Origin of the sequence: Oleiagrimonas soli (assembly GCF_000761445.1) — a bacterium.
Classification (GTDB): domain Bacteria; phylum Pseudomonadota; class Gammaproteobacteria; order Xanthomonadales; family Rhodanobacteraceae; genus Oleiagrimonas; species Oleiagrimonas soli.
In genome coordinates this window covers 1,921,503-1,976,960 of sequence record NZ_KN196470.1, presented here as the reverse complement: position 1 = coordinate 1,976,960, position 55,458 = coordinate 1,921,503, and the positions used below count along the sequence as shown (strand labels likewise).

At 66.9% G+C, this 55,458-nt stretch carries 53 protein-coding genes and 3 tRNA genes (1 of these 56 cut by a window edge); 34 read left to right on the top strand and 22 right to left on the bottom strand.

Features of this window, described 5'->3' with window-relative positions; translation table 11 throughout:
* Positions 1-111 precede the first annotated feature (111 nt).
* Positions 112-2,865: an aconitate hydratase AcnA gene (acnA, locus tag LF63_RS08620; RefSeq protein ID WP_043101046.1), complete on the bottom strand. Its 2,754-nt coding sequence runs from the start codon at positions 2,863-2,865 to the stop codon at positions 112-114.
* Between the two features lie 258 nt (positions 2,866-3,123).
* Here acnA and LF63_RS08615 point away from each other — a divergent pair, with 258 nt between their 5' ends.
* Entirely contained in the window at positions 3,124-4,083 is a 960-nt protein-coding gene (locus LF63_RS08615) for a LysR family transcriptional regulator (protein WP_043101045.1), read from the top strand.
* Between the two features lies 1 nt (position 4,084).
* Here the strand turns inward: LF63_RS08615 and LF63_RS08610 are convergent, their stop codons facing one another.
* The 5 genes from LF63_RS08610 to LF63_RS08590 all read right to left on the bottom strand — a co-directional run bounded on the left by LF63_RS08610 (position 4,085) and on the right by LF63_RS08590 (position 10,386).
* Positions 4,085-5,647, bottom strand: coding sequence for a tetratricopeptide repeat-containing sulfotransferase family protein (locus LF63_RS08610; RefSeq protein ID WP_081945158.1), 1,563 nt, complete (start codon positions 5,645-5,647; stop codon positions 4,085-4,087).
* 61 nt (positions 5,648-5,708) lie between these two features.
* Complete coding sequence (gene pgi, locus LF63_RS08605) at positions 5,709-8,003, bottom strand: glucose-6-phosphate isomerase (protein ID WP_043101043.1); 2,295 nt, start codon at positions 8,001-8,003, stop codon at positions 5,709-5,711.
* 70 nt (positions 8,004-8,073) lie between these two features.
* Positions 8,074-8,697 carry a high frequency lysogenization protein HflD gene (gene hflD, locus LF63_RS08600; protein WP_043101042.1) on the bottom strand — a complete coding sequence of 208 codons (624 nt, stop codon included), beginning with the start codon at positions 8,695-8,697 and terminating at the stop codon, positions 8,074-8,076.
* A gap of 73 nt (positions 8,698-8,770) precedes the next feature.
* Positions 8,771-9,892 carry a tRNA 2-thiouridine(34) synthase MnmA gene (gene mnmA, locus LF63_RS08595; RefSeq protein WP_043101040.1) on the bottom strand — a complete coding sequence of 374 codons (1,122 nt, stop codon included), beginning with the start codon at positions 9,890-9,892 and terminating at the stop codon, positions 8,771-8,773.
* Entirely contained in the window at positions 9,889-10,386 is a 498-nt protein-coding gene (locus LF63_RS08590; protein ID WP_043101039.1) for an NUDIX hydrolase, read from the bottom strand. Before LF63_RS08590 ends, mnmA begins: the two co-directional genes overlap by 4 nt.
* Before the next feature lie 128 nt (positions 10,387-10,514).
* Between LF63_RS08590 and clpS the strand changes: the two genes are divergently transcribed.
* Both clpS and clpA read left to right on the top strand, forming a co-directional pair.
* Positions 10,515-10,847 carry an ATP-dependent Clp protease adapter ClpS gene (gene clpS, locus LF63_RS08585; protein WP_043103503.1) on the top strand — a complete coding sequence of 111 codons (333 nt, stop codon included), beginning with the start codon at positions 10,515-10,517 and terminating at the stop codon, positions 10,845-10,847.
* A gap of 69 nt (positions 10,848-10,916) precedes the next feature.
* Positions 10,917-13,190 (top strand): ATP-dependent Clp protease ATP-binding subunit ClpA, encoded by a 2,274-nt coding sequence (gene clpA, locus LF63_RS08580; protein WP_043101037.1) that lies wholly within the window; start codon positions 10,917-10,919, stop codon positions 13,188-13,190.
* A 207-nt stretch (positions 13,191-13,397) separates the two neighbouring features.
* On the opposite strand, the gene infA is transcribed toward clpA, so the two are convergent.
* Together infA and LF63_RS08570 are read right to left on the bottom strand one after the other, a co-directional pair.
* A complete protein-coding gene (gene infA, locus LF63_RS08575) occupies positions 13,398-13,616 on the bottom strand; it encodes a translation initiation factor IF-1 (protein WP_043101035.1) in 219 nt (72 codons plus the stop codon).
* 94 nt (positions 13,617-13,710) lie between these two features.
* Positions 13,711-14,001 carry a polyhydroxyalkanoic acid system family protein gene (locus tag LF63_RS08570; RefSeq protein WP_043101033.1) on the bottom strand — a complete coding sequence of 97 codons (291 nt, stop codon included), beginning with the start codon at positions 13,999-14,001 and terminating at the stop codon, positions 13,711-13,713.
* A 236-nt stretch (positions 14,002-14,237) separates the two neighbouring features.
* Here LF63_RS08570 and LF63_RS08565 point away from each other — a divergent pair, with 236 nt between their 5' ends.
* The 5 genes from LF63_RS08565 to aroA all read left to right on the top strand — a co-directional run bounded on the left by LF63_RS08565 (position 14,238) and on the right by aroA (position 19,734).
* Complete coding sequence (locus LF63_RS08565; protein WP_043101032.1) at positions 14,238-14,978, top strand: FHA domain-containing protein; 741 nt, start codon at positions 14,238-14,240, stop codon at positions 14,976-14,978.
* 122 nt (positions 14,979-15,100) lie between these two features.
* On the top strand, positions 15,101-16,189 hold the full coding sequence (gene serC, locus LF63_RS08560) for a 3-phosphoserine/phosphohydroxythreonine transaminase (RefSeq protein ID WP_043103501.1): 1,089 nt from the start codon (positions 15,101-15,103) through the stop codon (positions 16,187-16,189).
* A gap of 10 nt (positions 16,190-16,199) precedes the next feature.
* Positions 16,200-17,303: a prephenate dehydratase gene (gene pheA, locus LF63_RS08555; protein WP_052394867.1), complete on the top strand. Its 1,104-nt coding sequence runs from the start codon at positions 16,200-16,202 to the stop codon at positions 17,301-17,303.
* Positions 17,300-18,406: a histidinol-phosphate transaminase gene (hisC, locus tag LF63_RS08550; RefSeq protein WP_043101028.1), complete on the top strand. Its 1,107-nt coding sequence runs from the start codon at positions 17,300-17,302 to the stop codon at positions 18,404-18,406. Before pheA ends, hisC begins: the two co-directional genes overlap by 4 nt.
* Positions 18,403-19,734, top strand: coding sequence for a 3-phosphoshikimate 1-carboxyvinyltransferase (gene aroA / locus LF63_RS08545; RefSeq protein WP_043101027.1), 1,332 nt, complete (start codon positions 18,403-18,405; stop codon positions 19,732-19,734). Before hisC ends, aroA begins: the two co-directional genes overlap by 4 nt.
* A gap of 4 nt (positions 19,735-19,738) precedes the next feature.
* Here aroA and bglX read toward each other — a convergent pair whose 3' ends face one another.
* On the bottom strand, positions 19,739-21,880 hold the full coding sequence (gene bglX, locus LF63_RS08540) for a beta-glucosidase BglX (protein ID WP_052394865.1): 2,142 nt from the start codon (positions 21,878-21,880) through the stop codon (positions 19,739-19,741).
* Between the two features lie 244 nt (positions 21,881-22,124).
* On the opposite strand from bglX, the gene kdsB reads away from it, so the two are divergent.
* From kdsB to LF63_RS08495, 9 genes are all read left to right on the top strand, one after another.
* Entirely contained in the window at positions 22,125-22,904 is a 780-nt protein-coding gene (gene kdsB, locus LF63_RS08535) for a 3-deoxy-manno-octulosonate cytidylyltransferase (protein WP_043101026.1), read from the top strand.
* On the top strand, positions 22,901-23,371 hold the full coding sequence (locus LF63_RS08530; RefSeq protein ID WP_043101024.1) for a low molecular weight protein-tyrosine-phosphatase: 471 nt from the start codon (positions 22,901-22,903) through the stop codon (positions 23,369-23,371). The genes kdsB and LF63_RS08530 overlap by 4 nt, the downstream gene beginning before the upstream one ends.
* Before the next feature lie 17 nt (positions 23,372-23,388).
* Positions 23,389-25,215 carry an excinuclease ABC subunit UvrC gene (gene uvrC, locus LF63_RS08525; RefSeq protein ID WP_043101022.1) on the top strand — a complete coding sequence of 609 codons (1,827 nt, stop codon included), beginning with the start codon at positions 23,389-23,391 and terminating at the stop codon, positions 25,213-25,215.
* A gap of 63 nt (positions 25,216-25,278) precedes the next feature.
* Entirely contained in the window at positions 25,279-25,875 is a 597-nt protein-coding gene (gene pgsA / locus LF63_RS08520) for a CDP-diacylglycerol--glycerol-3-phosphate 3-phosphatidyltransferase (protein ID WP_043101020.1), read from the top strand.
* An 82-nt stretch (positions 25,876-25,957) separates the two neighbouring features.
* Positions 25,958-26,033, top strand: a tRNA-Gly gene (locus LF63_RS08515).
* A 79-nt stretch (positions 26,034-26,112) separates the two neighbouring features.
* Positions 26,113-26,186, top strand: a tRNA-Cys gene (locus tag LF63_RS08510).
* A 129-nt stretch (positions 26,187-26,315) separates the two neighbouring features.
* A tRNA-Leu gene (locus LF63_RS08505) sits at positions 26,316-26,402 on the top strand.
* 235 nt (positions 26,403-26,637) lie between these two features.
* Entirely contained in the window at positions 26,638-26,937 is a 300-nt protein-coding gene (locus LF63_RS08500; protein WP_052394863.1) for a hypothetical protein, read from the top strand.
* 11 nt (positions 26,938-26,948) lie between these two features.
* Positions 26,949-27,311, top strand: coding sequence for a hypothetical protein (locus tag LF63_RS08495; RefSeq protein ID WP_043101018.1), 363 nt, complete (start codon positions 26,949-26,951; stop codon positions 27,309-27,311).
* Positions 27,312-27,613: 302 nt separating this feature from the next.
* Here LF63_RS08495 and LF63_RS08490 read toward each other — a convergent pair whose 3' ends face one another.
* Positions 27,614-27,820, bottom strand: coding sequence for a hypothetical protein (locus LF63_RS08490; RefSeq protein WP_043101016.1), 207 nt, complete (start codon positions 27,818-27,820; stop codon positions 27,614-27,616).
* A 324-nt stretch (positions 27,821-28,144) separates the two neighbouring features.
* Here LF63_RS08490 and LF63_RS08485 point away from each other — a divergent pair, with 324 nt between their 5' ends.
* The 3 genes from LF63_RS08485 to LF63_RS08475 all read left to right on the top strand — a co-directional run bounded on the left by LF63_RS08485 (position 28,145) and on the right by LF63_RS08475 (position 30,874).
* Positions 28,145-28,798: a response regulator gene (locus LF63_RS08485; protein ID WP_081945155.1), complete on the top strand. Its 654-nt coding sequence runs from the start codon at positions 28,145-28,147 to the stop codon at positions 28,796-28,798.
* A 304-nt stretch (positions 28,799-29,102) separates the two neighbouring features.
* Entirely contained in the window at positions 29,103-30,179 is a 1,077-nt protein-coding gene (locus LF63_RS08480) for a diguanylate cyclase (RefSeq protein WP_052394862.1), read from the top strand.
* An 80-nt stretch (positions 30,180-30,259) separates the two neighbouring features.
* Positions 30,260-30,874 (top strand): rhomboid family intramembrane serine protease, encoded by a 615-nt coding sequence (locus LF63_RS08475; RefSeq protein ID WP_043101014.1) that lies wholly within the window; start codon positions 30,260-30,262, stop codon positions 30,872-30,874.
* Here LF63_RS08475 and dacB read toward each other — a convergent pair.
* Entirely contained in the window at positions 30,871-32,619 is a 1,749-nt protein-coding gene (gene dacB, locus LF63_RS08470) for a D-alanyl-D-alanine carboxypeptidase/D-alanyl-D-alanine endopeptidase (RefSeq protein ID WP_161782337.1), read from the bottom strand. The genes LF63_RS08475 and dacB overlap by 4 nt on opposite strands.
* Positions 32,620-32,651: 32 nt before the next feature.
* Positions 32,652-33,497: an NAD-dependent protein deacetylase gene (locus tag LF63_RS08465; RefSeq protein WP_043101012.1), complete on the bottom strand. Its 846-nt coding sequence runs from the start codon at positions 33,495-33,497 to the stop codon at positions 32,652-32,654.
* 85 nt (positions 33,498-33,582) lie between these two features.
* Here LF63_RS08465 and LF63_RS08460 point away from each other — a divergent pair, with 85 nt between their 5' ends.
* Positions 33,583-34,071 carry a glutathione peroxidase gene (locus LF63_RS08460; RefSeq protein WP_043101011.1) on the top strand — a complete coding sequence of 163 codons (489 nt, stop codon included), beginning with the start codon at positions 33,583-33,585 and terminating at the stop codon, positions 34,069-34,071.
* 3 nt (positions 34,072-34,074) lie between these two features.
* On the opposite strand, the gene LF63_RS08455 is transcribed toward LF63_RS08460, so the two are convergent.
* Complete coding sequence (locus LF63_RS08455) at positions 34,075-35,430, bottom strand: MATE family efflux transporter (RefSeq protein ID WP_043101010.1); 1,356 nt, start codon at positions 35,428-35,430, stop codon at positions 34,075-34,077.
* Positions 35,431-35,586: 156 nt separating this feature from the next.
* On the opposite strand from LF63_RS08455, the gene LF63_RS08450 reads away from it, so the two are divergent.
* Positions 35,587-36,072 (top strand): FKBP-type peptidyl-prolyl cis-trans isomerase, encoded by a 486-nt coding sequence (locus LF63_RS08450; protein WP_043101009.1) that lies wholly within the window; start codon positions 35,587-35,589, stop codon positions 36,070-36,072.
* An 81-nt stretch (positions 36,073-36,153) separates the two neighbouring features.
* Here the strand turns inward: LF63_RS08450 and LF63_RS08445 are convergent, their stop codons facing one another.
* Positions 36,154-37,329 carry a phospholipase A gene (locus LF63_RS08445; protein WP_043101008.1) on the bottom strand — a complete coding sequence of 392 codons (1,176 nt, stop codon included), beginning with the start codon at positions 37,327-37,329 and terminating at the stop codon, positions 36,154-36,156.
* A 362-nt stretch (positions 37,330-37,691) separates the two neighbouring features.
* Here LF63_RS08445 and LF63_RS08440 point away from each other — a divergent pair, with 362 nt between their 5' ends.
* From LF63_RS08440 to LF63_RS08425, 4 genes are all read left to right on the top strand, one after another.
* Positions 37,692-37,901, top strand: coding sequence for a cold-shock protein (locus LF63_RS08440; RefSeq protein WP_043101006.1), 210 nt, complete (start codon positions 37,692-37,694; stop codon positions 37,899-37,901).
* A 113-nt stretch (positions 37,902-38,014) separates the two neighbouring features.
* Positions 38,015-38,857: an alpha/beta hydrolase family protein gene (locus LF63_RS08435; protein ID WP_152569299.1), complete on the top strand. Its 843-nt coding sequence runs from the start codon at positions 38,015-38,017 to the stop codon at positions 38,855-38,857.
* Between the two features lie 25 nt (positions 38,858-38,882).
* Positions 38,883-39,791 (top strand): pirin family protein, encoded by a 909-nt coding sequence (locus LF63_RS08430; protein ID WP_043101004.1) that lies wholly within the window; start codon positions 38,883-38,885, stop codon positions 39,789-39,791.
* Positions 39,792-39,793: 2 nt separating this feature from the next.
* A complete protein-coding gene (locus tag LF63_RS08425; RefSeq protein WP_043101003.1) occupies positions 39,794-40,096 on the top strand; it encodes an Mpo1-like protein in 303 nt (100 codons plus the stop codon).
* Between the two features lie 15 nt (positions 40,097-40,111).
* Here LF63_RS08425 and LF63_RS08420 read toward each other — a convergent pair whose 3' ends face one another.
* Positions 40,112-40,510 (bottom strand): cytochrome c, encoded by a 399-nt coding sequence (locus LF63_RS08420; protein WP_043103492.1) that lies wholly within the window; start codon positions 40,508-40,510, stop codon positions 40,112-40,114.
* 117 nt (positions 40,511-40,627) lie between these two features.
* Between LF63_RS08420 and LF63_RS08415 the strand changes: the two genes are divergently transcribed.
* Positions 40,628-41,395 (top strand): tRNA threonylcarbamoyladenosine dehydratase, encoded by a 768-nt coding sequence (locus LF63_RS08415; RefSeq protein ID WP_043103490.1) that lies wholly within the window; start codon positions 40,628-40,630, stop codon positions 41,393-41,395.
* A gap of 248 nt (positions 41,396-41,643) precedes the next feature.
* On the opposite strand, the gene recN is transcribed toward LF63_RS08415, so the two are convergent.
* Positions 41,644-43,314 (bottom strand): DNA repair protein RecN, encoded by a 1,671-nt coding sequence (gene recN / locus LF63_RS08410; protein ID WP_043101001.1) that lies wholly within the window; start codon positions 43,312-43,314, stop codon positions 41,644-41,646.
* Between the two features lie 161 nt (positions 43,315-43,475).
* On the opposite strand from recN, the gene hrcA reads away from it, so the two are divergent.
* The 6 genes from hrcA to dapB all read left to right on the top strand — a co-directional run bounded on the left by hrcA (position 43,476) and on the right by dapB (position 49,892).
* Positions 43,476-44,534, top strand: a complete 1,059-nt coding sequence (gene hrcA, locus LF63_RS08405; protein WP_043100999.1) for a heat-inducible transcriptional repressor HrcA — start codon at positions 43,476-43,478, stop codon at positions 44,532-44,534.
* A 90-nt stretch (positions 44,535-44,624) separates the two neighbouring features.
* Complete coding sequence (grpE, locus tag LF63_RS08400) at positions 44,625-45,191, top strand: nucleotide exchange factor GrpE (RefSeq protein ID WP_043100997.1); 567 nt, start codon at positions 44,625-44,627, stop codon at positions 45,189-45,191.
* Between the two features lie 102 nt (positions 45,192-45,293).
* Entirely contained in the window at positions 45,294-47,225 is a 1,932-nt protein-coding gene (gene dnaK, locus LF63_RS08395; protein ID WP_043100995.1) for a molecular chaperone DnaK, read from the top strand.
* 57 nt (positions 47,226-47,282) lie between these two features.
* Complete coding sequence (locus LF63_RS08390; protein WP_043100988.1) at positions 47,283-47,873, top strand: TMEM175 family protein; 591 nt, start codon at positions 47,283-47,285, stop codon at positions 47,871-47,873.
* Complete coding sequence (gene dnaJ / locus LF63_RS08385) at positions 47,870-48,994, top strand: molecular chaperone DnaJ (RefSeq protein ID WP_043100985.1); 1,125 nt, start codon at positions 47,870-47,872, stop codon at positions 48,992-48,994. The genes LF63_RS08390 and dnaJ overlap by 4 nt, the downstream gene beginning before the upstream one ends.
* Before the next feature lie 82 nt (positions 48,995-49,076).
* Positions 49,077-49,892, top strand: coding sequence for a 4-hydroxy-tetrahydrodipicolinate reductase (gene dapB / locus LF63_RS08380; RefSeq protein WP_043100984.1), 816 nt, complete (start codon positions 49,077-49,079; stop codon positions 49,890-49,892).
* Between the two features lie 122 nt (positions 49,893-50,014).
* Here the strand turns inward: dapB and LF63_RS08375 are convergent, their stop codons facing one another.
* The 6 genes from LF63_RS08375 to LF63_RS08350 are packed head-to-tail and all read right to left on the bottom strand — an operon-like array spanning position 50,015 to position 54,368.
* Positions 50,015-50,377 (bottom strand): hypothetical protein, encoded by a 363-nt coding sequence (locus LF63_RS08375; RefSeq protein WP_043100982.1) that lies wholly within the window; start codon positions 50,375-50,377, stop codon positions 50,015-50,017.
* Positions 50,374-51,810 (bottom strand): radical SAM protein, encoded by a 1,437-nt coding sequence (locus tag LF63_RS08370; protein ID WP_043100980.1) that lies wholly within the window; start codon positions 51,808-51,810, stop codon positions 50,374-50,376. The genes LF63_RS08375 and LF63_RS08370 overlap by 4 nt, the downstream gene beginning before the upstream one ends.
* The gene (locus tag LF63_RS08365) at positions 51,795-52,547 is read right to left on the bottom strand and encodes a prolipoprotein diacylglyceryl transferase (protein WP_052394858.1); all 753 of its coding nucleotides are present in this window, start codon (positions 52,545-52,547) and stop codon (positions 51,795-51,797) included. Before LF63_RS08365 ends, LF63_RS08370 begins: the two co-directional genes overlap by 16 nt.
* Before the next feature lie 28 nt (positions 52,548-52,575).
* Complete coding sequence (locus tag LF63_RS08360) at positions 52,576-53,325, bottom strand: tetratricopeptide repeat protein (RefSeq protein ID WP_043100978.1); 750 nt, start codon at positions 53,323-53,325, stop codon at positions 52,576-52,578.
* Between the two features lie 31 nt (positions 53,326-53,356).
* Positions 53,357-54,049, bottom strand: a complete 693-nt coding sequence (locus LF63_RS08355; RefSeq protein ID WP_043100976.1) for a 2OG-Fe(II) oxygenase family protein — start codon at positions 54,047-54,049, stop codon at positions 53,357-53,359.
* A gap of 31 nt (positions 54,050-54,080) precedes the next feature.
* Positions 54,081-54,368, bottom strand: a complete 288-nt coding sequence (locus tag LF63_RS08350) for an encapsulin-associated ferritin-like protein (RefSeq protein WP_043100974.1) — start codon at positions 54,366-54,368, stop codon at positions 54,081-54,083.
* A gap of 216 nt (positions 54,369-54,584) precedes the next feature.
* On the opposite strand from LF63_RS08350, the gene carA reads away from it, so the two are divergent.
* Positions 54,585-55,458: the 5' portion of a glutamine-hydrolyzing carbamoyl-phosphate synthase small subunit gene (gene carA / locus LF63_RS08345; protein WP_043100973.1), read on the top strand. 251 nt of this gene lie beyond the right edge of the window; only the first 874 of its 1,125 coding nucleotides appear in the window; the start codon lies at positions 54,585-54,587; its stop codon lies off the right edge, out of view.

Sequence of the window (55,458 nt, the reverse complement as noted above, 5' to 3'; positions counted from 1 at the left end):
GGGACGACCGGATCGCAGTGCGAAAGGTCATGCTCGGGCGGTCACCGGACAAAAAGAAACCGCCGGCCCGTAGGCCGACGGTTGCTTGGATGCAGCGGAGCGGAAAAGGGTTTAAGCCGCTTTCTTCTTGGCCGCCAGGTCGCGCAGCACGTACTGCAGGATGCCGCCGTGACGGTAGAAGTCGCGCTCCTTCGGCGTCAGTAGCATGACGCGGACGGTGAAGGTCTTCTCGCCGTTGTCGCCCTTGGCGACGACCTTGGCTTCCTTCGCGTTGGCGTCGTCCAGACCGGTGATCTCGAAGGTTTCGGTGCCGGTCAGACCCAGGCTCTTGGCGCTGTCGCCGTCCTTGAACTGCAGCGGCAGCACGCCCATGCCGACCAGGTTCGAGCGATGGATGCGCTCGAAGCTCTCGGCGATGACCGCCTTCACGCCCAGCAGCAGCGTGCCCTTGGCCGCCCAGTCGCGCGACGAGCCGGTGCCGTATTCCTTGCCGGCCAGCACGATCAGCGGGGTGTTCTCTTCCTTGTACTTCATGGCCGCGTCGTACATGGCCATCTGCTCGCCGCTCGGCACGTGCTTGGTGTAGCCGCCCTCGACGCCGTCCAGCATCTGGTTCTTGATGCGGATGTTGGCGAAGGTACCGCGCACCATGACGTCATCGTTGCCGCGACGCGAGCCGTAGGAGTTGAACTGCGCCGGCTGCACGCCGCGCTCCATCAGATAACGACCGGCCGGGCTGTCCTTCTTGATCGCGCCGGCGGGCGAAATGTGGTCGGTGGTGATCGAGTCGCCGAACAGGCCCAGGCAGCGTGCGCCGTGGATGTCCTCGACCTTCTCCACCTCCATCGTCATGCCCTCGAAGTAGGGCGGGTTCTTGATGTAGGTCGAAGCGTCGTCCCAGGCGTACTGCTTGCCGTCCGGCGACTGGATGGCGTTCCAGCGCTCGTCGCCCTTGAACACGTCGGCGTAGCTCTTGGTGAACATCTCGGCGGTGACCGAGCTGGCGATCAGATCGCTGATCTCCTTGTTGGTCGGCCAGATGTCCTTCAGGAACACGTCGTTGCCGTCCTGGTCCTGGCCGATCGGGTCCTTGTCCAGTTCGATGTCCAGCGTGCCGGCGAGGGCGTAGGCGACCACCAGCGGCGGCGAGGCCAGGTAGTTCATCTTCACCTCGGGATGCACTCGGCCCTCGAAGTTGCGGTTGCCCGACAGCACCGAGGCGACGGCGAGGTCGCCCTGGTTGATGCCCTGGCTGATCTCGGCCGGCAGCGGGCCGGAGTTGCCGATGCAGGTGGTGCAGCCGTAGCCGACCAGGTAGAAGCCGACCTTCTCCAGTTCCTTCATCAGGCCGGTGACTTCCAGGTAGTCGGTGACGACCTTGGAACCCGGGCCGAGCGAGGGCTTGACCCACGGCTTGGCGGTCAGGCCCTTGGCGGCGGCCTTCTTGGCGACCAGGCCCGCGCCCAGCATGACGGCCGGGTTGGAGGTGTTGGTGCACGAAGTGATGGCGGCGATGACGACCGCGCCGTCCTTCAGCTCGAAGTGCTTGCCGTCCTTCTCGATCGTGACGGAACCCTCGGTCATGGCGCTGGCCGGGTTGCCGACGGCGGTGTCGCCGCCCTCGTTGGCGAAGCGCTCGGCGTCGCCGTTCTTCGGCTTGCGGCTGGCGGTCAGCGGGCCGACGACGTCGTTGTAGTTCTTCTTCACGTCGGTCAGCAGCACGCGGTCCTGCGGACGTTTCGGGCCGGCCATGGACGGCTTGACCTCGCCCATGTCCAGCTCCAGCGTGGCGGTGAACTCGGCGTGCGGGGTGTTGGCGTCGTGCCACAGGCCCTGCGCCTTGGCGTAGGCTTCGACCAGCGCGATCTGGTCGTCGCTGCGACCGGACAGGCGCATGTAGTTCAGGGCCTCGGCATCGACCGGGAAGATGCCGCAGGTCGCGCCGTACTCGGGCGCCATGTTGGCGATGGTGGCACGGTCGGCCAGCGGCAGATGCGCCAGGCCTTCGCCGAAGAATTCGACGAACTTGCCGACCACGCCGTGCTTGCGCAGCATCTGGGTGACGGTCAGCACCAGATCGGTCGCGGTGGCGCCTTCCGGCAGCTTGCCGGTCAGCTTGAAGCCGACCACCTGCGGAATCAGCATCGACGACGGCTGGCCCAGCATCGCGGCCTCGGCCTCGATGCCGCCCACGCCCCAGCCCAGCACGCCCAGGCCGTTGATCATGGTGGTGTGCGAGTCGGTGCCGAACACGGTGTCCGGGTAGGCCCACAGCTGGCCGTCGATCTTCTGACCCATGACCACGCGGGCCAGGTGCTCCAGGTTCACCTGATGCACGATGCCGGTGCGCGGCGGCACGACCTTGAAGTTGTCCAGCGCCTTCTGGCCCCAGCGCAGGAAGCTGTAGCGCTCCTGGTTGCGCTCGAACTCGATCTTCACGTTCTCGTCGATGGCGCTCTCGCTGCCGAACTTGTCGACCTGCACGGAGTGATCGATGACCAGCTCGGCCGGCGACAGCGGGTTGATCAGCTCGGGATCGCCGCCGAGGTTCTTCATGGCGTCGCGCATGGCGGCCAGATCGACCACGCAGGGCACGCCGGTGAAGTCCTGCAGCACCACGCGAGCCGGGGTGAAGGCGATCTCGGTGTCCGGCTCCTTCTTCGCGTCCCACTGCGCGACCGCTTCGATTTCCTTGGCGGTGACGTTGGCGCCGTCCTCGTTGCGCAGCAGATTCTCGAGCAGGATCTTCATCGAGTAGGGCAGGCGCTTGAGGTCGAAGCGCTCGCCCAGCTTGGCGAGGCTGGCGTAGGCGTACGACGTGCCGTTGACGTCGAGTGTGTCGCGGGTCGAGAAGGAATCGTTCATAACTGCTCCTGGCGTGAATCGGCTGCGGGTTTCCGGCACGCGATGCGCGGCCGGCGACCGGAAAAGACCTCAATTATCGCGCAAAACCTGTGAACGGCGCGAATACGAGCGCGTTCGCATCGTCGTCGACGGCGTGGATGGTCGTGCAGGATGGCGGCGGCGGGCTACAATGTCGTGACTGCGCGGACGCTCGGCGAAGCTTGCGGATCGCGGCAAGCATGCGGCGGATCGGCGCGCCGCACAAACGGATTCGTTGGCATGCAGCATGCGAAGATTTCGATGGCCCTTTCGGCGGTGTCGCTGCGCGATCTCGCGCTGGTGCAGGCGGTCGCGCGCGAAGGCAGTTTCGCGCGGGCCTCGGCGCGCATGCACATCAGTCCGTCGGGGTTGTCGCACCAGATCCAGAAGGTCGAGCAGGCGCTGGACGTCACGCTGTTCGAGCGCGGCAGCCGCAACACGCTGCTGACCACGACGGGACACCGATTGCTGGTGCAGATCGACGCGATTCTGCATGCGGCCGAGGACCTCGAACGCGCGGCGCTGGACGGCGCGGCGGCCTTCGGCGGCGAATTGCGGCTGGGCGTGCCGGCCTCGCTCGGGCCGTACCTGCTGCCGCATCTGATCGAGCCATTTCCGCAGCGTTTCCCGGGCGCGCGTCTGGCGCTGTCCGAGGGCAAGCTGCGCGGTCTGCTGCGTCGTCTGCAGGAAGGCGAGCTGGATGCCGTGCTGGCTCCGCCGACGAGTGCAGGCCATCGCGGCCTGACGTCCAGTGCATTGTTTTTCGAGCCCTACGAACTGTTGCTCAACGCGGCACATCCGCTGGCCGAGCGCGCATCCATCGCGCTGCACGAACTGGATGCGGAGCAGGCCACGTTGATGGCCGAAGCGCACGACGCGGAGATGCAGGACGCTCTCGGCGCGCGCGGCGCGAACAGCGACGAGGGGCAGATTCAGGACGTCAGCCTGGAGAGTCTGGCGACGCTGGTCGTGCTGCGCGGCGGCTACACGCTGGTGCCGCTGCTGGCGCATGCGCGGCTGGCTTCGATTCCGCGTCTGACGCTGGCGCGCATCGACGGCGACGTGCCCGGACGCGACGTCCGGCTCTACTGGCGTCAGGCGTCGCCGTGGCAGTCGGATCTGGAAGCTTTCGGCGACCTGATCCGCGCACTGGCCGCCACGTTGCCCGGGCTGCGGGTGCGCGACGAGCGCGATACGTGAGTCAGCGGTTGTCGGGATCGGCGAGCGCGTGGCGCAACGGATCGAGCGCGCTGCCGTAGCGTTCGGCGCGCGCGGTATCGCGCTGCAGCGGCTGACGAACCTGCGCGGCGCTGGCGGTACGCACGCTGCGACGAACCTTGTGGAAGTGCAGGCAGGCGTCGTCGAACGGCAGGCCGCAGGCGTCGAGGAGGGCGCGAATCTGCGTGTCCGGATCGGCCAGCAGGTCCTCGTAGCACTGCAGCACGACGCGCTCGGGTTCACGTGCGCGCCAGGCGTCCATGCTGCGTTCGTAGTCGCGCAGGTAGGCGGCGAGATCGTGCAGATCGTTGCTGAAGTGCGGCAGGCGGTAGAACTGCTGCTTGAAGCACGACCAGCCGGTTTCCAGCGCGTCGCGTCGCGCATCGATGACGATGGCGCCCGGCAGCATCGCGCGCAGCAGGCCGGTGTACAGCCAATTCTCCGGCATCTTGTCGGTATGCCGGGGTCGTTCACTGCGCCAGCGCGCGGTGCGTTGCAGGTAGTCGTGGCCCAGACGCGCCCAGTCGTCCGCATCGGCTTCGCCGAGCCAGGCCGGAAAGGGCTTTTTGCGACGCGCGGTTTCGGCGGCGAGCACGACGCCGAGATCGGGCAGCTCGCTGGCACCCTCGACCTGCGGATGCGCGGCGAGCATCTGCTCGACCAGGGTGGATCCGGCGCGCGGCATGCCGACGATGAAGATCGCTTCGCGGCCGCGTTCGGTGTCGCCGTCGCCGGCAAGTCGCGCGTCCTGCGCCGCCACGGCCTCGACCAGGCGATGGAAGGCGTCGCGGTTCCAGGCTGCCAGCGACTGCGATTCGCGATTGGCGCGCGCGATGGCATCGAAGGCTTCGGCGTGACGGCCGCGGTCTTCGTGCAGCTTGCCCAGCGCATGGCGCATGGCGATACGGTCCGGCGGCCGCGCCGCGGGATGTTCGAGCGCTTCTTGCAAACGCGCCGCATCGTCCTCGCTCAGCGGGCGCGTCTTCATGTTGGACAGTCCGCGCCAGGCGTCGCCGTTGGCCGGATGCAGCTTCAGTGCGGCGCGGTAGCTGGCGTCGGCTTCGTCGAAGCGGCCCAGGTGCACCAGGGCGTCGCCCAGCAGCACGTGTGCTGGCAGCATGTCGGGCGCCAGGCGCACCGCTTCGCGCAGGGCGTCGACGGCTTCGCCGGTGATGCCTTCCTGCTGCAGGTTGCGGCCGAGATTGAACCAGCCCAGGGCGAAGTCCGGACGCAGGCGACAGGCTTCGCGCCAGTGCTCGAAGGCTTCGGACTTGCGTTCCAGTCCGTACAGGGCCGAAGCCATGTCGCTCAGCGCGGCCGTGTCGTCGGGTCGCTGTTGCAGCGTTTGTTCGAGGAATCTGGCCGCTTCCGCGAAGCGCTGCTGGCGATTGCGCAGGATGCCGAACAGGCGCAGCGCCTCCGGGTGGTCGGGCGTGCCCGCGAGCACCGCCGTCAGCAGCTGTTCGGCGCGGGCCGGTGCGCCGTCGCGGATGGCGCGGGCCGCGGCATGCATGTGCGGAAGGGCGCTTGCAGGCAGGCCCCGCATGCGTGGGTCCTGGTCGGGCGGGGTAGCGGCGCCTGTCATTCCCTGCCTGCGGCCGCCGCGCTCAGCGCGGCAGTTCCCAGATGCGGAAGCCGCCGTCGAAGGCGTTGCCGTTCTCGCCGCGCAGCACGCCGTCCGGCAGGTCCTTCAGATGGCGCACGTTGCCGCCGCCCAGCATCACGTAGTCCGGCATGAAGGCGTTGCGCATGACCCGGATCAGTTCCAGCACGTTTTCGGCCCAGGCGTCCTTGTTCTCGTTGTAGAACTTGTCGCTGACGTAGTGCTCGTAGGTGTGTTCGCGCCAGGGCATGTGCGACAGCTCGGTCGGCTGCAGCACGCCGTCGATGATCAGTGCCGAACCGAGTCCGGTACCGAGGCCCAGGAACAGCATGCGGCCGCCCTGATAGCTGCCCAGCGCCTGCATCGCGGCGTCGTTGACCACGCGCACCGGGCAGTTGAAAGCGCGGCGGAAATCGAAGTCCTTCCAGCCCTTGCCGAGGTTGATCGGGTCGGTGCGCAGACGGCCCTGAATCACCGGCGCCGGCACGCCGAGGGTGACGGCGTCGTAGCGCCAGTCCTCGATCAGCGGCAGCAGCTTGTCCATCATGTCCTGCGGCGTCAGGTTCGGACCGGACTTGAAGCGACGCATCTCGTCACGGTCGGAGATGCGTATCTTGACGTGCGTGCCGCCGATGTCGAGCACCAGTACCGTCGGCGTGCCGAGCCCATCGCTGACGGTCTGCGCGCGCGCCTTGCGGTACCAGCGGATGGCGTGGTTGGTGGAAGCATCGTGCGCCAGGCGCTTGCGTGGCGACTCGATTTCCTCGGCCACCTTCTTGGCCAGCACCTTGCCCAGTTCCACGCCCCATTGGTCGAACGGATTGATGTCCCAGATCGCGGCCTGCACGAACACGCTGTGCTCGTACAACGCCACCAGCGCGCCCAGCGTGGCCGGGGTCAGGCGCTGCGCGGTCAGCAGACTGGACGGGCGGTTGCCCTCGAACACCTTGTGCGGCGCCAGCGAGGCCGGCACGCCCTCGTCGCGCACTTCCTTCAGCGTCTTGCCGAAGGCCAGCGCCTCGGCCTGGGCTATGACGTTGGCCAGCAACAGATCGTGATGGCGACCGCTGGGATTGAGCGACTGGCCGAAGGCGATGAAGTCGCACGGAATCAGGCGCGTGCCCTGATGGATCAGCTGATAGAACGAATGCTGGCCGTTGGTGCCGGGTTCGCCCCAGAACACCGGGCCGGTAGCGACGTCCACGGCCTTGCCGCCGCGCGTGACGCGCTTGCCGTTGGACTCCATGGTCAGCTGCTGCAGGTAGGCCGGAAAGCGTTTCAGATACTGCTCGTAGGGCAGCACCGCCACGGTCTCGGCGCCGAAGAAGTCGGTGTACCAGACGCTGAGCAGGCCCATGATCGCCGGCAGGTTCTCTTCCAGCGGCGCGTTGCGGAAATGCTCGTCCATGGCGTGGAAGCCGTCGAGCATCTCGCCGAAGGCGCGCGGGCCGATGGCGATCATGGTGGACAGGCCGATGGCCGAATCCATCGAGTAGCGCCCGCCGACCCAGTCCTCGAAACCGAAGGTGTGCATGGCCGGGATGCCGAACTTGCGCACCGCTTCGCGGTTGGTCGACAGCGCCACGAAATGCTTCTTCACCGCCTGCTTGCTGCCGGCCGCGGCCAGCAGCCAGTCGCGCGCGGTGTGCGCGTTGGTCATCGTCTCCAGCGTGGTGAAGGTCTTGGAGGCGACGATGAATAGCGTTTCTTCCGGCTCCAGGTCGCGCACCGCTTCGGCGAAGTCGGTGTGGTCGACGTTGGACACGAAACGCATGCGCAGCGTGCGGTCGCTGTAGTGGCGCAGCGCCTCGTAGGCCATCACCGGACCGAGGTCGGAGCCGCCGATGCCGATGTTGACGATGTTGCGGATGCGCTTGCCGCTGAAGCCGATCAGGTCGCCGTTGCGCACCGCGTCGGCGAACACCGCCATGCGGTCGAGGGTGGCGTGCACGCCGGGCACGACGTTCTCGCCGTCGCACTCGATCACGCTGCCGGCCGGCGCGCGCAGGGCGATGTGCAGGGCCGCGCGATGTTCGGTGTTGTTGACCTTGTCGCCGGCGAACATGGCGTCGCGGCGCGCCTCCAGCTTGCACTCGCGCGCCAGCGCGAACAGATGCTGCATGGTGGCGTGGCTGACGCGGTGTTTGGAGTAGTCCAGTCGCCAGCCGGCGGCTTCGGCGCTGAAGTGCTTGGCGCGGTCGGCATCGCGGGCGAACAGGTCACGCAGACGACGCTTGCGCATGCTCTCGTAATGGCGTTCAAGGGCCTGCCAGGCGTCTTTGCTGCGTAACGTGCTCATGGGTCTCCAGGGGAATCGTGCGTTTTGCGGGGATACAAGAGGACAAAAATGCGACAGAACGGCCCCGGGATCAACCGCTGTCCAGCGTGGCGCCGGTCAGCAGGCCGCGCGCGATCATCGCGCATTGCTTGCGTTTGAGGATCAGCTGCCACTGACGGCCGCCGATCTGCCGCCACAGCACCGCGGCGCGCACGGCGGCCAGCAGCGAAGAGCGGATGCGTTCGACCACGTTCTGCTGCTGCAACAGCAAGGGCGAGCCGCTGACCATGACGCGCGGACGCAGGGTGGAAATGGTGGAAGCGTAGAGGTCGGCCAGACGCGCCGTGACCGTGGCGTGCGTGTAGCCGAAATGATCGGCCTGACGTTGCGCCTGCACGATGCCTTCTTGCAGTTGCTGCATCAGTCGGGCGCGGCCGGACAGGGTACGTTCGACGCGCAGCACGGTGACCGCCATGCGCGCGATGGCCAGCTCGTGACGGCTGTCGTCGAACTGCTCGGTCAGCGTGCGCAGACCCAGCCGCGCGCCGGCGATGCCGCCGAACACCGCGGGCACGTTGTCGGCGTCGATGCGGAACACGCTGCCCAGCGAGTGTTCCAGCGCGACTTCGTCGCAACTGCCACGGGTAGCCAACTGGTGCGCCAGCGCGCAGCCCTGGAAGATACCGGCGAGCGCCAGGACGCGATCTTCGTTCATGCGTGGCTCCGGTGGGGCGGAAGGGCGTTCGTGGTGTGGCGCGGCGGCGGCAGCGTCATCCAGAGGGATCCTTTCATGCGTGATGGAGGGTGGAAAGCGGTGGCGCGAGCCCGCCGAAAGCGGCGTCGGTGGCTTCGATGACGCCGCCGCCGAGGCAGGCCTCGCCGTCGTAGAACACGATCGACTGGCCCGGCGTCACGGCGCGCTGGGCGTCCTCGAACACGATCTGCGCGCTGTCGCCTTCGATGCGCACCCGGCAGGACTGGTCGGTCTGCCGATAGCGTACCTTGGCCGTGCAGGCGAAGTCGTGCGCCGGCGCCGCGCCGGCGACCCAGCTCAGCTCGGCGGCGCGCACGCGATGCGACTGCAGCCAGTCGTTCTCGCCACCCTGGGCGACGTACAGGATGTTGCGCTGCACGTCCTTGCCGACCACGTACCAGGGCTCGCCCGAGGCACCGCGCCGGCCGCCGATGTTCAGGCCGCTGCGCTGTCCCAGCGTGTAGTACATGACGCCGTCGTGTTCGCCGAAGTCCTTGCCCTCCGGCGTCTGCATCCGGCCCGGGCGGGCCGGGATGTACTGGGCCAGGAAGCTGCGGAAATCGCGTTCGCCGATGAAGCAGATGCCGGTGGAATCCTTCTTCGCATGCGTGGGCAGGTGCGCGGCCTCGGCCATGCGGCGGACGTCGGGCTTGGCTAGGTCGCCGATCGGGAACAGGGTGGCGGCGAGCTGCTCCTGACCCAGCGCATGCAGGAAGTAGGTCTGGTCCTTGTTGACGTCGGCCGCGCGCAGCAGGCGCCATTGTCCGTCGCGCTGGTCGACGCGGGCGTAATGGCCGGTCGCGATCTTCTCCGCGCCCAGTTCGCGGGCATGGTCGAGGAAGGTGCGGAACTTGATCTCGCGGTTGCACAGCACGTCCGGATTGGGTGTGCGCCCGGCGCGGTATTCGGCGAGGAAATGCTCGAACACGCCGTCCCAGTATTCGGCGGCGAAGTTGCGGTTGTGGAAACGCAGGCCCAGCGCGGCGCACACGGCCACGGCGTCCTTGCGGTCGGCGTCGGCGCTGCACGGACCGTCGCGCGTGTCTTCCTCCCAGTTCTGCATGAACAGGCATTCGACGTCGTGGCCCGCTTCGAGCAGGCGCAGGGCGGCGACCGAGGAATCGACGCCGCCGGACAGGCCGAGCATCACCTTCATGCGTGCGCCGTTTCCTTGCCGAGCAGACTGGTGACCGCGCTCAGCGGCAGTCGCTGGCCGCCGAGCCAGGCATCGATGCTGCGCAGGACCAGCGGGCTGCGCAGACGTTCGCCGAGCGCCTCGATCTCGTCGCGACGCAGCCATTGCGGACCGATGATGCCGCTGTCCAGCGGATGCTCCGGGCGATGGCGAAGGGCGCGGCCGGCGAAGCTGAAGCGCACGATGTGTTCGCCATGCTGGGGGCTGTACCACTGATGCACGCCGACAAAGTGATGCAGTTCGATGTCCCAGCCGGTTTCCTCCAGTGTCTCGCGCACGGCGGCGTCGGTCAGGGCTTCGTCGGGCTCCAGGTGTCCGGCTGGCTGGTTGTAGCGCACCGCGCCGCCGACCGATTCCTCGACCATCAGGAAGCGGCCGTCGTCATCCGCGACGATGCTGGCCACGGTCACGTGCGGGCACCAGATCGCCGGCGCGGGGGCATTGGCATCGTTCATGCTTATGTTTTTTCGTAGTAACGGCGTGGAAAAACGCCATTGTGCCATCACTTAAGACCTGTCGCCCGGATCGCGTGCGCGTGCCGGGCCAGCGTATAATGCAGGCGAAACCGGACACTTCTTCGCTCATGGCCCATTCTTCCGACCACGATCACGAACGCGACTACGAACACGGCATCGCCGTCGAGTCCGCGAAACCGAAACTCGGCAAGCCGCCGATGTTCCAGGTGGTGCTGATCAACGACGACTACACGCCGATGGATTTCGTCGTCGAGGTGCTGCGCTCGTTCTTCGCCATGAACCAGGAACAGGCGGTGCAGGTGATGCTGCACGTGCATACCCGCGGCAAGGGCGTGTGCGGCGTGTTTTCGCGCGAAGTGGCCGAAACCAAGGTCACCCAGGTCAATGAATATTCAAGGACCCATCAGCACCCGTTGATGTGCACTATGGAAAAACTCTGAGCGACCCCATTTTCAGCGTATAGCCCCGCCCGCGGGCGGGCCGCAGAGTCCAACCAGGAGACGATCCGAATGTTCAGCAAGGATCTCGAGCTCACCATCGGCCACTGCTACAAGTCGGCCCGTGAGCAGCGCCACGAGTTCATGACCGTGGAGCATCTGCTGCTAGCGCTGCTCGACAACGCATCGGCGACGACCGTCCTGCGCGCGTGCAACGTCGACCTGGCGCGTCTGAGCGACGCGCTGGGCAAGATCATCGAAGAAACCGTGCCGGTGCTGCAGGACGGCGACGAGCGCGACACCCAGCCCACGCTCGGTTTCCAGCGTGTGCTGCAGCGCGCGGTGTATCACGTGCAGTCCTCGGGGCGGAAGGAAGTCACCGGCGCCAATGTGCTGGTGGCGATCTTCGGCGAGAAGGATTCCCATGCCGTGTATTTCCTGCACCAGCAGGAGGTGACCCGGCTCGACGTGGTCAACTACATCTCGCACGGCATCGCACGCATCAGCGACGACAGCGAAACTCCGCCCGCCGCCGAGCAGCGCGAGGGCGAGGAAGCGGCCGCCGAGGCCGGCAACAACCCGTTGCAGGAATACGCCAACAACCTCAACGCGCAAGCCGAGGAAGGGCGCATCGATCCGCTGATCGGGCGTCAGGAAGAGGTCGAGCGCACCATCCAGGTGCTGTGCCGCCGGCGCAAGAACAACCCGCTGTACGTGGGCGAGGCCGGCGTCGGCAAGACCGCGCTGGCGGAAGGCCTGGCCAAGCGCATCGTCGAGGGCGACGTGCCGGACGTACTGGCCGACAGCACCATCTGGGCGCTGGACCTGGGCGCGCTGGTCGCCGGCACCAAGTACCGCGGCGATTTCGAGAAGCGTCTGAAGGCGGTGATCGGTCAGCTGAAGAAGGAAAAGAACGCGATCCTGTTCATCGACGAGATCCACACCATCATCGGCGCCGGTTCGGCGTCGGGCGGCACCATGGACGCGTCGAACCTGATCAAGCCGATGCTGGCGTCGGGCGAGTTGCGCTGCATCGGTTCGACCACGTTCCAGGAATTCCGCGGCATCTTCGAGAAGGACCGCGCGCTGGCGCGGCGCTTCCAGAAGATCGACATCGTCGAGCCGAGCATCGCCGAGAGCGTGGAAATTCTGCGCGGTCTCAAGGAGCGTTTCGAGAAGCACCACGCCGTCGAGTACAGCGGCGAGGCGTTGCAGGCCGCCGTGGATCTGTCGGTCAAGCACATTCCCGACCGTCTGCTGCCGGACAAGGCCATCGACGTCATCGACGAAGCGGGTGCGCGTCAGCGCCTGTTCCCGGAGAACGAGCGCAGCGAACGCATCGAGGTGGCCGACATCGAGTTCATCGTCGCGCGCATGGCGCGGATTCCGACCAAGCAGGTCTCGGCGTCCGACCGCGACGTGCTGAAGAACCTCGAACGCAATCTGAAGATGGTGGTGTTCGGACAGGATCCGGCCATCGAGGCGCTGTCCGCGTCGATCAAGATGGCGCGTTCCGGTCTGGCCGATCCGAAGAAACCGATCGGCAGCTTCCTGCTGGCCGGCCCGACCGGCGTCGGCAAGACCGAGGTCACCAAGCAGCTCGCCATGCAGTTGGGCATCGAGATGATCCGCTTCGACATGTCCGAGTACATGGAGGCGCACTCGGTGTCGCGTCTGGTCGGCGCGCCTCCGGGCTACGTCGGCTTCGACCAGGGTGGTCTGCTGACCGAGGCGGTGACCAAGCACCCGCACTGCGTGCTGCTGCTGGACGAGATCGAGAAGGCGCATCCGGACGTGTTCAACATCCTGCTGCAGGTCATGGACCGCGGCGTGCTGACCGACACCAATGGCCGCGAGGCGAACTTCAAGAACGTGATCCTGGTGATGACCACCAATGCTGGCGCGCAGCTGGCGTCGCGCCGGACCATCGGCTTCGTCGAGCAGAACCATTCGCCAGACGCGATGGAAACCATCCGCCGCACCTTCACGCCGGAGTTCCGCAACCGTCTGGACGCGATCATCCAGTTCAGCTCGCTGGACTTCGATCACATCCTGCGCGTGGTCGACAAGTTCCTGATCGAGCTGGAGACGCAGCTCAACGAGAAGCAGGTCACCGTCGACGTCAGCGCCGACGCGCGACGCTGGCTGGCCGAGCGCGGCTTCGATCCGCAGATGGGCGCGCGGCCGATGGCCCGCGTGATCCAGGAACACATCAAGCGTCCGCTCGCCGACGAACTGCTGTTCGGCAAGCTGGCCGGCGGCGGCAAGGTGAAGCTGAGCGTCGCCGGCGACGAACTGGTGGTCGAGACCGAAGCTGGCGAGAAGCTGCCGGCGACCGTGAGCTGAGGTTCGCCGTGGATGGAAAAAGCGGCCCGGGGCGGCGACGCCCCGGGCCTTGTCTTGTCAGGGAGGGCGTCGGCGACACGGCGTCTCTGGCGCGGAACGTGCGCGAGGTCGTTGCGAGGTCTTTGCGTCCACGGCAAAAAGCCCGGGTCGCCCCAGGCTCATGACGGAATTCGGTGATTGCGGATCGCGCTTCGGCGCGACCGGCGATTACTTCATGCGGTAGGTGATACGACCCTTGGTCAGGTCGTACGGCGTCATCTCGACGCGCACCTTGTCGCCGGTCAGGATGCGGATGTAGTGCTTGCGCATGCGGCCGGAGATGTGGGCGGTGATCACGTGGCCGTTCTCCAGCTCCACGCGGAACATGGTGTTGGGCAGGGTCTCCAGGACCTTGCCTTCCATTTCGATAACGTCGTCTTTGGCCATAAATTCTTCAGCGAGCGGGCCGATGCGGCCGCGTAAGCCGTACATTTTGCCACGCCCGGCCCTCCGATCAAAGGCATACGTTCGCGGCGGCGGCTCAGTTCGTCGTTGCGGGGCCGAAATACTCGTCCAGCTTGGCGTGGATTTCGCTCTCGATGCGCGGCTTCAGTGCCGACATCAGCATGCCCAGGCGGGCCTGCACGTGCACTTCCTTGTCGTTGACCGCGATGCCGCCGTCGATGCCCATGTGGCTGAAACGCAGGGTGTCGTCTTCCCAGCGGGTGTCGACGCCGAACTTTTCGCGCATGCGCTGGGCGACCTTGTCCACGGCCTGACGAGCGGTGTCCAGACCCAGGGGATGCGTGCGGCGGATGTCGATCGAGGGCATGGCGTTTCCGTGAGGTGCTGGCGGGACGGCGTGACACCGTCGGCGAAGCACGAAGCATACCGCAGCCTCGCGTGCGCGCGGCATGCCCCCGCGCAGTCAGCGCCGGTTGCACTACAGTCTGCAAGCTTAGGGGTATCATGACGTTCACCAGCAACGGGGCAACGCTCGCCGACGCCGCAGGGAATCTCCCGGATTCCCGTCACGCGCGTGCGCACGGCGGCAACGGATCGGCCAACATGCGCATCGAATTCGCCAACGCCGAGCGTTCGGGCATCGACTGGACCCGCCAGGTCTTTCGCATCGGCAGCGCGGCCGACAACGATCTGGTGCTGGAAGGGGCCGGTATCGCTCCGCATCATCTGCAACTGCTGCGCGACGCTCGCGGTCTGAGCCTGACCGTGACACCGGGCGCCGGGCGCGTGTATCTCAATGCGCGCCAGGTCCGCGAGCGTGCGCTGGTGCGGGCGGGCGACAGTCTCGGCATCGGCGACACCCGGCTGCGTCTGTGCGACGTGGCGCAGGGCGAGGCGCCGCGCATTGGCCTGGCCGGTCTGCGCGCCGTGGCCGGACCGCTGTCGGGGCGCGCGCGACAGATCGGCGAGCACCTGGATCTCGACAACACCGGTCTGTGGCCGCTGGGCCTTGCGCATGCGCCCGATGCCTGTGTCTCGCTGCGACGCGAGGACGACGCGCTGCACCTACGTTGCGTGCATCTGCCGGAGAGCTGCCTGTTGACCCTGAACGGTGTGCCGGTGCGCGAGGCCGTGCTGCGCGACGGCGACCAGATCGCCATTGGCCCGCATCGCTTCATCGTCGATGCCTCCGAACGCGTGGTCGACACGCCGGCGAGCACGCCCGGTAACGACGCCATGCTGCCCGAGGACAGCGCCGGACCGCGCCGGGAGGTGTGGTGGCTGATCGTGACGGCGGCCGCGCTGGCCCTGGCGATCGCGGCCTTCCTGTTCCTGCGCTTGTGACCGATCGCGGCGGCATGTGACGAAAGAGCATGTCGTCGGGCTTGCAGCCTGACCGCCGCGGGCGATAATCGAAGGTCCGCGGCCGCGTGGCCGCGTTTTCTTTTGCGCAGGCACCGCACGACATGACCCATCCCGCCCGACCGTGGAATTTCAGCGCCGGCCCGGCCGCGCTCGCCCCCGAGGTGCTGGCGCAGGCACAGCGCGAGTTGCTCGACTGGCGCGGCACCGGGGTTTCGGTCATGGAGGTCTCACATCGCGGCCGCGACTTCATGGCGATGGCCGAGGAGACCGAGCAGGACCTGCGCGCCCTGATGGGCATTCCGGACAGCTACACGGTGTTGTTCCTGCAGGGTGGCGCGACCCAGCATTTCGCCCAACTGGCGATGAACCTGGCCGGCCCCGAGGACCGCGCCGACTACGTGGTCACCGGACACTGGAGCCAGAAGGCGGTGCAGGAAGCCATGCCGTACGTCAACGCGCGAGTGGCGGCCAGCACCGAAGCCGACGGCTTCCGTTCGGTACCGACGCAGTTCGAGGTCGATCCGCAGGCGGCGTATCTGCACTTCACGCCGAACGAGACCATCCACGGCACCGAGTTCCATCACTTGCCGGAAAGCGGCGATGTGCCGCTGGTGGCCGACATGTCGTCGGACATCCTGTCGCGCCCGCTGGACGTGTCGAAGTTCGGCATGATCTACGCCGGCGCACAGAAGAACATCGGCCCTTCCGGCCTGGTCTTGCTGATCGTGCGCGACGATCTGTTGCGCCGACCGGGCCGGCCGATGGCGGACATCTTCCGCTACGCCCGCCATGCCGAGCGCGATTCGATGCTCAACACGCCCAACACCTGGGGCTGGTATCTGGCCGGACTGACCTTCCAGTGGATCGCCGCACAAGGCGGCCTGGAGGCCATCGGCGCGCGCAATCAGGCCAAGGCCGATGCGCTGTACGCCGCCATCGACGGTTCCGGCGGCTTCTACACCAACACGATCGATCCCACGGCGCGCTCGCGCATGAACGTGCCGTTCCGTCTGCATGACGAGGCGCTCGACGCCACGTTTCTGCAGGCCTCGGCCGAGGCCGGTCTGATGGCCCTGAAGGGGCACCGCGCGCTGGGCGGCATGCGCGCGTCGATCTACAACGCCATGCCGATGCAAGGGGTGCAGGCGTTGATCGACTTCATGGGCGATTTCGCCCGCCGCCACGGATGAGGAAGCACCCATGAGCAAGCCGACTGCCGGCAAACCGAAATTCAGCCTGGCCGAGGCGCGCGAGCGCATCGATGCCATCGACCGCAACATCCAGGGCCTGATCGCCGAGCGCGCGCAGTGGGCGCAGCAGGTGGGCAAGGCCAAGGGCGCGCTGAAGGCCGCCGTCGACTATTACCGCCCCGAGCGCGAGGCGCAGGTGCTGCGGCGCGTGGTCGACCGCAATGAGGGCCCGCTGTCCAACGAGGAGATGGTGCGTCTGTTCCGCGAGATCATGTCGGCGTGCCTGGCCCAGCAGGAGCCGCTGAAGATCGGCTTCCTCGGTCCCGAAGGCACTTTCAGCGAACAGGCCGCGCGCAAGCACTTCGGCCACTCCTCGCACGGTCTGCCGCTGGGCAGCATCGAGGAAGTGTTCCAGGAAGTCGAGGCGGGCAATGCCGATTTCGGCGTGGTGCCGGTGGAGAACTCGGGGCAGGGCACGATCCAGGTCACGCTGGACATGTTCCTGACCTCGGACCTGAAAATCTGCGGCGAAGTCGAATTGCGCGTGCATCAGTATCTGCTTTCGCGCAGCGGACGCGTCGAGGACATCGAGCGCGTGTATTCGCATCCGCAGTCGTTGGCGCAGTGCAAGTCGTGGCTGCGTCAGCATCTGCCGAATGCCGAGCGGGTGCCGGTGTCGAGCAACGCCGAGGCCGCGCGCCGCGCGCGCAACGCCGACGACGCGGCCGCCATCGCCGGCGAGAGCGCGGGTCTGGTCTACGGCCTCAAGCCGGTGGCCGGTCCAGTCGAGGATCGCCCCGACAACACCACGCGCTTCCTGGTGCTGGGCCGCGAGCTGTTCCCGCCTTCGGGCAACGACCGTACCTCGGTGCTGGTGTTCGTGAAAGACCAGCCGGGCGCGCTGGCCCACGTGCTGGGGCCGCTGGCCGAGCACGACGTGACCATGAACCGCATCGAGTCGCGTCCGGCGCACGGACGCAAGTGGCAGTACGCGTTCTTCATCGACATCAGCGGACACGTCGAGGACGAGGCGGTGCGCGCGGCGCTGGAGGAGATGTCGCCGTTCGCCCGCAGGATCAAGATTCTCGGCTCGTATCCGGTGGCCGTTCCGTGAGTTTCGACGCAGAGCGCCTCGCGCAGCCGGCCATCCGTGCACTGCGCGCCTACGACCCCGGTCACGATCTGCCCACGCTGCGCACCCGCTTCGGCGCGGTGCTGGCCGAACTCGGATCGAACGAGAATCCGTCCGGTCCCAGCCCCAAGGCCCTGGCGGCGGCGCGCGAAGCGCTGGCCGACAGCCACCGCTATCCCGATCCGCGCTGCGGCCGACTGCGCGATGTGCTGTCCAACCATCACGGCGTGTCGCCGGATCAACTGGTGTTCGGCAACGGCTCGCACGAGTTGCTGATGCAACTGGCGCAGGCGTTCGCCGGCCCGGATGCCGCCGTGATGCACTCGCAGTACGGCTTCGCGGTGTTCGCCATCGCCGCGGCCGCGAGCGGCGCGCCGACGATCTGCGTACCGGCCCTGCCGCGCGAACATCCCTCGGCGCCGTGGGGGCACGATCTCGATGCGATGGCCGCAGCCCTGCGCGACGACATGCGTCTGGTCTATCTGGCCAATCCCAACAACCCCACGGGCACCTGGTTCTCGCCCGATGCGCTACACGCCTTTCTGAAGAAGGTGCCGGACGACACCCTGGTCGTGGTCGACGAGGCCTACGGCGAGTTCATGCAGGTCGCCGGGCATGCTTCGGCGCTGAGCCTGATGGCCGCGCACCCGAATCTGGTGGTTACGCGCACCTTCTCTAAGGCGTATGCGCTGGCCGGCATGCGCGTGGGCTACCTGGTCGCGCACCCTTCGGTGGCGGCGGTGCTGGAGCGTCTGCGCGAGTCGTTCAATCTGGGTCTGGCGACGCAGGCGGCGGCGGTCGCGGCGCTGGCCGATAGCGTCTATCTGCACCTGACCCTGACACGCAACGCCGAGGAGCGTGCCTGGCTGGCGGCGGAGCTCGCCGAGCGCGGCCATCGCACGCTGCCGTCGCTGACCAATTTCCTGCTGCTGGACACGGGCGAGGACGCCGCGCCGCTCGAACGTCACCTGTTCGACCGCGGCGTCATCGTGCGGCCGATGGGCGGTTACGGGCTGCCGCAGACCGTGCGCATCAGCGTCGGCTCGCGGGCCGAGAACCGGCGTCTGCTGGAGGCCTTGCCGTGAGTGCGCGCGTGGACTGGATCGCGCGTCCGGCGCCGCGTGCGGTGCAGGGCGAGACCGCCGTACCCGGCGACAAGTCGGTGTCGCATCGCGCCGTGATGCTGGCCGGCATCGCCGAGGGCGTCTCGCACGTGCATGGCTTTCTCGAAGGCGAGGACACGCGCGCGACGGCGCGGATCATGCAGCAGCTCGGCGTGCGCATGGAGACGCCGGAGCCGGGACAGCGCATCGTGCACGGCGTCGGTCTGCGCGGCCTGCGCGGCAGCGACGCGCCGCTCGACTGCGGCAACGCCGGCACCGGCATGCGTCTGCTGGCCGGCCTGCTGGCCGGGCAGGCGTTCGACAGCACGTTGGTCGGCGACGCCTCGCTGAGCCGCCGGCCGATGCGGCGCGTCAGCGATCCGCTGCAGCAGATGGGCGCGACGATCGAGACCCAGGAAGGCGGTCTGCCGCCGCTGATCGTGCGCGGCGGAAGGACGCTGCACGGCATCGACTATCAGCCGCCGATGGCCAGCGCGCAGGTGAAGTCGGCCGTGCTGTTGGCCGGTCTCTACGCCGAGGGCGAGACCGTGGTTCGCGAGGTGCATCCGACACGCGACTACACCGAACGCATGCTGGCCGCGTTCGGCTGGCCGGTCGAGATGGCGCCGGGCTACGTGCGCCTGCGCGGTGGCGGAATGCTGGTCGGCGGTGAAGTGGTGGTGCCGGGCGATTTCTCCTCAGCGGCGTTTCCGCTGCTGGCGGCGGCGATCGTGCCCGGATCGCAGCTGCGTCTGCGCGCCGTTGGCCTGAATCCGCGTCGCACCGGGTTGCTCGCGGTGCTGCGTTTGATGGGCGCGGACATCCGCGTGCTCGACACGCGCGAGGTTGCGGGCGAGGCGCTAGCCGACCTCGAGATCCGGCATGCACCGCTGCGCGGCATCGACGTGCCGGTCGAACACGTCAGCGACATGATCGACGAGTTCCCCGCGCTGTTCGTCGCCGCGGCCTGCGCCGAGGGCGTCACCCGCGTGCGCGGCGCCGCCGAGTTGCGGGTCAAGGAATCGGACCGCATCGATGCGATGGCGCGCGGTCTGCGCGCGCTGGGCGTGACGGTGGACGAGACGCCGGACGGCGCGGACATCGTCGGACGCGGCACGGCCGGTCTGACCGGCGGCCAAATCGACAGCCACGGCGACCACCGCATCGCCATGAGCTTCGCCGTGGCCGCCGCGCGCGCCACGGGCGACGTGCGCATTCTCGACTGCGCGGCCGTGGACACCTCGTTCCCGGGCTTCGTCACGCAGGCCGGACGCTGGGGCCTCGACCTGCGCGCATCCGAAACGCGCTGACGCGTCAGCGCGTGGCGTCCAGCGTGAAGTCCGAACGCAGCGTGGCGGTGGAATCGCCGCCCACGTAGATCGCATACGCGCCCGGTTCGGTGCCCCAGGTGCCATCGGCGCGGTCGAAGGCCAGGTCGCGCGCGTGCAGGGTGAAGGTGACCTCGGTGGACGCGCCGGGGTCCAGCATCACGCGCTGAAAACCCTTGAGCAGACGCAGCGGCGGGCTGCGACTGGCGACCTCGTCGTGCACGTACAGCTGCACCACGTCGGCGCCGCGCCGCGTGCCGGTGTTGCGCACGCGAACATGCACCTGCAGTGCGCCGTCGGCGGACAGATGCGTGCGATCCAGACGCAGTTGATCGTAGGCGAAGCGCGTGTAGCTGAGGCCGTAGCCGAACGGGTACAGCGGCGCGTTGGCCACGTCGACGTAGTGCGAGCTGTAGTGCAGGGCGATGTCGCTGCTGTCGTCGTAGGGGCGGCCGGTGCGCGTGTGTGCGTAGTAGATCGGCGTCTGGCCGACGTCGCGCGGGAAGGTCATCGGCAACTTGCCGGACGGGTTGACCTTGCCGAACAGCACGTCGGCCACGGCCGGACCGGCTTCGTCGCCGGGCACCCAGGCTTCGAGGATCGCGCCGGCGTGATCGTGCAGCCACGGAATTGCCAGCGGCCGGCCGTTGATGAGCACGACCACGGTCGGCGTGCCGGTGGCAACGACGGCTTTGGCCAGCGCCAGTTGATGGCCGGGCAGGCCGATGTGCGAACGGCTCAGGCCCTCGCCGAACAGATCGTGGCTCTCGCCCAGCACCAGCACGGCAACGTCCGCCCGACGCGCGGCCTGCACGGCGGCGGCGATGCCCGAGGTGTCGCCGCCTTGTACGGACACACCTTCGGCGTAGTGGACGCGATCCGTGTCGCTGGCGCCTGCGCGGAGGCCGTCGAGGATCGGCACCACATCGGCGGCGCGGCCAGCGGCCGGCATTTGCCCGAGCATGGTGGCGCGGTCGCGCGCCAGCGGTCCGATCACGGCGATGCGCGCATCGCGTTTCAGCGGCAGCAGATCATGCGCATTCTTCAGCAGCACCATCGACTGCGCCGCGGCCTTGCGCGCCAGCGCGCGATGGGCGGGCGACAGCGTCACCCGGCGGGCGCGGGCGGCATCGTCGTAGCGGTATGGATCGTCGAACAGGCCGAGCCGGTACTTGGCTTCCAGCACGCGGCGCACCGCGCGGTCGAGCACGGCTTCCGGCACGACGCCGTTGCGCACCAGCGTCGGCAGTTCCTTGAGATAGGTGCCGCTGTGCAGATCGATGTCGACGCCGGCTTCGAGCGCCATGCGCGCGGCCTCGGCGTCGTTGGCGGCGACGCCGTGCAGGGTCAGCTGCGGGACGGCGTCGTAATCGGACACGATCAGCCCGTCGAAATGCCACTGCTTGCGCAGCAGACCGTTCAGCAGCGCGCCATCGGCGGTCGCCGGGATGCCGTTGAGCGTGGTCAGCGAGGGCATGATCGAACCGACGCCGGCGTCGACCGCGGCGCGGAAGGGCGGCAGGTAGACGTCTTCGAGCTGGTCCCGAGGGATGTTCGCGGCGTTGTAGTCGCGGCCGGCCTCCGCCGCGCCGTAGCCGACGAAGTGCTTGGCCGTGGCCATCAGGGTGTCGTCCGCGGCCAGGTCGGTGCCCTGGAAGCCGCGAATCTGCGCGCGCGCCATCGCCGCGCCCAGGTACGGGTCTTCGCCTGCGCCCTCGACGCCGCGGCCCCAGCGCGCGTCGCGGGTGATGTCGATCATCGGACTGAAGGTCCAGTCCACGCCGACCGCGCTGGCTTCCTCGGCGGCGGCGCGGTGCACGCGCTCGACCAGGGCCGTGTCCCAGGTCGACGCCAGCGCGAGCGGCACCGGGAAGATGGTGCGGAAGCCGTGATTGACGTCGCCCATGAACCACAGTGGGATCTTCAGCCGCGACTGCATCGCCAGCTTCTGCAGGCGACGCGTGTAGGCCAGCACGTCGGTGTCGGGCAGCACGCCGTTGGTGCCGCCCAGGCGACCGCTGCGGATCAGTTCCGGCAGGTTGTCGGCGTCCTTGCCCATGATGCTCAGTTGCCCGACCTTCTCTTCCAGCGTCATGCGCGACAGCAGCTTGTCGACGAAGGCGTGCATGGCGGCATCCTTCGAGGGGGATGTCGGTGCGGCCTGCGCCGAGACCGCGCAGGTGGCTAGGGCAAGCAGGAAAGGTGCGAACGGGCGCAGAAGGCGTCGGGAGCGCATGGGCATCTTGGTTGTGCGATGGGGAATCCCCATCATAGCCTTCCGTTGTCGGCCGATGCGTGCGTTCGGGCGCGGTCTGCGAGGATCGCGAACGCGTGGACGCGCTAAGCTGGCGCTTCGTCCGCAGGGAATCCGCATGCCAAGCGAAACTGTACCGTTCATCGTCGCCATTCCCGCGAGGTATGCGTCGACGCGATTGCCGGGCAAGCCGCTGCGTCGGCTTGGCGATCGTCCGCTGATCGCGCACGTCGCGGCGCGCGCGTTGGCGGCTGGCGCGCGCGAGGTGGTCGTGGCCACCGACGATCAACGCATCGCAGATGCGCTCGCGGACGTGCCGGTGACGGTGTGCATGACCGATCCCGCGCTGGCTTCGGGCAGTGACCGCATCGCCGCCTGTGCCGCCGCGCTGGGCTGGGACGACGACGACATCGTGGTCAATCTGCAGGGCGACGAGCCGTTCGCGCCGGTCGGCGGCATCCGCGCCGCGGTCGAGGCATTGGCGCAGAGCGATGCGCCGATGGCGACGCTGGCGGTGGCGCTGGACGACGTCGAGGCCTTGCTCGATCCGAACTGCGTGAAGCTGGTGCGCGCCGCGGATGGTCGCGCGCTGTACTTCAGTCGCGCGCCGATACCGTGGCCGCGCGACGCCTTTGCATCGCATCGCAACGCCTTGCCGTACGGCGTGCCGTTCCTGCGCCACATCGGACTGTACGCCTACCGCGCCGGTTTCCTGCGCCAGTTCGCGCGGCTCGCGCCGACGCCGCTGGAGCGGGCCGAGTCGCTGGAACAACTGCGCGCCTTGGAGCATGGCCATGCAATCCAGGTGGCGCTGACGCCGGAACCGTTCCCGCCGGGTATCGACACCGAGGACGACCTGCGTCGCGCCGAACAGTATCTGCAGGAGGTTTCCTCGTGAGTGAAGGGCAAGGCATTCTTTTCGTGTGCCTGGGCAATATCTGCCGCTCGCCGCTGGCCGAGGCCGTGGCGCGGCTGGAATTCGAGCGTGCCGGACTGGACCTGCCGGTCGACTCCTGCGGCACCGGCGGCTGGCATGCGGGCGAGGGGGCGGATCCGCGCTCGGTGCGCGCCGGCGCGGAGGCGGGCTACGATCTCGCACCGCACCGCGCGCGTCGGCTCGAGGACGCCGATTTCGAACGTTGGCAATGGCTGCTGGCGATGGATGCGGCCAACCTCGACGAGATGCGCGCGCGCTGCCCGCAGCGGCTGCACGGACGACTCGGTCTATTCCTGGATGTCGCCGGCGTGCAGACGCGTGGCGAGGTGCCCGATCCCTACTACGGCGGGCGCGAGGATTTCCGCGCCGTGCTCAAGCTGGCGCAGAACGGCGTGCACGGGCTGATCCGACAACTGCGCAGCGCGTAGGCACGGAACCTTCAGCGATGCCCGCTTCCGCCTCCCACGCCTTCGACGGCAAGACCTTCGTCCGCACCCTGACCACCTCGCCCGGCGTCTACCGCTATTACGACGCCGACGGCGAACTGCTGTACGTGGGCAAGGCGGCGAACCTGAAGAAGCGCGTCGGCAGCTATTTCCTGAAGCCGCGCATGGAGCCGCGCATCGCCTCGATGGTGTCGCAGATCGCGCGCGCCGAAACCACGGTGACGCGCACCGAGGCCGAGGCGCTGCTGCTGGAATCGCAGCTGATCAAGCAGCTCAAGCCGCGCTACAACATCCTGCTGCGCGACGACAAGAGTTATCCCTACATCTATCTGTCCAGCACCGATGTCTATCCGCGCCTGGGCTTCCATCGCGGCGCGCGCAAGGCGCCGGGGCGCTACTTCGGGCCGTTCCCCAGCGCCTGGGCCGTGCGCGAAAGCCTCAATGTGATGCAGAAGCTGTTCAAGGTGCGCCAGTGCGAGGACAGCTACTTCAGCAATCGTTCGCGGCCCTGCCTGCAGTACCAGATCGGCCGCTGCAGCGCGCCGTGCGTGGAATTCGTCACGCGCGAGGACTATGCACGCGACGTGCGCCACGCCGAAATGTTTCTGGAGGGACGCAGCAGCAGCGTGATCGAGGAACTGAGCGAAGCGATGGAAACAGCCAGCGCGGCGCTGGACTTCGAGCGCGCCGCCGCGCTGCGCGACCAGGTGGCGGTGCTGCGTCGTCTGCAGGCCCAGCATCACGTGCAGGGCGCCAGCGCAGACATGGACGTGATCGCCTGCCGCATCGAGGGCGGCGTGGCCTGCGTCAGCGTGCTGTTCTTCCGCAACGGTCTGTCGCTCGGTTCACGCGACTTCTTCCCACGGCTGCCACTCGACGCCAGCGAGGGCGACGTGCTGGAGCAGTTCATCGCGCAGTATTACGTTGATCGTCCGGTGCCGGCCGAGCTGGTGCTGAGCACGGAGGTCGAGTCGCGCGACGCTCTGGCCGAGGCGCTGGGGCAGCGCAGCGCGCACGCCGTGGCCATCAAGCACGCCGTGCGCGGCGAGCGCGCGCGCTTCCGCGACCTCGCCCTGCGCAACGCCACGGCGGCGCTCACGTCGCGTCTGGCGAGCCGACAGACATTGAGTTCGCGCTTCGAGGACTTGGCCAAACTGCTCGAACTCGACGAGCCGCCGCGGCGCATCGAGTGCTTCGACATCAGCCACACGCGCGGCGAGGCGACCGTCGCTTCGTGCGTGGTGTTCGGTCCCGAAGGGCCGGAGAAGTCGCACTACCGGCGCTTCAACATCGCCGGCATCACGCCCGGCGACGACTACGCCGCCATGCACCAGGCGCTGACGCGCCGCTTCCGCAAGCTGGCGGAGGGCGAGGGCGCGCGACCGGACATTCTGCTCATCGATGGCGGCAGCGGTCAGGTGGCGCAGGCGCTCGATGTGCTGGCCGAACTGGGGCTGGGCGACATCCGCGTGGTCGGCGTGTCCAAGGGGCCGGCGCGGCGCGCGGGCGATGAGAACCTGATCCTCGCCGACAGCGGCCGTACGCTGCATCCGGGGTCGGCCTCGCCGGCGCTGCACCTGATCGACGCGGTGCGCGACGAATCGCACCGTTTCGCCATCAGCGGCCACCGCAAGCGCCGCCAGAAGGCGCGTCAGCGCAGCGTGCTGGAAGACGTGCCCGGCGTCGGTCCGCGTCGCCGCGCGGCCCTGTTGCGCGCCTTCGGCGGGCTGGGCGGGGTCGAAGCCGCCGGCGTGGAGGAATTGATGCAGGTCGGCGGCATCCATCGCGACCTCGCCGAACGCATCTACGCCGCTCTCCACGGATGATGTTCATGCACGAGCGGCCGATGCTTGCGTATGCTGTCTCGAAACCACAGGAATGATTCACCGATGCGTATCAACCTGCCCACCTGGCTGACCTTGTTCCGCGTGCTGCTGCTTCCGGTCATGGTGGTGGTGTACTACTCGCACGATCTGCTGCCGTGGATACCGTGGCGCATCGCCAACGTCACCGCGGCGATCATCTTCCTCGCCGCCGCCATCACCGACTGGTTCGACGGCTACCTGGCGCGGCGCTGGAACCAGACCTCGGCCTTCGGCGCCTTCCTCGACCCGGTGGCCGACAAGCTGATGGTGACGGTGACGCTGTTCCTGCTGGTGCAGAGCCATCCGACCGCGCTGCTGGCGGTCACGGCGGCGATCATCGTCGGTCGCGAGATCGGCATCTCCGCGCTGCGCGAGTGGATGGCGCAGATCGGACTGCGTTCGCACGTGCGCGTGGCGATGCTGGGCAAGATCAAGACGGTGATGCAGATCGTCGCCATCGTCGTGCTGCTGCTGGAGCACGACAAGGACGCCGAGACCCTGCGCAACTGGTACGTCGGCGAGACGCTTCTGGTGATCGCGGCGGTGCTTACGATCTGGTCCGGCCTGGTCTATCTGCGTGCCGCGTGGCCGGCGCTGCGCGGCGATTCTCCTGCGAAGTGAAGGCACTAGAAGCATCGTGCAAGAAAATGTTCACACAAGGGTTGACACCCATCGCTGGAACCGTAAGATACGCGGCTCCCGGGCGGGAATAGCTCAGTTGGTAGAGCACGACCTTGCCAAGGTCGGGGTCGCGAGTTCGAGTCTCGTTTCCCGCTCCAGTTTGATTCGCAAAACCTCGGTTCGCCGAGGTTTTGTTTTTTCCGCCGCACGCAGCTAAGCTTCGCGCGGAGCGTCACCGGCCAGGTGGCAGAGTGGTTATGCAGCGGCCTGCAAAGCCGTGTACGCCGGTTCGATTCCGACCCTGGCCTCCAAGTGTTCGATGCGTCCGCGTACGCATCCCGGAGACCCCGCCGCGCGCGGGGTTTTTCGTGTCCGGCACGCACGCCGCCGCCATCGCCGCGACGGTTGCAGTATGCTCGGCACTTCGCGCGCCCGTCATGGCCCGGCTGGCGAAACTGGTATACGCAAGAGACTTAAAATCTCTCGGGGTTTTCCCCTTGTGGGTTCGAGTCCCACGCCGGGCACCAATAAAAACAATAATTTATATGATTCTTATGGAGTAAGTCGCGATGGCCTAGGTTCTGGCCTCGGCGCTTTCTTGCCTGGAGCGAACACGATGCAACTAATGGCACATGGACGCGCTGTCAGCATACAGTCATCATGATGCTGCCATGCTGTATATACGACAGTTAAGTGCTGTAGCATTGCGTATGAGGCTATTTGTATATACAGTGATGAACCCCACATAAACCTTGCTCCCTGATGGATAACATCAAGATCTCGAAGGCGACTCTGGACAAGCTCAAGAGCAAGCACGACTTGACCGAGAAGGACGTGTTCGAAGCGATTGCCAACCGCTCAGGGCATCTTTTGCGAGATACGCGAGAGAAACATCGCACTGATCCTCCGACCATGTGGTTCGTGGCTTATACGAATCACAGGCGCTTGATCAAAGTGTGTGTCATGCAGCGAGATGATGGTATTCACGTCAAGACTGCCTACGACGCCAACGAGACCGAAATTATTATTTACCGTGTTCACGGCAAGCCAACTGACTTTTGAGGGAGACATTGATGAACACCAAGTCCAAGACTGCACAGCATGACCCCTGGGAAACCGGTGAGCTGGGGCGCAGCATGGACCATGTCGCCGTAGTCGATGAAGCCACCGCAAAGAGCGTCGACAACGCAATGGGGCTGCACCCCGTTTCCATTCGCTTGGAAAAAGAGCTGATCGCTCAGCTCAAGTTGATCGCGAAGTGCCATGGCGTGGCTTATCAACCTATGATTCGCGACCTACTGAACCGGTTCGCTGCCGCAGAGCTGAAGGCCATCGTGGCCGATATGGAGGCCAATGCCGCAAAGCGCATGGAGCGCGAGGGTTCGGACAAAGGGCCTGTTGCTGAGTACTTCGAGCGTGAGCGTCGAAGTGCCTGAGCGCGCAATCTAATTGTGAGGCCTCATGTATGAGGCTTCACGGGGTTCACTAGGTAATGTCGCGCCGTTGCATCACTCTCCTCACGTGAGGTTCGGACAGCGTAGCCTGCCGGGGAAGCTATCCTGGAGGATGTCCGTGCCCTTACTCGCGCGATCGAGCAGGACGCCGTTGTGGATGTCGCAGCGCTGATCGGCGCCCTGGCGGTTTTGTGCCGCGCGGTTATCTGCAGGATGTGACGGAACAGGAGAACCGGCGGTACCGGAAGGCGATGGCGCGCAGCCGGTGAGTACGTCGCCTGGGTTCAGTCCGGTTTCGCGGTGGATGCGTCTTCGCGCTCGTCCATGCGCACGATGACCTTGTCGTCGCTGCTGTTGCGTTCGCCGCGGGCCAGCGCCATGGCCAGGCGCAAGGCGGAGCCACGATCGGCGCAATGCGCCGTGGCGACGGTGTCGCGGCGAATCATCCAGCCAACGCCGCTCGGTTCGACCACATAGATGTGCGGTGCCATGTCGCGCGTACCCCCAGGGAGCGCCCTGTTGTCCGCGCATTATCCTTTGCGAGTGAGATCACGCCTGTCAGGCAATGCCGATGCATGCTGTAGGGGCGCGGTTTCTTTGAAGTCGGCACAGGGTTTCGTTTTTCACGATATACCGCCAGATCAGTGGTTTGCGCAAGCCTTTTGGGCGATTTTTTACGCTGTGCCGGGAAGCCCGCGGCTCGCGGGCGCTTTTTTGTAGGTTTCGGCTTACAGCGGTCGCTTGCATTGCTTCGTGGCGGCCTCTAACGTCTTGCAGAGGATCGGGAGGGTATCGACCAGGGGAGGGTAGCGATCGTGATCAAAGTGGTGCTGGTGGATGACCACGAACTGGTGCGCACGGGATTTCGGATGATCCTGCAGCAGCAGTCGGACATGGCCGTCGTCGGAGAGGCGAGCACGGCGGAAGATGGGTTGCGCCTGCTGCGCGCCGAGAGACCCGATGTCGCTCTGGTCGACGTGCACATGCCCGGCATGAGCGGCGTCGAGATGACCGAGCGCGTGGTGCGCGCCAAATTGCCGACGCGAATCGTGGTGCTGACCGTCGTCGAGGACGTGCGCTTTCCGCGCCGATTGCTCGAGGTTGGCGCGCTGGGCTATCTGACCAAGGGCTGCAGCTCCGACGAGCTGGTCGCCGCTGTGCGCCAGGTCGCGCTCGGCAAACGCTACCTGGCCCCGGGGGTCGCACAACAGCTCGCGCTGGCCACGCTGGATGGCGAGGGCTCGCCGTTCGACGCGCTTTCCAGCCGCGAACTCGAAGTGGCGATGATGCTGGTGCGGGGTCTGCCGCTGACGGCCATTGCACAGCACTTGAGCCTGAGTCCGAAGACGGTATCCACCTACAAGCAGCGTTTGCTCGACAAGTTGAAGGTCGATCACGTGATCAGTCTGGCGCACCTGATGACCGCACATGGCATTACCGATGCCCGCGTACAGGCTGGCGTCGAATAGCCGAACGATGCCGGTCGCCGCCGATGTGCCCCATCGATGTGTCCGAATCGGACCTTGTGCGGCAGTTCACATTTTTTCGAGTCGTTCGGCGAACCTTCCGCGGGTCGTCTCGGCTCTCGAAATGCATGCAAGTAAATTTCATAAATTACTGATTTTATAAGTATTTAATTGCAGTCACTCGCTGTCTTCAGCCGCGTATGCATGGCTGGCACAGTTGTTGCTGACCCTTGCTGGCAACACACGACCGTGGGTTCCGGGATGCGCCGAGCGCGTCCTGACCCGTGTCGGGCGAGGAGGGACTGCTTTGTCCTACGAGATCATCAACAAACGCCAGAATGCACTGCGCTACGTCGAACAGACCTATCACATGCGCATGCTGGGCCTTGCGCTGGGGATTTTCCCGGTCGCAGCCGTGCTTCATGCGCACCATGCGCCGATGTGGCAGTGGATTCTGCTCGTCGTCTATGCCTTGCTGTGGCCCCAGGCGGCCTATCTGATGGCGCGCGCTTCCCGTGCGCCGGACCAGACCGAGTTTCGCAGCACGCTGGTGGATGCCCTGGTTGCCGGTTTGTGGCTTGCACTGATCCATTTCAACGCGCTGCCGAGTCTGAGCATCCTCATGATCGCCGGCATGGCGCTGGTGTCGTCGGGCGGCTGGCGGTTGATGGTGCCCGGGATTTTCTTGCTGCTGCTCGGTTGCCTGTTCGGCGTTCTGCTCGACGGTTTCCATTGGTTTCCGCGTACCAGCGACACGGTGATCCTGGCGACGATTCCGCTGCTGGTGGTGTATCCGGTCGCGGTCAGCTCGGCGACCTATCGTCTGGCGCGTCGCGTCGGGCGGCAGAATCAGCTACTCAGCCAGCTCAGCCGCACGGACAGCCTGACGTCTCTGGCCAACCGCCATCACTGGCAGGAGTCGCTGGCGCTGGAATTTCAGCGCTACCTGCGCACGCATCGCCCGGCGACGCTGGTGATGCTGGACCTGGACGCTTTCAAGTCGCTCAACGACAGTTACGGACACACCGTCGGCGACGACGTGCTGCGCCGCGTTGCCGACATCCTCCACGAGAACAGCCGCAACATCGACACGCCGGGGCGTTTCGGCGGCGATGAATTCGGTCTGGTCATGCCCGAGACCGATCGCGACGGTGCACGCATGCTGATGGAACGCATTCGTCGCGAGGTCGAGCGCGAAGTGTTCGACGTGGATGCCTCGCTGCGTGTCACGATCAGCATCGGATTGGCCGAGATCACCCGCGGCATGAGCGATCCGCTGGACTGGATCAAGGCCGCCGACGATGCGTTGTATCTGGCCAAGGAGCAGGGCCGCAACCGTGTCTGCACGGCACCGTACGCGGCTTCCGCGGGCAGCGCTTCATGACCAAGGAGCGCTGCCGGCATGCGCAAGGCGTGCGGTCTGCCGTATAGTCGGCGACTTTCCCGCAACGTTGTCGCCGGCCCATGATCGTTACCGTACTCCTGATTGTCGCCACCTGCGCGGTCTCTTTCTACGCCTTCAAGCGTCAGGGGATGGCGATGGAATTGGCGATGTGGCCGCCCGGCGTACGCGGTAAGAAACAGTATTGGCGTTTCGTGACCTACGGCTTCGTGCATGCGGACATGCAGCACCTGCTGTTCAACATGATCACGCTGTTTTTCTTCGGTCGCGCGGTGGAGGTGCTGCTGGGCAGCTACATCGGACCGATCGGCTACGGTCTGTTCTACCTCAGCGCGCTGGTGCTGGCGATTCTTCCGAGCTACCAGCAGCATCGCAACGATGCGCGCTACATCAGCATCGGCGCATCCGGCGCGGTGTCGGCGGTGCTGTTTTCGTTCATCCTGTTCCAGCCGTGGTCGATGATCTTCGTGTTCTTCTTTCCGATCCCGGCCATCGTCTACGCCGTGTTGTATGTGGGTTTCACGATCTACATGGACCGCAAGGGTCGCGACAACATCAATCACAGCGCGCATCTGTGGGGCGCGGCCTACGGCGTGCTGATCACGCTGGCGGTGGCGCCGAACGTGCTGAATACGTTTGTCGCGCGGCTGCTGCATCCGCAGTTCGGCGGTTTCTAGGGCGTCTGACTCGCGTTTGCCGCGCTGGCGGCCGATGCCGGCGACGACGCGGGCATCGGTACGTGGCCGTATTCGGCGATGATCCGCGCGATGGCGTCGATGTCGCGCGTGGCGCGTCCGACGGTGGGGCGGCCGTCGATGTCGGCCGGCCGGGCGTAGCCGTTGAGCATGATCGAGAACGCGAGCGGTTGCCCGTTGGCCGAGCGCACATAGCCGGACAGCGTATACGCATAGCGCAGCGTGCCGGTCTTGGCATGCAGGTTGTTCTCCGCCACCGTGCCGCGCAGACGATAGCGCAGGGTGCCGTCGACGCCAGCGATCGGCAGCGCCAGGCGCAGGGTCGAGGCGTAGCGCTGACGGTTGAGCCAGCGCAAGAGATCGACGGTCGCCGTCGGCGTGACGCGGTCCTTGCGCGACAGGCCGCTGCCTTCCTCGAAGTACGCGCTGCCTGCGTCGATGCCGGCGTCGCGCAGCATGGCGCGCATGGCGCACACGCCCCAGTAGGCGGTCAGTGTCGGCAGGTGCTGCTGGCCGAGACAGGTACCGATTTCGGCCTGATGCTTGCCCGAGGCCATCAGCAGCAGCTGCGCATAGAGATTGTCCGAGTGCTTGAGCATGTGCTGGATCAGCGTGCCCAGCGGCGCCGAACGCACGTCGGTGATGCGGAACAGGTGCGGGTCATGTTCGTCCGTTGGCGGTTGCGGCCAGTGTCGCGTGCGCACGCGGCCATCGAGACGGATGCCGTGACGGGCCAGCGCATCGGCGAGCAGGCCGCCGGCCATGCGCGCGGGATCGGGCGCGGCAAGGTTGAACACCCGCGGCGCGCTGCTGGGCGCACGGGCGCCGAATACGTACAACTGGTCGGAACCGGGCGCACGGTACAGCCCCAGCGGATCGTATTCGCCGGGCGCGCTGCGATGCAGCGTGTTGATGACGCGGACATCGGCCGCCAGCGGGTCCACGCTGGTCGTGCAGCAGGCGCCGTTGCCGCCCACGTTGAGCGTGAAGGTATTGCCCTGGACGCTGAGCGCCGATACCGGCGCGGCGAAGCCGCTGAGCAGATCGCTGGCTTCCCAGCCGGCGCCGAACGGCGGGCCGGCGTAGTAGGTGTCGTCGGCGATCAGGTTGCCCGTCACGCGCTTGACGCCACGGGCAGCCAACGCGCTGGCCAGCTGATCCGCCCATTCGTTGGGCGTGTGGCTGTCGTTGCCCTGGCCCAGGCTGGGGTCGCCGCGTCCGTAGAGGATCAGGTCGCCGCGCAGGGTGCCGCTGGCCGAGGGCTTGCGGGTCGCGTACAGCGAGGTGCGGAAGCGGTAGCGCGGTCCGAGCGTATGCAGCGCCAACGCGGCGGTGTAGAGCTTGGCGTTGGACGCGGGGATGAACAGCCGCTCGGCATGGTGTCGATACAGCGTGCGGCCGGTCGCCAGATCGAGCACGTCGATGCCCCAGGTGGCGTGGCTGAAACGGGGTTGGGCGAGGTAGGCCTCGATGTCGTCGCTCATGCGCGCATGAGCGCTGGGCATCGGCGTCGGAACGGAGCGGGGCGCGGATGCGGTGTGCGCCGGTGCAAGCGCGGTGCTGCTGGCCTGCGCCGGCAAGGCGGTCGAACTTGCCGCCGGTGGCGTCGGAGACGGGCTCGGGCGAACCGGCGCCGTCGATTCGCCGCAGGCGACCAGCGCCAGCGGCAGCAGCGCCAGCAGCAGGCGCGACAGGACCAGAGAAGTGGGGGCGGGAGTGACGTTCATGGCATCCATGCGGCGTTCCATGCCGGATTGAGTCAGGCGGGTTCGGTCTCGACGGAGGACGCATCCAGAAAGGCGAGCGCCTCGTCGCAGCGGCAATCGAGTTTCAGTTCCAGCAGCGGGTCGGCGCGGTTGCGGCCCAGGTTGACCGCGGCGATGGGCATGCCGCGTCGCGCCGCTGCCGCGGCAAAGCGGTACCCGGAATACACCATCAACGATGAACCGATCACGAGCAGGGCGTCGGCGCGGTCGAAATGATCCATCGCGCGCTGCAGTCGTTCGCGCGGCACGTTTTCGCCGAAGAACACCACGTCGGGCTTCATCATGCCGCCGCACTGCGCGCAGGCCGGTACCGCGAAGGCGGCGAAGTCGGCCTCCTCGAGATCGGCGTCGCCGTCCGGCGCCTGCGCGGCGCGCAGGTTCGACCAGTGCGGATTGGCGTCGTCCAGTTGCTGCTGGAAAACCGCGCGCGACAGCACGGCGTCGCATTGCAGACAGCGCACGCGATCAAGCCGACCGTGCAGGTCGATGACGGCGCGGCTGCCGGCCGCCTGATGCAGGCCGTCGACGTTCTGCGTGACCAGCACTTCCACATTCCCACCGCGTTCGAGCGACGCCAGCGCACTGTGCGTGGCGTTGGCGCGCGCGGCGCTGAAGTGACGCCAACCGATCATGCTGCGCGCCCAGTAGCGTGCGCGGCCCAGCGGGTCGCCGGTGAATACCTGGTAGGTCATCGGCGGCGGGCGTTTCCAGCCGCCTTCCAGATCCCGGTAGTCGGGAATGCCCGAGTCGGTGCTGCAGCCTGCGCCCGTCAGCACGAACAGGCGGCGATGGCGCTCGACGAAGCTGCGCAACGAGGCGCTGGCGGCAACCGCATTCATGGCGCTAGCCTAGCGCGTCGACGCGCGGACGCCTACCGCCCGCATGCGTCAGCTGGCACGATGGGCAGGCATCCAGGGAGCCGTCATGAACGAGACCGTCTACGCTTTCACCGCACGCGACATCCACGGTCGCGAACGTCGCCTGGACGAATGGCGCGGTCAGGCGCTGCTGATCGTCAACGTCGCCTCCAGGTGCGGGTTCACGCCGCAATACAAAGGGCTGGAAGCGTTGCAGCGCCAGTACGCGGCGCGCGGCTTCAGCGTGCTCGGTTTTCCCTGCGACCAGTTCGGTCATCAGGAGCCGGGCGATGCAGAGGATATCCTGCAGTTCTGCAGCACGAACTACGACGTCAGTTTTCCGATGTTCGAGAAGATCGAGGTCAACGGCGCGCAGGCGCACCCGCTGTATGCGTGGTTGCGCAAGGAGGCGCCAGGCGTGCTCGGCAGCACGGCGGTGAAGTGGAACTTCACCAAGTTCCTGATCGATCGCGAGGGCCGGCCGGTTCGCCGTTACGCCTCGGCCACCACGCCCGAGCGCATCGAGACGGATATCCAGGCCCAGCTCGACGCTTGAGCTTCAGGCGCTGGACGGCTGTCCCAGCCAGCCATGTGGACTGCGCGCGATGCGTCGCGCAGTCCACGCCATCGCGCCGCCGCGCACGCCCATGAAAACCAGCAGGGCGACCCACAGTCCGTGGTTGCCGAGTGGCCGCAGCAGCAGGGCGGCCACGACGAACGCGAGTGCCGCGACCACCATCGCGTTGCGCATCTCGCGCGCACGCGTCGCGCCGACGAAGAGGCCGTCGAACAGGTAGCTCGGAAACGCGATCATAGGCAGCAGGGCCAGATAGGGCAGATAGACGTAGGCGACCTGTCGCACGGCGGCGATGTCGGTCTGCAGGTCGACGAACAGGTGGCCGCCCAGCGCGAAGGTCGCCGCGAACAGCAGGCTGCCGCCCAGCGACCAGCCGCCGGCCACCACCATTGCGCGGCGCAGCGTATCGCCCTGGCGCGCGCCGATGGCGTGGCCGGCCACGGACTCGACTGCGTTGGCCAGACCGTCGAGGGCGAACGAAGTCAGCAGCAATCCATTCAGCAGCAGGGCGTTGGCGGCGACGATCGGTCCGCCCAGACGCGCACCGAGCGTCGTCAGCGCGAAGAACACGCCTTCCAGCGCCACGCTGCGCAGCAGAATGTCGCGGTTGACGCCGAGCAGCGGACGCCAGTGCGCCCAATACAGCAGACGGCGCGGATGTAGATGGCCGGGAAACCGACGCAACTGCGACGCGATGCGCGAGAGGCCGAACAGGCAGCCGCCCCATTCGCCGATCACCGAAGCCAGCGCAATGCCGCGCACGCCCCAGCCGAAACCGAGCACGAACAGCAGATTGAGCGCGATGTTGGCGAGATTGGTCAGGATTAGGATCTGCACCGTGACGCGCGCGTTCTGCGCGCCGAGGAACCAGCCCGCCAGCGCGTAGCTGGCCAATGCCGCCGGCAATCCAGCCAGGCGCACATGCAGGTAGGCCGCGCCGAGGCCGCCCAGGTCGGCCGTGGGGTCCATCATGCGCAGTATCGGCTGCAACAGCGGCACGGCCGCGAGCAGCTGGATCGCGGCCAGCGCCAGGCTCAGCAGCAGCGCCTGCAGCAGGATGCGGCGCATGGCGTCGCCGTCGCCGCGCCCGCAGGCCTGCGCGCTGAAACCGACCGTGCCCATGCGCAGGAAACCGCACAGAAAGACCGGCAGCTGGTAGATCGCGCCGCCCACGGCGACGGCGGCCAGCTGACTGGCGTGGGGGAGGTGGCCGGCGACGATGCTGTCGGTCAGCGTCACCAGCGGCACGGTGACGTTGGACACGATCATGGGCGCGGCCAGCGCCCAGATGCGTCGATGCGTGGGGCGGTGCGCCCAGTCGGCGCGCAGATTCGACATCGTCGGGAGCGGAAAACGGCGAAGCCGGCATTGTCCCATTGCCGGCGCGGCCTGCCCAGCGCGGTTTGCAGTGCGGCGTCGGCTTCCCTATTCTGGTCGGTTCCGGCCGGCGTCCGAAGCGTCGGCGCCATTCATTCGTATCATCGAGGTCCAACCATGCAGATTGCCGACCGCACCGTCGCTTCGTTCCATTACACGCTCACCGGCGAGAACGGCGAGGTCATCGACAGCTCCCGCGAGCGCGGCCAGCCGCTGGCCTATCTTCACGGCGCCGGCAACATCGTGCCTGGCCTGGAAAAGGCCATGACCGGTCGCAGCCAGGGCGACGCCTTCAAGGTGACCGTCGAGCCGATGGAAGGCTACGGCGAGCGTCACCAGGAAATGATTCAGGTCGTGCCCAAGAGCGCCTTCCAGGGCGCCCCCGATCCGCAGCCGGGCATGCAGTTCCAGGGTCAGGGTCCGCAGGGTCCGGTGATGGTCACGGTCACCGCGGTGGACGGCGATCAGGTCACCATCGACGGCAATCATCCGCTGGCCGGCCAGACCCTGAACTTCGACATCGAAGTGACCGAGGTCCGCGAAGCCAGCGAAGAAGAACTGAATCACGGCCACGTGCATGGCGCCGGTGGCGAACACGAATAAGCGTTCGCGACAGCGCTCCAATACGAAAAAGGCGACGGTTTCGACCGTCGCCTTTTTCGTGTCCGGACGATGCGCGCGGACTCAGTACCAGCCGAGCAGCGACACGCCCAGGCCGACGTAGGTAGCGCGGTGGTTGTAGTCGATCAGGCTCTCTCCGTAGCCGTTGAACACCTGCACGTAGCCGCGCAGGTTGTCGTGGATGGGAAAGGCCCAGGTGAAGCGTAGCGCGCCATGCGACCGGTTGCCCGTGCGCAGCGAGTGGCGCGCCATCAGGGTCAGCTCGTTGGCGCCCCATTCGCGCACGATCTGCACGTCGGCGCGGCCCATGTAGTCGCTGATGTCCGGATTGTCGTCCTTGCTGCGCTGCTCGTGGACGCGCCACCACGGGCGGATCATCACCGTCCACGGCCCGCGCTCGAAGCCGAAGTCGGCGATGACCCGGTTCCAACTGCGCGAGAGCGGATTGCTGCGGCCGTTCGACTGATGGTTGATGCCGATGCCCAGCAGGCGGCCATCCCAACCCAGCACCTTGTAGTGGGTGTTGAACACCAGCATGGCTTCGGGTTCGTAGTTGGTCTCGCGGAACGGGCGCGAGATCAGGCTGTTGTAGACCTGCCAGTGCGACGCCTGCGTGTAACCCAGCCACAGATCGCCGCGCTGGCCGAACACGCCCTGCCAGACCTTGGTCTTGAGGCTGATCTGGAACTTGGTCTCGGTGTGATCCAACGCGATCGGCGTGTCGACGCTGTGATCGGGCGAGGGTGAATGCGGTGTCGTGTTGACGCTGGTCATGTAGAACGCGGGCAGCAGGTAGACCGGCTTGTAGCCGCGGATGCCGAAGGTGCCCAACTTGCTGTCCGGATTCAGTTCCCAGCGGCTGTCGAGCAGGGACACGCGCGGCGAATGATCCTCGTCGGTATCGGTACGCGAGGTGAAGGCCGAGCGCTCGGTACCGAACAGGCGCTGCAGGATCGAGTTGTTGTCGGGTGCCGGCGCGGCTTCCGGGTGATCGTTCTCGACGGACGGCGTCGGCACGTTGGCCGTGGGCGTGTCCTGCTGTTGGACTTCCTGCGCCGCTTCGCCATGTACCTGGTCGCGATGCAGCGCACGGTCGTAGCAGGCCAGACGCAGGGAATCGCTGGCGATGCCGACGCAGGCCTGCGGATCGTTGGCGTGCGGCGTTTGGGCGTGCAGGGCAACGGCAGGCAGCGCGCTCAGCAGCAGGATCAGAAGGGACGGGGGTCGGGTCCGTGACATGGGTTTTCGCGATCGACGAGGTCAGAAAAGACGCTCGCGGCGACAGCCGCGCGAGCGCATCGGTGAAGTGTCTTGCACAGGGTCCGCACGGCATCGAACCGTGCGCCATCGCACCTAGTATCGCATGGGTCTGCAGGGCCTTCGGCAAGGCCGAATTTGTCACGGTTCTATGCGATTTGTCGTATTGCGCGACGTGCGCAGATATGGGTTATGCTACGTCACGCTGTGTCTGCGTGGTCTCGTGTGTGCCCGGTTCGGTTCCGGCTTTCGCCTTCCGCATCGCTCCATTTCACCTCACCTGCATACCCAGTCCATGGCCGGCGAATGGGCCGGCGTGTTTACAGGTAATTTTGGAGTTAGTCATGTCGGATCGTGAGGTCGGCACCGTCAAGTGGTTCAACGACGCCAAGGGCTTCGGTTTCATCAGCCGTGAAGAAGGTCCGGACGTTTTTGTCCATTTCCGTGCCATTACCGGTACGGGCTTCCGCAGCTTGCAGGAAGGCCAGAAGGTCTCCTTCAAGGTCGTCCAGGGCCAGAAGGGCCTGCAGGCCGAGGAAGTCACCGCAGCCTGAGTTCGTCCGGCGGTTTCCGCCGGGCACGACAGCTGTGATTGAAGGGCCGGCGTTCGTCGGCCCTTCGCTTTTGTGCGGAACCAAGATCGGGCATGGACGGAAACGACTACACGATGCGCTCCCTGCAGGTACTGTCAGCCGCGGGCGTGGGCAGCGAACTGCTGCTGCGCGCCCCTGCGACCCGCGATGGCGCGCTGCTGTACTGGCTGCCGGCCATGGGCGTGCCGGCGCGAAACTATGCGCCGCTGGCCGACGCGCTGGCGACGCATGGCGTGGGCCTGGCGCTGCACGAATGGCGCGGCCTCGGTTCCAGCAGCGTGCGTGCGGGACGCCGTGAAAACTGGGGTTACCGGGAACTGCTGACGCAGGACATCCCGGCCGGCCTCGCCATCGCCGGCAAGGTCTGCCCGCAGGCGCGGGTGGTGATCGGCGGTCACAGTCTCGGCGGGCAGCTCGCCAGTCTGTTCGCGGGGTTGCAGCCGGAGGCGGCGCAGGGTCTGGTGCTGGTGGCCAGCGGCGCACCGTACTGGCGCTGTTTTTCGCCGTGGGGCGGCCCGTTGTGGATGGCCTATGCCGCGGCGCCGTGGATGGCGCGCATGCGCGGCCGGTTCCCGGGGCGCCGGATCGGCTTCGGCGGCAACGAGGCGCGCGGCGTGATCGCCGACTGGGCGCGCAGCGGCCGCAGCGGCCGGTATGCGGCGAGCGCCTTGCCGATCGATCTGGAACAAGCGCTGCGTGCGCAGACGGAGCCCGTGCTCGGCGTGCGCATGGTCGACGACGCCTTTGGTCCGCGTGCCTCGCTGCAATATCTGCTCGACAAGATGCCGCACGCTCCCCGCGAGATGCACGCGCTCGATACGAAGGCGCTGGGCGGCTCCGCCGATCACTTTTCCTGGATGAAGTCGCCGCAGGCGGTCGCCGACCGGATCGCCGCCTGGCTCGAGCGCCTGGGCTGACGCCGGCGGTGCCGCGCGCGTTACCATGTCTTTCCATTTCCTGATGGACGAACGCATGTCCAGCGACGCATTCACGCGAGTCGAACCCAAGACCCACGATCTCGGCGACGGATTCATGGTACGCCGTGCGCTCCCGCACGCCCGGGCGCGTTCGGTCGGGCCGTTCGTATTCTTCGATCACATGGGACCGGTCGATTTCAAGCCGGGCAAGGGCCTGGACGTGCGGCCGCATCCGCACATCGGTCTGGCGACCGTGACCTGGCTGTTCGACGGCTGCATCGAGCACCGCGACAGCCTCGGCAGCGACCAGGAGATCCGGCCGGGCGAAGTCAACTGGATGACGGCCGGACGCGGCATCGTGCACTCCGAGCGTTCGCCGGACTGGATGCGTGCCGAGGGCGGTCGCATGCACGGCATCCAGACCTGGGTGGCGCTGCCGAAACCCGATGCGGAGACCGCGCCGGCGTTCCATCACTATGGATCGGACCAGTTCCCGACGCTGGACCTGCCCGGCGCCCGCGTGCGCCTGATGGCTGGCAGCGGCTGGGACGCGCGGTCGCCGGTGAAGGTGTTCGCGCCGACCTTCTTCGCCGAGGCGCAACTGGATGAGGGCGCTGAGTTGCCGCTGCCTGCCGAACACGAGGAGCACGGCGTCTACGTGGTCGAGGGCGAGCTGATGTTCGGCGCCGAGCGTCTGCAGGCGTTCGAGATGGGTGTGCATCGCGGGCCGTCCGCGCCGACCCTGCGCGCGGTGCGTCCGACGCTGGCCGTGCTGGTCGGCGGCGCGCCGCTGGACGGTCCGCGCTTCGTGTGGTGGAACTTCGTCGCCAGCGACCGTGCGCGTATCGAGCAGGCGGGTCGGGACTGGCAGGAAGGGCGTTTCGACACCGTGCCCGGCGACGACGAGGAGTTCATCCCGCTGCCGGAGAAATGAGCATGGCCGAGTTCAGCAGCTTCCGTGCGTTCTACCCGTACTACCTGTCCGAACACCGCAACCGGACCTGTCGCCGTCTGCATTTCATCGGCAGTCTCTGCGTACTGGGTTTCCTCGCGCTGGCGTTTGCACGCGGCAACGCCTGGTGGCTGCTGGGCATGCCGCTGGCCGGCTACGGTTTCGCCTGGGTCGGCCACTTCGGTTTCGAGCACAACCGTCCCGCCACCTTCCGCCATCCCTGGTACAGCCTGGCGGGCGACTGGGTGATGTTCTGGCAGATCCTGACCGGACGCATTCCCTTGTAGCGTCCGGTGCGCCGCTCAGCGGTAGACTTCGTGGCAGCTCTTGCAGGTGCCGCCGATGTTCGACAACGCCTTCTGCAGCGCCGGGCAATCGGCCGGAGGCGACTGCAGCGCCGCGGCGATGGCGTCCTCGAGCTTCCTGGCGTGATCGCGGAAGTCGGGCTTGGCGCCGACATCCTTGGCGAAAGCCGGCACAATATCGCCCTGGATGGCCTGCAGACGCTGCAGATGCAGTTGCGTGGCGTCCGCCGGGCATGTCCCCTGACGCGCGGCCTGGGCCAGCGTGCCGAGGTGATGCTGCATGACGCTCATCACGCCGCGCGGATAGGCGTCGCGCATGTGCAGCACGTTGCTGACCTTGAAGGCGGCCAGCGCGCCGACCACCAGACCCAGAATCAACAGTAGAACAGATCGCATGAAAGTTTCCCGGTTCACCAACGGACGCATCGCATGAGCGACTCATTCGAGCATGACGCACAGCTCGTGCCAAGCGCGGCGACGTCGGAGGCGGACGATGGAACGCGCACGCGCGTGATGGAGGAGCGTTTCCAGGGCGTGGACCGTCTGTATGGCCGCGGCAGCGTGGCGCGCCTGGCGCGCATGCACGTGTGCGTCATCGGCATCGGCGGCGTCGGTTCCTGGGCCGTCGAGGCGCTGGCGCGCAGCGGCGTCGGTCGATTGACGCTGATCGACGCGGACGAGGTTTGCCTCAGCAACACTAACCGCCAGTTGCCAGCGCTGGATGGCCAGTACGGTCGCTCCAAGGTGGCGCTGATGGCCGAGCGCGCGTGCGCGATCAACCCGCTGATCGAGGTCGAGGGCATCGAGCGTTTCCTGACGCCGAACACGCTCGACGAGCTGCTCGATCGCGGCTACGACCTGGTGCTCGACGCCTGCGATGCCTTCCGCGTGAAGCTGGAGACCATCGCCTGGTGCCGCCGCCGCAAGCTGCCGCTGGTGGTGGTCGGTTCCGCCGGCGGCCGGGTCGACCCGACTCAGGTACGGGTGCGCGATCTATCCCGCACCGAGCACGACGCCATGCTCAGCCTTATTCGCAAGAAGTTACGCCAAGACTTTCATTTTCCTAGAAACAAGGACCGCTATTTCGGCGTTCCGGCCGTCTATTCGCTGGAAAATGTGCGCTATCCGCAAGCGGACGGCAGCGTGTGCGGCACGCGGCCGGACGGCGACGAAGGCTTCCGTCTGGACTGCGGCGGCGGACTGGGGGCCGCGACGCACATCACCGGCGCGTTCGCGTTCGCGGCGGTCGGTCGGGTGCTGGAGCAGCTGCTGCAGTCCTGAATGCGCGGGTGGCGGCGCGCGGGCATAAAAAAACCCCGACAGCCAGGGGAAGAGCTGTCGGGGTTTGTTGGACCGGCGCCGATTGGGGGAGGGGGGAAGCCGATCCCTCGATGACCGAATGCGAAGCAGATAGTCATCTGTGGTCGCCGTCACGGCGATCTGAAACGTTAGATGGTCCCTCGCGGGCTTAGTTCAAGCCGGCCCGCACATCGGTTCAGCCACGGTTTGCTTTTCGTGCCCGTCGCGGCTCAGGTCTGGGCCTGCTTGAGCATCTTGCGGGCGTGGGCCTCGGTCTCGCGGGTGATCTCGATGCCGCCCAGCATGCGCGCCAGTTCCTGGCTGCGCTGCTTGCCGTCGAGGGTCTCGATGCGAGTATGCGTGCTGTCGCCGTCGCTGTGTTTGCTGACCTTGATGTGCGCATGTCCCTGCGCCGCCACCTGCGGCAGATGGGTCACGCACAGCGTCTGGCAGCGCCCGCCGAGGGTGCGCAGCTTCTGACCGACCACCTCGGCCACCGCGCCGCCGATACCGCTGTCGACCTCGTCGAAGATCATGCAGCCGACGCTGTCCATGCCCAGCGCCGCGACTTCCACGGCCAGGCTGATGCGCGCCAGTTCGCCGCCGGAGGCGACCTTGCGCAGCGCGCGCGGCGGCTGGCCCGGATTGGCGCTGACCTCGAACTCACAGCGCTCGGCGCCCAGGGCATCCGGCGTGTCGTTGTCGCGCGGGGTCAGCGCGACCTGGAAACGGCCGCCGGCCATGCCCAGTTCCTGCATCAGCGCGGTGATCTGTTCGCCCAGCGTCGCGGCGGCCTTGGCGCGGGCCTTGCTGAGTTCGCCGGCGGTCTTGGCGTATTCGCGGGCACAGGCGTCGCGCTCGCGCTGCAGGCGTTCGAGGGTGGCGCCGGCGCCTTCCAGTTCCTCCAGCTCGATCGCCAGCGCCTCGGCTTTCTGCGGCAATTCCTCCAGCGCCAGCCGGTGGCGGCGGCCCAGATCGTGCAGGCGTGCGAGGTGCTGGTCGAGTTCGGCGAAGCGCTCCGGGTCCATGTCCAGATCGCTGGCGTAGTGATCGAGCCCGGCCAGCGCTTCGCCGAGCTGGATTTCGGCATTTTCCAGCAGCGCGGCCAGCGGTTGCAGGCGGTCGTCGAGTTCGGCCAGGCGCGCCAGTTCGGCCTGCGCACGACCGACGGCGCGGCGTGCGGCGAACTCGCTGTCGCCGTCGAGCAGTTCGCTGAGGCCGTTGGCGCCTTCCAGCAGGCGACCGGCGTTGGCTAGCCGGCGATGGGTGGCTTCCAGCTCCTGCAGTTCCTCGGCTGGCAGGCTCCAGCGTTGCAGCGCCTCGACTTCGTGGCGCAGCAGCGCGATGCGCTCGTCGCGGTCCTCGCCGCCGGTCAGCGCCTCGATGCGTCGACCGCAGTCGCGCCAGGCGCGTGCCTGTTCGGCCACGCGCTCGCGCAGCGGCATGGATTGGGCGAAGGCGTCGAGCAGATCCAGCTGATGGGTGCGTGAAAGCAACGCCTGGTGCTCGTGCTGGCCGTGAATCTCGACGATCAGCGCCGCCAGTTCCGAAAGCTGCGCGAGCGTCGCCGGTCGACCGTTGATCCAGGCGCGCGAGCTGCCTTCGGCCTTGAGCACGCGGCGCAGGCTGCAGTGGCCGTCGTCGTCCAGTTCCTGCTGTTCCAGCCAGGTTTGCGCGGCGGGCAAGGCAGAGAGATCGAAGTCGGCGGACAGTTCGGCGCGGTCGCTGCCGGCGCGCACGAGGGTGTTGTCGGCGCGCGCGCCGGACAACAGCATCAGCGCATCGACCAGCAGCGATTTGCCGGCGCCGGTCTCGCCGGTCACGACGGTCATGCCGGGGCCGAAGCCGATCTCGGCTTCCTCGACCACGGCGAAATTGCGCACGTACAGCGAGCTGAGCATAGAGGCACCCGGGTGATGTCGCCGCCGATTGTAACGATACGCGTCTCATATCTGCAGACTCCATGCGATGCCGGACGATGGCACGCGGAGCCGCCAAGGGCTTGCAAGAGCCGCGTGCAACCCTTATTCAGTCCATCAGCCTTCCTGCATCCCGGTTTTCCATGAGCCCTTCCCACGGTCCGGACCTCGACGCTCGCTCGCGACGCCTCCTGCGCGCCCTGATCGGCCAGTATCTGACCGACGGCGAGCCGGTGGGCTCGCGCACGCTGTCCAAGTCCTCGGGACTGGACGTCAGCCCCGCGACGATCCGCAACATCATGGCCGACCTGGAGGAATCCGGGCTGGTGGCCTCGCCGCACACCTCGGCCGGCCGCATTCCCACGCCGCGTGGTCTGCGCCTGTTCGTCGACAGTCTGCTGGAGCTGCGTCCGCTGACCGGCGAGGACCTGGCGCGTCTGCGCCAGCAGCTGCCGCCGTCGCCGGCGAGTTCGCTGGACCTATTCAACAGCACTTCGAGTCTGTTGTCGGCGATGACCCATTTCGTCGGTCTGGTGACGGTGCCGCGGCATTCGGACTTCTCGCTGCGCCACATCGACTTCGTGCCGCTGGACGGCGCCCGCGTGCTGGTGATCCTGGTGTTTGCCGACAACCAGGTGCAGAACCGCGTGGTGCAGCTGAGCGAGCCGCTGAGCGCCTCGGCGCTGGAGCAGGCGGCGAACTACCTCAACAGCGAATTCGCCGGTCTGCGTCTGGACGACATACGCGCGCGTCTGCTGAGCGAACTGAAGAAGGCCAGCCACGAGCTCAACGATCTGCTCAGCAATGCGGTGGAGCTGGCTTCGGCCTCGTTCGCGCCGCAATCGGAAATCGACATGGTGCTGAGCGGCCAGACCAACCTGATGGGCTATCAGGAGCTGTCCGACCTGGACCGACTGCGCGAGCTGTTCGAGGCCTTCCAGCGCAAACGCGATCTGGTGCAGCTGCTGGACGTGTGCGCCAAGGCGCCCGGAGTGCGCCTGTTCATCGGCGAGGAATCGGGCTACGCGGCGCTCGACGGTTGCTCGGTCGTCACCGCGACCTACGGCACCGAGGGCCGGGTGCTGGGCACCGTCGGCGTGATCGGTCCGACGCGCATGGCCTACGACCGCGTGATTCCGGTGGTGCAGGCCACGGCCGGATTGCTCGGCGATGCCTTGAATCGGGTCACGGCGACCCTATAAATCCCGCCAGGGCGATCGTTTTCGCCGAACCATCCAATCTACCGGCCTGCGGCGCAGTCGCGGGTCCTCTTGAAGTTGCCTGGAGCCATGATGGAAGACACCAAGCCGAACGCGCCGAATGCGGCGCCCGATCAGGACGCGTCCAGCGCCGCCGCCGCACAGTCGGGTGGCGAAAGCTCGCTGGAGGAACTGGAAGCCCTGACCGCGCAGCTGGCCGAGGCCGAGCGCAGCGTCGCCGAGATGCGCGACACCCTGCTGCGCGAGCGCGCCGAGATCGAGAATCAGCGCCGTCGCCTGCAGCGCGAGGTGGAGCAAGCGCGTCGCTTCGCCAACGAGCGCGTGCTGTCGGACCTGCTGCCGGTGTGCGACAGCCTGGAACAGGGCCTGGCCGTGCAGACCGAGGACGTCGCGCCGCTGCGCGAGGGCATGCAGCTGACGCTGAAGTCGCTGCTCAAAGTCGTCGAGCAGAACGGCCTGAAGATGGTCGATCCGCTGCATCAGCCGTTCGATCCGGAACAGCATCAGGCCATGAACATGGTCGAGACCGACCAGCATGCGCCGGACACCGTGGTCGCGGTGCTGCAGAAGGGCTACATGCTCAACGATCGCCTGCTGCGCCCGGCGCTGGTGGCGGTCGCCAAGGCGCCAGGCGCCTGAAAAAGCGTGTCGCGCGCGTCTTGAATCGCTGCGCGGCATCCCCCACCTAGTCATCAACGGCGGCCGCGGGGGCCGCGATACAGAAATTTCGGAGTACAGACCATGGGCAAGATCATCGGTATCGACCTCGGCACCACCAACTCGTGCGTGGCGGTGATGGAGGGTTCGTCCACGCGCGTCATCGAGAATTCCGAGGGCGACCGCACCACGCCTTCCATCGTCGCCTTCAGCAAGGACGGCGAAGTCCTGGTGGGCGCCTCGGCCAAGCGCCAGGCGGTGACCAACCCGGCCAACACCTTCTACGCGGTCAAGCGTCTGATCGGCCGCAAGTTCAAGGATGCCGAGGTGCAGAAGGACATCGACCTGGTGTCCTACAAGATCTTCGAGCACGACAACGGCGATGCCTGGGTGCAGACCTCCGACGGCAAGAAGATGGCGCCGCCGGAAGTGTCGGCCAAGGTGCTGATGAAGATGAAGAAGACCGCCGAGGACTTCCTGGGCGAGCCGGTCACCGAGGCCGTCATCACGGTGCCCGCGTACTTCAACGATTCGCAGCGTCAGGCCACCAAGGACGCCGGCAAGATCGCCGGTCTCGAGGTCAAGCGCATCATCAACGAGCCGACCGCGGCCGCGCTGGCCTACGGCCTGGACAAGAAGGGCGGCGATCGCAAGATCGCGGTCTACGATCTGGGCGGCGGCACGTTCGACGTGTCGATCATCGAGATCGCCGAGGTCGACGGCGAGAAGCAGTTCGAGGTGCTGGCCACCAACGGTGACACGTTCCTGGGCGGCGAGGACTTCGACCAGCGCGTCATGGACTACCTGGTCGAGGAGTTCAACAAGGATCAGGGCATCGATCTGCGCAAGGACCCGCTGGCCCTGCAGCGTCTGAAGGACGCCGCCGAGCGCGCCAAGATCGAGCTGTCCTCCAGCCACCAGACCGAGGTCAACCTGCCGTACGTGACGGCCGACGCCTCCGGTCCGAAGCATCTGAACATCAAGCTGACCCGCGCCAAGCTGGAAGCGCTGGTCGAGGACCTGGTCAAGCGTTCCATCGATCCGTGCCGCACGGCGCTGGACGACGCCGGCCTGCGCGTGTCCGACGTCGACGAGGTGATCCTGGTCGGCGGTCAGACCCGCATGCCCAAGGTGCAGGAAGCGGTCAAGGACTTCTTCGGCAAGGAGCCGCGCAAGGACGTCAACCCGGACGAGGCCGTCGCCGTCGGCGCGGCGATCCAGGGCGGCGTGCTGGGCGGCGACGTCAAGGACGTGCTGCTGCTGGACGTGACGCCGCTGAGTCTGGGCATCGAGACCCAGGGCGGCGTGATGACCAAGCTGATCGAGAAGAACACCACGATTCCGACCAAGGCGTCGCAGATCTTCTCCACCGCCGACGACAACCAGACCGCGGTCACCGTGCACGTGCTGCAGGGCGAGCGCGATCAGGCGCAGTACAACAAGTCGCTGGCGCGCTTCGATCTGGCCGGCATCGACCCCGCGCCGCGCGGCGTGCCGCAGATCGAGGTCAGCTTCGACATCGACGCCAACGGCATCCTGCACGTGCACGCCAAGGACAAGAAGACCGGCAAGGAGCAGAAGGTCGAGATCAAGGCCGGCTCCGGTCTGTCGGATGAAGAAGTCGAGCGCATGGTGCGCGACGCCGAGACGCATCGCGAGGACGACAAGAAGTTCCAGGAACTGGTCACCACGCGCAACAAGGCCGACCAGCTGGTGCACGCCACGCGCAGCGCGCTGAAGGAGCACGGCGACAAGGCCGGCGACCAGATCGGCGGCATCGAGGAAGCGCTGTCGGATCTGGAGAAGGCGATGGACGGCGACGACAAGGCCGCCATCGAGGCCAAGATGAGCAAGCTCGAGCAGGCCGCGCAGCCGCTGTTCGCGGCGGCCCAGGGCGCCGGTCAGGCCGGTCCCGAAGCTTCCGGCCAGCAGGCTCCGGGCGGCGGCTCCGCACAGCCCGAAGACGTGGTGGACGCCGAGTTCACCGAGGTCAAGGACGACGACAAGAAGAGCTGATCGAACTCGGGCCGGACGGCATCGCCGTCCGGCCCTTTTCGTGCATGGGGGTGCGGATTGAACAAGGGGCGGCTGGAAGCATTCAGCGACGGCGTGCTGGCCATCGTCATCACCATCATGGTGCTGGAGATGAAGGCGCCGCATGGCACCGATCTGGCTTCGCTGCTGCCGGTGTTGCCCGCGTTCCTCAGCTACGTGCTCAGCTTCGTCTACGTCGGCATCTACTGGAACAACCACCACCATTTCCTGCAGGCCGCGCGCCACGTCAGCGGCCCAGTGCTGTGGGCCAACCTGCATCTGCTGTTCTGGCTGTCGCTGTTCCCGTTCGCGACCGCCTGGATGGGCGAGAACCATTTCGATGCCGTGCCGGTGGCGCTGTACGGTTTCGTGCTGCTGATGGCCGGTCTGGCCTGGCAGCCGTTCCAGCGCACGCTGATCGCCGCCAACGGCGGGCGTGAGGGCGAACTGGCCCGCATGCTGCTGGCAAAGCGTGACTGGAAAGGTATCCTTGCGCCTCTTCTGTATGCCTGCGCGATCCCGCTGGCCTTCGTCAGCACCTGGATCGCAGGCTTGATTTACGTCCTCGTTGCCTCGATGTGGTTGGTACCCGATCGACGCATCGAAGGCTCACTGAAACATCGCTCATGAGCAAGACCTGCTATTACGAGACCCTGGGTGTCGAGCGCGACGCCGACACGGCCACGATCAAGAAAGCCTTCCGCCGCGTGGCGATGAAGTGCCATCCCGATCGCTGCCCGGACGACCCGCAAGCGCAGGAGCGCTTCAAGGAGGCCAAGGAGGCCTACGAGATCCTGTCCGACGGCCAGAAGCGCGGCATGTACGACCAGTACGGCCATGCAGCCTTCGAGGGCGGCATGGGCGGTGGTCGCGGCGCCGGCGGCTTCGGCGACATGGGCGACATCTTCGGGGATATCTTCGGCGACATCTTCGGCGGCGCCGGTCGACGCGGCCCGCAGCGCGGTTCCGACCTGCGCTACATCCTGGAGATGGACCTGGAAGAAGCCGTGTTCGGCCTCGAGAAGGAGATCAAGGTGCCGACCCTGGTCGCCTGCGACGACTGCCAGGGCAGCGGTTCGGAGGACGGCAAGCTCGACACCTGCGGCACCTGCAACGGTCATGGTCAGGTGCGCATGCAGAACGGCATCTTCTCGATCCAGCAGGCCTGTCCGCACTGCGGCGGAACCGGTCGTTCGATCAAGAATCCGTGCAAGACCTGCCAGGGCGAAGGTCGCTACCGCGATACCCGCACGCTGTCCGTGCGCATTCCGGCCGGCGTCGACACGGGCGACCGTGTGCGCTTGAACGGGCAGGGCGAAGCCGCGCCTGCGGGCGGTCAGGCCGGCGACCTGTATGTGGAAGTGCGCGTGCGTCCGCACAAGATCTTCCACCGCGAAGGCAACGACCTGCACTGCGAGGTGCCGATCCGTTTCACCCAGGCGGCGCTGGGCGCCACGCTCACGGTGCCGACCCTGGAGGACGAGGTCGAGATCAACCTGCCGCCGGAGACGCAGACCGGACAGACCTTCCGGCTGCGCGGTCGCGGCGTGAAGTCGCCGCGCGGCGGTCGCGTCGGCGACCTGATCTGCCAGGTGGTGGTGGAGACGCCGGTGCGGCTGACCCGCGAACAGCGCGAGCTGCTGGAGTCCTTCGAGGCCACTTTCGACGGCGAGAGCAGCGTCGAACATTCGCCGCGCGCCAAGAACTGGTTCGACGGCGTCAAGGATTTCTGGTCGCGCGTCACGTCCTGAAGCCGTGAGCGCGTCGCTTGCACCGTGTGCACGACGCGCTACGATGGCCGGATCATCCAGCGGCGGGAACGCCAGAGTAGCCATGAACCAAGCACTTCGCATCGCCATCAGCGGCGCTTCCGGACGCATGGGCAGCGCGTTGATCGCACGCAGCCGCGGCGATCGCCGTCTGCGCGTGCAGCGCGCCGTGATCGACGCGCGTTCGGAGCTGGTGGGTCATCCGCTGCAGCAGCCGGCCACGCCGGATTCCCTGCGTTACAGCAACGGCTGGGAAGGCGCGAGCGATCTGGACGTGGTGATCGACTTCAGCACCCCGGCGGGATTGAGTGCCGCACTGGACTACTGCCTGGCCGACGGCGTGCCGCTGGTCGTAGGCACCACTGGCTACGACGCCGCGTTGCGCGATCGCCTGGACGCCGCCAGCGAGCGCATCGCCGTGCTGCAGGCGGCCAATTTCAGCCTCGGTGTCGCCGTGCTGCAGCGTCTGCTGCGCGACGCGGCGCGGGCGCTGCCCGAGTGGGACCTGGAGATCGTCGAAGCGCATCACGGCCGCAAGGAAGACGCGCCTTCCGGCACCGCCATCGCGCTCGGCGAAGCGGCCGCCAAGGCGCGCGGCACCACGCTCGAGGAGCAGGCTGTCTATGCTCGCGAGGGGCATCCCGGTCCGCGCCGGCAGGGCGAGATCGGCTTTGCGGTGGTGCGCGGCGGCGACATCGTCGGCGAGCACACCGCGCTGCTGGCCGGCAAGGGCGAGCGGCTGGAACTGATCCATCGCGCCACCGACCGCGGCATCTTCGCGCGCGGCGCGCTGGAAGCGGCGGTATGGCTGGCGGCGCAGCCGCCGGGTCGCTACGGCATTGCCGACATGCTCGAAGGTCGTCTGCGCTCCGCGGACTGAGCTCGACGGCGCAGCGCGCATCGCGCGGTGCCGCGTCGTGGACGCATCGGACCACTCCTCACAATGCATCGAAGCGTTGCGCGCGCGCTGAGCCGCGCGGCGCGAACCTTGTCGCGCCGGGACTAGTGGAAGCTGCCGAGAGCCAGCATCCCGAAGCAGGCCGCGACCAGCAGCAGAATCACCGCCAGCAGCGAAGCCAGCCCAAGCAGCAGCCCCTGACCCGTGCGCGGGATGCCCTTGCCGTAGCACACGGCGGCGGCAACGCCGACCAGCGCCTCGGGCAGCGGCGTGAAAGCGAGGCCGCCGAACGGCGTCAGCAGCAGATGACCGGCGATCATGATCAGCCACGCCAGCCCGATGCCGGCCGCGATCGATCCGCGCCTGGGCGGCTTCGAGGACGGATCGCCCGACGGCGTCGGTGCTGGAGGCCGGTCCGGAGGCGGCGGTGGCGCGGGACGCTGCGGATCGAGCTCGATGTCGCTCATGCGGGGGCATCCTCCACGGGATAGGCGCGTTCCACTTCGTCGCGCAGACGCTGCAGGCGGTCCGAGAGGTCGTCGCGGTAGAACAGATTGAAGGTGTCGAACGGCACGATGGTGCCGTCCGGCTGCGCGATGTGCACGCAGGACTTCTTCACCGCGCGCAGATCGAAGCCGTGGGCGTCGATGAACTGCATGATCAGCACGCGGAACACGTTGCGGTAGCCCAGGTCCGCCGGCGCCTGCACTTGCGGCAGACAGCACAGCAGGTCGGACAGCGAGCAGGCCTGATCCTCGGGCGAGTGGTTGGTCGCGAACAGCTCGAACACGTGGGCGCGAAGGTCCTCGTCGCGTTCGACCACGATGGTGTTGCGGCCTTTCTCGACCAGCGTCTGCGGCGACACGAAGCGCGTCAACGGCACGGTCTCGTCGCCCAGTTTCAGCGCGTAGGCCATCGCCAGGCAGTCGGGGTTGCAGGGCACCGGGATCAGGTCGTCCGGCTCGAACAGCGGCGATTGTTCGAGGATGCGGCGGCGCACTTCACTCAGCGTCAGCCGGTCGGTGGCCGGGTCGTAGTGCTCCAGCCGTCCGGCGGCCTGGATCGGCTGGAAGGTCACGCCGCGCACGCAGGGCTGTTGCAGCGCGAAGTCGATGATTTCGCCCAGCTCGCCGTCGTTGAGTCCCTTCTTCACCGTCACCACCAGCGTGGTGGAAATGTCGTGGCGGTTGAGCTGTTCCAGCGCCTTCAGGCGGATATCGCGCAGTTTCGCGCCGCGCAGGTCCTTGTGCACCTCGTCGCGCAGGGAATCGAACTGCAGGTACAGCTCGAAGCCGGGCTGATAGTCCGCCAGGCGCGCGGCGAAGTCCGGCTCCCGCGCGATGCGCAGACCGTTGGTGTTGACCATCAGGTGACGGATCGGGCGCGCACGCGCGGCGTCCAGAATCTCGAAGAACTGCGGGTGCAGGGTCGGCTCGCCGCCGGAAATCTGCACCACGTCCGGTTCGCCTTCATTGGCGACCACGGCGTCGAGCATACGCTCGACGGTCGCCAGATCGCGGAAGCCGGGGCGATGCGGGCCGCTGTCGGCGTAGCAGATCGGACAGCGCAGGTTGCAGTGGTCGGTGATCTCGATCAGCGTCAGGCAGCTGTGTTGCATGTGCTCCGGACACAGCCCGCAATCGTACGGACAACCCCAGCGCTGCGGCGTGTTGAAGCGCTGCGGCAGTTCCGGCGGCTTGATGAACACTTCGCGGCAGCGGCGATAGTAGGCCGCGTCGTCGGCGATCAGCACCCGTTCGCGCCCGTGCAGCGGGCACCATTTCTCCAGAAAGACGCGCTCGTCCTTGATCAGGATTTTCGCCTCGACGCGGCGCAGGCACTGCGTGCACACCGATACCGCGCTGTCGTAGAACAGGTACGGCCTTACCTTGGTTCCCAAACCGGTCGTCTCCCCAGGACCATGACCCGCACGATACGCGGAATGGCGCGCGCGTAGTAGAGCAGTCCGGCCACGCAAAGCCACTGCAGGCCGGTCAGCCCCAGCGGCCAGGCGTAGAAGACGGGCTTGATGAACTCGACCAGCAGACGGAACGCGAGGTAGCCGACCATGAACGCGCGGAAGCGGTCGCCGGACACCTCGAACCGCGTCCAACGGATGCGAATCCAGGCGTATTGCAGCAGCAGGAAGACGATTTCGTAGAGCTGCGTCGGGTGTCGCGCGATGCCGTCGCCGAAGTCGACGCCCCACGGCAGCGAAGTGGCGATGCCGTAGGTATGGTCGCCGAGTCCGCCGAGAAAGCAGCCGACGCGGCCGATGCACATGCCCACGGTCAGCGGCAGCACGAAGTTGTCGCCGGTGGACTGACGCACGCCCCACAGGCGCTTGACGCCCTCGACGCCGATCAGGCCGCCGATCAGCGCGCCGATGATCGACTTGCCTTCCAGCAGGTGCCGCCAATTCGGGAAGTCGGCAAAGGCGGTCAGCGGATCGTCCAGCCAGTACGACATCTTCGCGCCCAGCGCCGCGCCGACGATGGCGCCGACGGCGACCACGGCCATCATGTCGCGGTCGCCGACACTGCCGTCCACACGGTGTCGGCGCTGCCACAGGTAGGTCTGGAAGCCGACGCTGTAGGCCAGCAGCTCGAACACGGTGTGCAGCGCGACGGGCGTCATGGAGCCGAACCTCGGCAGGCGGGTTTCATCACGAGCCCAGTTGGGCCAGTTCCTGACGCGCGGCTTTCAGCCACGGGCGTTCCTTGCGCCGGTAGTAGGCGGGCATGCTGCGTGCCTGGCGCAGTTGCGACTCGAACACTTCGCGCGCCTCATCGTGACGCTGCGTCCTGCCGAGCAGGCGTCCGTAGCGGTAGCGACCTTCTTCGCCGGGATAGCTGACGGCCAGCATGCGATAGGCGTCCAGTGCGGCGTCGGTGTCGCCCAGCGCTTCCAGGCAGCGTGCGTGCAGCAGTTCGCCCTCGCTGGACTTGTAGGCCGGGTTGGCCGCCTTCAGCGCATCCAGCGTGCCGTGCGCGCCGGCGTAATCGTCGCGACCGGCCTGGGCCTGTGCCAGGCCGAGCAGGAAGTCGGGATCGTCCGCGTACATGCCTGTCAGCAGGCCACGGTAAAGTTCCTCGGCATTGGCGTAGTCGCACAGTTCCAGACATTCCTCGGCCAGATGGCGGCGGTTGTCGACGGTGTTGCTGATCTCCAGACGACGCTGCAGTTCGCGTCGTCGCCGCGCCGGATCGATGGCCTGGATGGCCTTGCGCGCGACCTTGCGGCTGCCCGGGTTGTTGCGCAGGTCCGGAATGACCGCCGCCAGCACGTAGATCAGCACGCCGAGATACGACGCGATCAGCAGCAGCCAGATCCAGTACAGCGAACGGCCGCTGCGGATGACGTGGATCGCGCAGGCGATCTGCAGGGCGATGGATACGAAGAACAGAACGGGCATCGCAGGTCCTTGTGAATGCGGTCCGGATGGCTCAATCGCGATGCGAGGCGCTGCGGTCGCGGCTGGCGCCGACCTTCTTGTCCAGTTTTCCGAACAGCTTCTTGAACAGGCGCGAGAACTTGCCGCGCTTGGTCTTGCGCAGCTTGGCTTCTTCGTCGACCAGCCAGGCGACCTGGATCACGCGGCGCTCGCCTTCGTGCGGCAGGTGGCCGTGGAAGGAGTTGTCCGCGCGCCGGAACACCGCGAACTTGCCGTACAGCGGCTTCAGTTCGGGGGCCAACGTGGCGTCGATGTCGTCGATCTTCTCCAGGAACCGCAGGCAGCCCTCGCTGGTGTCGGGCCAGCTCTCGTTGAGATAGAGCAGGGCGGTGGCGATCTTGGAACGGCTGTCGGTATGGATGGTGCCGTGCCGCTTGTTGAGGTGACGGCACAGGGTCACCAGGGTCGGATATTGACCGAGGTTGTCGATCTCCAGCTTGGCGCCGATGGCGCTGGCAATTTCCGGCGCGGTCAGCTGCTCGATCACGGCATTGATCGACGGGCCGCATTCGTCGGCTTCCCACGGGAAGAAACCGGCTTCCTCGTAACGTGGGAAGTCACGGTCGAGTTCGGCGCGTGCGCTGTCCGGCAACTGCTCGTGCGCGACCAGGAACGGAAACGGCTGCAGGCGCACCGTGGTGTCGACGCGGTCGAGACGGGCGGGATCGATCAGGGGCGTGGTCATGGCGGAATCGCGACGATGGTGGGCAGCGAGGCTAGTCGTGACGAAGCGACTTGTCGGTGAACAGGAATTTCTTCATCTGCTCGGAGAAGAACGGATCGCGTCGGCGAATCCATTCCAGCACCATCGCGGCATGTTCCTTCTCCTCGTCGCGGTTGTGTTCGAGGATCGCCTTCAGTTCGTCGTCCTTGCAGGCGCTGGCGCGCTGGTTGTACCAGTCGACCGCTTCCAGTTCCTCCATCAGCGACACGATGGCGCGGTGCATGTCGCGCACTTCGTCGCTGAGTTCCTCGATCGGCTCGTGATACTGGTCGCTGGCCATGGGGTCTCCTCGTGTGTGCGATGAACGGCATATCGAGCCACAGTCTAGCGCCAGAGTCCCGGCGGTCGACAAACATGGCGCCAATTCCGTCGCGGCGGTGGACATCGATCCTGCCGAGGCTTAACATTGTGGCCCGCCCGAGAACCCTTTTTGCGAGCCCCACAGGCCAGTCACGCCGGCCTGCGGGTTTTGCTGCACCTGCCGAAGGCGGCCCCCATGACCCCAGCTTTGTTAGTCCTTGAAGATGGTAGTGTTTTCCGCGGTCACGCGGTCGGCGCAACCGGTTCCACCGTCGGGGAGGTGGTGTTCAACACCGCCATGACCGGCTATCAGGAAATCCTCACCGATCCCTCCTACGCGCGTCAGCTGGTCACGCTGACGTACCCGCACATCGGCAACACCGGCTGCAACGCGGTGGACACCGAGTCCGACCGCATCCAGGCCGCCGGCCTGATCGTGCGCGACGTGCCGCGCCGCGCCTCGAACTGGCGCAGCGAAGAAAGCCTGACCGCCTATCTGCAGCGATCCGGCATCGTCGCCATCGCCGGCATCGACACGCGTCGCCTGACGCGCATCCTGCGCGACAAGGGCGCGCAGGCCGGTTGCATCGTCGCCGGCGACGTCCTCGACGAAGCCGAGGCGCTGGCGCAAGCGCGCGCCTTTCCGGGTCTGAACGGCATGGACCTGGCCAAGGAAGTGACCACGGCGTCCAGCTATGCCTGGTCCGAAGGCGTGTACGACCTCGACGCCACGGCCTTCAACGCACCCGAAAAACGCTTCAAGGTCGTCGCCTACGACTTCGGCATCAAGCGCAACATCCTGCGCCTGCTGGCCGAGCGCGGCTGCGATCTGACCGTGGTGCCGGCCCAGACCCCGGCCGAGGACGTGCTGGCGATGCAGCCGGACGGCGTGTTCCTGTCCAACGGCCCCGGCGATCCGGCGGCCTGCGACTACGCGGTCGCCGCCGCGCGCACGCTGCTGGACAAGAAGATCCCGCTGTTCGGCATCTGCCTGGGCCACCAGATCATGGCGCTGGCGGTCGGCGCGAAGACGCTGAAGATGAAGTTCGGCCATCACGGCGCCAACCACC

What these genes read in the sequence shown, in the direction of transcription:
- acnA (WP_043101046.1), bottom strand. Translation starts at nt 2,865, where the DNA reads ATGAACGATTCCTTCTCGACCCGCGACACACTCGACGTCAACGGCACG.
- LF63_RS08615 (WP_043101045.1), top strand. Translation starts at nt 3,124, where the DNA reads ATGCAGCATGCGAAGATTTCGATGGCCCTTTCGGCGGTGTCGCTGCGC.
- LF63_RS08610 (WP_081945158.1), bottom strand. Translation starts at nt 5,647, where the DNA reads ATGCGGGGCCTGCCTGCAAGCGCCCTTCCGCACATGCATGCCGCGGCC.
- pgi (WP_043101043.1), bottom strand. Translation starts at nt 8,003, where the DNA reads ATGAGCACGTTACGCAGCAAAGACGCCTGGCAGGCCCTTGAACGCCAT.
- hflD (WP_043101042.1), bottom strand. Translation starts at nt 8,697, where the DNA reads ATGAACGAAGATCGCGTCCTGGCGCTCGCCGGTATCTTCCAGGGCTGC.
- mnmA (WP_043101040.1), bottom strand. Translation starts at nt 9,892, where the DNA reads ATGAAGGTGATGCTCGGCCTGTCCGGCGGCGTCGATTCCTCGGTCGCC.
- LF63_RS08590 (WP_043101039.1), bottom strand. Translation starts at nt 10,386, where the DNA reads ATGAACGATGCCAATGCCCCCGCGCCGGCGATCTGGTGCCCGCACGTG.
- clpS (WP_043103503.1), top strand. Translation starts at nt 10,515, where the DNA reads ATGGCCCATTCTTCCGACCACGATCACGAACGCGACTACGAACACGGC.
- clpA (WP_043101037.1), top strand. Translation starts at nt 10,917, where the DNA reads ATGTTCAGCAAGGATCTCGAGCTCACCATCGGCCACTGCTACAAGTCG.
- infA (WP_043101035.1), bottom strand. Translation starts at nt 13,616, where the DNA reads ATGGCCAAAGACGACGTTATCGAAATGGAAGGCAAGGTCCTGGAGACC.
- LF63_RS08570 (WP_043101033.1), bottom strand. Translation starts at nt 14,001, where the DNA reads ATGCCCTCGATCGACATCCGCCGCACGCATCCCCTGGGTCTGGACACC.
- LF63_RS08565 (WP_043101032.1), top strand. Translation starts at nt 14,238, where the DNA reads ATGCGCATCGAATTCGCCAACGCCGAGCGTTCGGGCATCGACTGGACC.
- serC (WP_043103501.1), top strand. Translation starts at nt 15,101, where the DNA reads ATGACCCATCCCGCCCGACCGTGGAATTTCAGCGCCGGCCCGGCCGCG.
- pheA (WP_052394867.1), top strand. Translation starts at nt 16,200, where the DNA reads ATGAGCAAGCCGACTGCCGGCAAACCGAAATTCAGCCTGGCCGAGGCG.
- bglX (WP_052394865.1), bottom strand. Translation starts at nt 21,880, where the DNA reads ATGCACGCCTTCGTCGACAAGCTGCTGTCGCGCATGACGCTGGAAGAG.
- kdsB (WP_043101026.1), top strand. Translation starts at nt 22,125, where the DNA reads ATGCCAAGCGAAACTGTACCGTTCATCGTCGCCATTCCCGCGAGGTAT.
- uvrC (WP_043101022.1), top strand. Translation starts at nt 23,389, where the DNA reads ATGCCCGCTTCCGCCTCCCACGCCTTCGACGGCAAGACCTTCGTCCGC.
- pgsA (WP_043101020.1), top strand. Translation starts at nt 25,279, where the DNA reads ATGCGTATCAACCTGCCCACCTGGCTGACCTTGTTCCGCGTGCTGCTG.
- LF63_RS08500 (WP_052394863.1), top strand. Translation starts at nt 26,638, where the DNA reads ATGGATAACATCAAGATCTCGAAGGCGACTCTGGACAAGCTCAAGAGC.
- LF63_RS08495 (WP_043101018.1), top strand. Translation starts at nt 26,949, where the DNA reads ATGAACACCAAGTCCAAGACTGCACAGCATGACCCCTGGGAAACCGGT.
- LF63_RS08490 (WP_043101016.1), bottom strand. Translation starts at nt 27,820, where the DNA reads ATGGCACCGCACATCTATGTGGTCGAACCGAGCGGCGTTGGCTGGATG.
- LF63_RS08475 (WP_043101014.1), top strand. Translation starts at nt 30,260, where the DNA reads ATGATCGTTACCGTACTCCTGATTGTCGCCACCTGCGCGGTCTCTTTC.
- dacB (WP_161782337.1), bottom strand. Translation starts at nt 32,619, where the DNA reads ATGAACGTCACTCCCGCCCCCACTTCTCTGGTCCTGTCGCGCCTGCTG.
- LF63_RS08465 (WP_043101012.1), bottom strand. Translation starts at nt 33,497, where the DNA reads ATGAATGCGGTTGCCGCCAGCGCCTCGTTGCGCAGCTTCGTCGAGCGC.
- LF63_RS08460 (WP_043101011.1), top strand. Translation starts at nt 33,583, where the DNA reads ATGAACGAGACCGTCTACGCTTTCACCGCACGCGACATCCACGGTCGC.
- LF63_RS08455 (WP_043101010.1), bottom strand. Translation starts at nt 35,430, where the DNA reads ATGTCGAATCTGCGCGCCGACTGGGCGCACCGCCCCACGCATCGACGC.
- LF63_RS08450 (WP_043101009.1), top strand. Translation starts at nt 35,587, where the DNA reads ATGCAGATTGCCGACCGCACCGTCGCTTCGTTCCATTACACGCTCACC.
- LF63_RS08445 (WP_043101008.1), bottom strand. Translation starts at nt 37,329, where the DNA reads ATGTCACGGACCCGACCCCCGTCCCTTCTGATCCTGCTGCTGAGCGCG.
- LF63_RS08440 (WP_043101006.1), top strand. Translation starts at nt 37,692, where the DNA reads ATGTCGGATCGTGAGGTCGGCACCGTCAAGTGGTTCAACGACGCCAAG.
- LF63_RS08435 (WP_152569299.1), top strand. Translation starts at nt 38,015, where the DNA reads ATGCGCTCCCTGCAGGTACTGTCAGCCGCGGGCGTGGGCAGCGAACTG.
- LF63_RS08430 (WP_043101004.1), top strand. Translation starts at nt 38,883, where the DNA reads ATGTCTTTCCATTTCCTGATGGACGAACGCATGTCCAGCGACGCATTC.
- LF63_RS08425 (WP_043101003.1), top strand. Translation starts at nt 39,794, where the DNA reads ATGGCCGAGTTCAGCAGCTTCCGTGCGTTCTACCCGTACTACCTGTCC.
- LF63_RS08420 (WP_043103492.1), bottom strand. Translation starts at nt 40,510, where the DNA reads ATGCGATCTGTTCTACTGTTGATTCTGGGTCTGGTGGTCGGCGCGCTG.
- LF63_RS08415 (WP_043103490.1), top strand. Translation starts at nt 40,628, where the DNA reads ATGGAGGAGCGTTTCCAGGGCGTGGACCGTCTGTATGGCCGCGGCAGC.
- recN (WP_043101001.1), bottom strand. Translation starts at nt 43,314, where the DNA reads ATGCTCAGCTCGCTGTACGTGCGCAATTTCGCCGTGGTCGAGGAAGCC.
- hrcA (WP_043100999.1), top strand. Translation starts at nt 43,476, where the DNA reads ATGAGCCCTTCCCACGGTCCGGACCTCGACGCTCGCTCGCGACGCCTC.
- grpE (WP_043100997.1), top strand. Translation starts at nt 44,625, where the DNA reads ATGGAAGACACCAAGCCGAACGCGCCGAATGCGGCGCCCGATCAGGAC.
- dnaK (WP_043100995.1), top strand. Translation starts at nt 45,294, where the DNA reads ATGGGCAAGATCATCGGTATCGACCTCGGCACCACCAACTCGTGCGTG.
- dnaJ (WP_043100985.1), top strand. Translation starts at nt 47,870, where the DNA reads ATGAGCAAGACCTGCTATTACGAGACCCTGGGTGTCGAGCGCGACGCC.
- dapB (WP_043100984.1), top strand. Translation starts at nt 49,077, where the DNA reads ATGAACCAAGCACTTCGCATCGCCATCAGCGGCGCTTCCGGACGCATG.
- LF63_RS08375 (WP_043100982.1), bottom strand. Translation starts at nt 50,377, where the DNA reads ATGAGCGACATCGAGCTCGATCCGCAGCGTCCCGCGCCACCGCCGCCT.
- LF63_RS08365 (WP_052394858.1), bottom strand. Translation starts at nt 52,547, where the DNA reads ATGACGCCCGTCGCGCTGCACACCGTGTTCGAGCTGCTGGCCTACAGC.
- LF63_RS08360 (WP_043100978.1), bottom strand. Translation starts at nt 53,325, where the DNA reads ATGCCCGTTCTGTTCTTCGTATCCATCGCCCTGCAGATCGCCTGCGCG.
- LF63_RS08355 (WP_043100976.1), bottom strand. Translation starts at nt 54,049, where the DNA reads ATGACCACGCCCCTGATCGATCCCGCCCGTCTCGACCGCGTCGACACC.
- LF63_RS08350 (WP_043100974.1), bottom strand. Translation starts at nt 54,368, where the DNA reads ATGGCCAGCGACCAGTATCACGAGCCGATCGAGGAACTCAGCGACGAA.